At 69.8% G+C, this 55,167-nt stretch carries 65 protein-coding genes (2 of these 65 only partly in view); 54 read left to right on the top strand and 11 right to left on the bottom strand.

Annotated features, from left to right (window positions below; translation table 11 throughout):
* Positions 1-2,932 carry the 3' portion of a DNA-directed RNA polymerase subunit beta' gene (locus SD460_RS02835; RefSeq protein WP_318305891.1) on the top strand. The gene continues 980 nt to the left of window position 1, outside the view, so 2,932 of the gene's 3,912 nt are visible here — the last part of the coding sequence; the start codon falls outside the window, past its left edge; the stop codon is at positions 2,930-2,932.
* Positions 2,933-2,998: 66 nt separating this feature from the next.
* Here SD460_RS02835 and SD460_RS02830 read toward each other — a convergent pair whose 3' ends face one another.
* On the bottom strand, positions 2,999-3,766 hold the full coding sequence (locus tag SD460_RS02830) for a M15 family metallopeptidase (protein ID WP_290060800.1): 768 nt from the start codon (positions 3,764-3,766) through the stop codon (positions 2,999-3,001).
* Positions 3,767-3,905: 139 nt separating this feature from the next.
* Between SD460_RS02830 and SD460_RS02825 the strand changes: the two genes are divergently transcribed.
* The 6 genes from SD460_RS02825 to SD460_RS02800 all read left to right on the top strand — a co-directional run bounded on the left by SD460_RS02825 (position 3,906) and on the right by SD460_RS02800 (position 9,456).
* Entirely contained in the window at positions 3,906-4,547 is a 642-nt protein-coding gene (locus tag SD460_RS02825; RefSeq protein ID WP_290060799.1) for a zinc ribbon domain-containing protein, read from the top strand.
* A gap of 309 nt (positions 4,548-4,856) precedes the next feature.
* Positions 4,857-6,713: a hypothetical protein gene (locus SD460_RS02820; protein WP_318305890.1), complete on the top strand. Its 1,857-nt coding sequence runs from the start codon at positions 4,857-4,859 to the stop codon at positions 6,711-6,713.
* A 72-nt stretch (positions 6,714-6,785) separates the two neighbouring features.
* Positions 6,786-8,471, top strand: a complete 1,686-nt coding sequence (locus SD460_RS02815; protein ID WP_318305889.1) for a hypothetical protein — start codon at positions 6,786-6,788, stop codon at positions 8,469-8,471.
* A gap of 26 nt (positions 8,472-8,497) precedes the next feature.
* Positions 8,498-8,704, top strand: a complete 207-nt coding sequence (locus SD460_RS02810) for a hypothetical protein (RefSeq protein WP_290062581.1) — start codon at positions 8,498-8,500, stop codon at positions 8,702-8,704.
* A gap of 13 nt (positions 8,705-8,717) precedes the next feature.
* Positions 8,718-8,936: a hypothetical protein gene (locus tag SD460_RS02805; RefSeq protein ID WP_290062580.1), complete on the top strand. Its 219-nt coding sequence runs from the start codon at positions 8,718-8,720 to the stop codon at positions 8,934-8,936.
* Positions 8,937-8,988: 52 nt separating this feature from the next.
* The gene (locus tag SD460_RS02800; protein ID WP_290062579.1) at positions 8,989-9,456 is read left to right on the top strand and encodes a hypothetical protein; all 468 of its coding nucleotides are present in this window, start codon (positions 8,989-8,991) and stop codon (positions 9,454-9,456) included.
* Here the strand turns inward: SD460_RS02800 and SD460_RS02795 are convergent.
* Complete coding sequence (locus tag SD460_RS02795; RefSeq protein WP_318305888.1) at positions 9,449-9,928, bottom strand: GNAT family N-acetyltransferase; 480 nt, start codon at positions 9,926-9,928, stop codon at positions 9,449-9,451. The two genes, SD460_RS02800 and SD460_RS02795, sit on opposite strands and share 8 nt — an antisense overlap.
* A 58-nt stretch (positions 9,929-9,986) precedes the next feature.
* Here SD460_RS02795 and SD460_RS02790 point away from each other — a divergent pair, with 58 nt between their 5' ends.
* Positions 9,987-10,211, top strand: coding sequence for a hypothetical protein (locus SD460_RS02790; protein ID WP_290062578.1), 225 nt, complete (start codon positions 9,987-9,989; stop codon positions 10,209-10,211).
* Here the strand turns inward: SD460_RS02790 and SD460_RS02785 are convergent.
* From SD460_RS02785 to SD460_RS02770, 4 genes are read right to left on the bottom strand one after another with little or no spacing between them, the layout of a single operon-like run.
* On the bottom strand, positions 10,192-10,803 hold the full coding sequence (locus SD460_RS02785) for a hypothetical protein (protein ID WP_290062577.1): 612 nt from the start codon (positions 10,801-10,803) through the stop codon (positions 10,192-10,194). The genes SD460_RS02790 and SD460_RS02785 overlap by 20 nt on opposite strands.
* On the bottom strand, positions 10,803-11,993 hold the full coding sequence (locus SD460_RS02780; RefSeq protein ID WP_290062576.1) for a WXG100 family type VII secretion target: 1,191 nt from the start codon (positions 11,991-11,993) through the stop codon (positions 10,803-10,805). Before SD460_RS02780 ends, SD460_RS02785 begins: the two co-directional genes overlap by 1 nt.
* A 13-nt stretch (positions 11,994-12,006) precedes the next feature.
* On the bottom strand, positions 12,007-12,348 hold the full coding sequence (locus SD460_RS02775; RefSeq protein WP_290062575.1) for a hypothetical protein: 342 nt from the start codon (positions 12,346-12,348) through the stop codon (positions 12,007-12,009).
* Positions 12,348-12,902, bottom strand: coding sequence for a YbaB/EbfC family nucleoid-associated protein (locus SD460_RS02770; protein WP_318305887.1), 555 nt, complete (start codon positions 12,900-12,902; stop codon positions 12,348-12,350). Before SD460_RS02770 ends, SD460_RS02775 begins: the two co-directional genes overlap by 1 nt.
* A gap of 165 nt (positions 12,903-13,067) precedes the next feature.
* Between SD460_RS02770 and SD460_RS02765 the strand changes: the two genes are divergently transcribed.
* From SD460_RS02765 to truA, 39 genes are all read left to right on the top strand, one after another.
* Complete coding sequence (locus SD460_RS02765; protein ID WP_125309983.1) at positions 13,068-13,223, top strand: hypothetical protein; 156 nt, start codon at positions 13,068-13,070, stop codon at positions 13,221-13,223.
* Between the two features lie 1,246 nt (positions 13,224-14,469).
* Positions 14,470-14,844: a 30S ribosomal protein S12 gene (gene rpsL, locus SD460_RS02760; RefSeq protein WP_003102113.1), complete on the top strand. Its 375-nt coding sequence runs from the start codon at positions 14,470-14,472 to the stop codon at positions 14,842-14,844.
* Positions 14,844-15,314: a 30S ribosomal protein S7 gene (gene rpsG, locus SD460_RS02755; protein WP_003102106.1), complete on the top strand. Its 471-nt coding sequence runs from the start codon at positions 14,844-14,846 to the stop codon at positions 15,312-15,314. Before rpsL ends, rpsG begins: the two co-directional genes overlap by 1 nt.
* 63 nt (positions 15,315-15,377) lie before the next feature.
* Complete coding sequence (gene fusA / locus SD460_RS02750; protein ID WP_290060360.1) at positions 15,378-17,477, top strand: elongation factor G; 2,100 nt, start codon at positions 15,378-15,380, stop codon at positions 17,475-17,477.
* A 128-nt stretch (positions 17,478-17,605) separates the two neighbouring features.
* Positions 17,606-18,799, top strand: a complete 1,194-nt coding sequence (tuf, locus tag SD460_RS02745; protein ID WP_290060362.1) for an elongation factor Tu — start codon at positions 17,606-17,608, stop codon at positions 18,797-18,799.
* Between the two features lie 426 nt (positions 18,800-19,225).
* Entirely contained in the window at positions 19,226-19,531 is a 306-nt protein-coding gene (rpsJ, locus tag SD460_RS02740; protein WP_003102098.1) for a 30S ribosomal protein S10, read from the top strand.
* 31 nt (positions 19,532-19,562) lie between these two features.
* A complete protein-coding gene (gene rplC, locus SD460_RS02735) occupies positions 19,563-20,219 on the top strand; it encodes a 50S ribosomal protein L3 (protein ID WP_290060363.1) in 657 nt (218 codons plus the stop codon).
* Complete coding sequence (gene rplD, locus SD460_RS02730; RefSeq protein WP_290060364.1) at positions 20,216-20,905, top strand: 50S ribosomal protein L4; 690 nt, start codon at positions 20,216-20,218, stop codon at positions 20,903-20,905. The genes rplC and rplD overlap by 4 nt, the downstream gene beginning before the upstream one ends.
* Positions 20,902-21,213 (top strand): 50S ribosomal protein L23, encoded by a 312-nt coding sequence (gene rplW, locus SD460_RS02725; RefSeq protein ID WP_284745387.1) that lies wholly within the window; start codon positions 20,902-20,904, stop codon positions 21,211-21,213. The genes rplD and rplW overlap by 4 nt, the downstream gene beginning before the upstream one ends.
* Before the next feature lie 15 nt (positions 21,214-21,228).
* The gene (rplB, locus tag SD460_RS02720; RefSeq protein ID WP_284745388.1) at positions 21,229-22,065 is read left to right on the top strand and encodes a 50S ribosomal protein L2; all 837 of its coding nucleotides are present in this window, start codon (positions 21,229-21,231) and stop codon (positions 22,063-22,065) included.
* A gap of 18 nt (positions 22,066-22,083) precedes the next feature.
* A complete protein-coding gene (rpsS, locus tag SD460_RS02715) occupies positions 22,084-22,365 on the top strand; it encodes a 30S ribosomal protein S19 (RefSeq protein WP_003102083.1) in 282 nt (93 codons plus the stop codon).
* 29 nt (positions 22,366-22,394) lie between these two features.
* Positions 22,395-22,814, top strand: a complete 420-nt coding sequence (gene rplV, locus SD460_RS02710; protein WP_290060366.1) for a 50S ribosomal protein L22 — start codon at positions 22,395-22,397, stop codon at positions 22,812-22,814.
* A complete protein-coding gene (gene rpsC, locus SD460_RS02705; RefSeq protein WP_013222607.1) occupies positions 22,814-23,653 on the top strand; it encodes a 30S ribosomal protein S3 in 840 nt (279 codons plus the stop codon). The genes rplV and rpsC overlap by 1 nt, the downstream gene beginning before the upstream one ends.
* Before the next feature lie 3 nt (positions 23,654-23,656).
* Positions 23,657-24,076, top strand: a complete 420-nt coding sequence (gene rplP, locus SD460_RS02700; protein WP_004558864.1) for a 50S ribosomal protein L16 — start codon at positions 23,657-23,659, stop codon at positions 24,074-24,076.
* Positions 24,076-24,321, top strand: a complete 246-nt coding sequence (rpmC, locus tag SD460_RS02695) for a 50S ribosomal protein L29 (RefSeq protein ID WP_086675500.1) — start codon at positions 24,076-24,078, stop codon at positions 24,319-24,321. Before rplP ends, rpmC begins: the two co-directional genes overlap by 1 nt.
* A complete protein-coding gene (rpsQ, locus tag SD460_RS02690; protein ID WP_290060370.1) occupies positions 24,318-24,596 on the top strand; it encodes a 30S ribosomal protein S17 in 279 nt (92 codons plus the stop codon). The genes rpmC and rpsQ overlap by 4 nt, the downstream gene beginning before the upstream one ends.
* A gap of 77 nt (positions 24,597-24,673) precedes the next feature.
* Positions 24,674-25,042: a 50S ribosomal protein L14 gene (gene rplN, locus SD460_RS02685; protein ID WP_004558867.1), complete on the top strand. Its 369-nt coding sequence runs from the start codon at positions 24,674-24,676 to the stop codon at positions 25,040-25,042.
* On the top strand, positions 25,042-25,356 hold the full coding sequence (gene rplX, locus SD460_RS02680) for a 50S ribosomal protein L24 (protein ID WP_086857322.1): 315 nt from the start codon (positions 25,042-25,044) through the stop codon (positions 25,354-25,356). Before rplN ends, rplX begins: the two co-directional genes overlap by 1 nt.
* Complete coding sequence (gene rplE, locus SD460_RS02675; protein ID WP_247015084.1) at positions 25,356-25,919, top strand: 50S ribosomal protein L5; 564 nt, start codon at positions 25,356-25,358, stop codon at positions 25,917-25,919. Before rplX ends, rplE begins: the two co-directional genes overlap by 1 nt.
* A gap of 4 nt (positions 25,920-25,923) precedes the next feature.
* Positions 25,924-26,109, top strand: coding sequence for a type Z 30S ribosomal protein S14 (locus SD460_RS02670; RefSeq protein WP_004558870.1), 186 nt, complete (start codon positions 25,924-25,926; stop codon positions 26,107-26,109).
* A gap of 85 nt (positions 26,110-26,194) precedes the next feature.
* Positions 26,195-26,593 carry a 30S ribosomal protein S8 gene (rpsH, locus tag SD460_RS02665; RefSeq protein ID WP_004558871.1) on the top strand — a complete coding sequence of 133 codons (399 nt, stop codon included), beginning with the start codon at positions 26,195-26,197 and terminating at the stop codon, positions 26,591-26,593.
* Positions 26,594-26,609: 16 nt separating this feature from the next.
* The gene (rplF, locus tag SD460_RS02660) at positions 26,610-27,149 is read left to right on the top strand and encodes a 50S ribosomal protein L6 (protein WP_290060374.1); all 540 of its coding nucleotides are present in this window, start codon (positions 26,610-26,612) and stop codon (positions 27,147-27,149) included.
* A 2-nt stretch (positions 27,150-27,151) separates the two neighbouring features.
* Entirely contained in the window at positions 27,152-27,550 is a 399-nt protein-coding gene (gene rplR, locus SD460_RS02655; protein WP_290060375.1) for a 50S ribosomal protein L18, read from the top strand.
* 34 nt (positions 27,551-27,584) lie between these two features.
* Positions 27,585-28,229: a 30S ribosomal protein S5 gene (rpsE, locus tag SD460_RS02650; protein ID WP_004558874.1), complete on the top strand. Its 645-nt coding sequence runs from the start codon at positions 27,585-27,587 to the stop codon at positions 28,227-28,229.
* Position 28,230: 1 nt separating this feature from the next.
* Positions 28,231-28,416, top strand: coding sequence for a 50S ribosomal protein L30 (gene rpmD / locus SD460_RS02645; RefSeq protein ID WP_033291195.1), 186 nt, complete (start codon positions 28,231-28,233; stop codon positions 28,414-28,416).
* Complete coding sequence (gene rplO, locus SD460_RS02640; RefSeq protein WP_086857318.1) at positions 28,413-28,859, top strand: 50S ribosomal protein L15; 447 nt, start codon at positions 28,413-28,415, stop codon at positions 28,857-28,859. The genes rpmD and rplO overlap by 4 nt, the downstream gene beginning before the upstream one ends.
* Positions 28,860-29,255: 396 nt before the next feature.
* Positions 29,256-30,110 (top strand): hypothetical protein, encoded by an 855-nt coding sequence (locus SD460_RS02635; RefSeq protein WP_318305886.1) that lies wholly within the window; start codon positions 29,256-29,258, stop codon positions 30,108-30,110.
* A gap of 305 nt (positions 30,111-30,415) precedes the next feature.
* Positions 30,416-31,723, top strand: a complete 1,308-nt coding sequence (gene secY / locus SD460_RS02630) for a preprotein translocase subunit SecY (RefSeq protein WP_290052249.1) — start codon at positions 30,416-30,418, stop codon at positions 31,721-31,723.
* Complete coding sequence (locus SD460_RS02625; RefSeq protein ID WP_290052179.1) at positions 31,720-32,274, top strand: adenylate kinase; 555 nt, start codon at positions 31,720-31,722, stop codon at positions 32,272-32,274. Before secY ends, SD460_RS02625 begins: the two co-directional genes overlap by 4 nt.
* Before the next feature lie 44 nt (positions 32,275-32,318).
* Positions 32,319-33,095: a type I methionyl aminopeptidase gene (gene map, locus SD460_RS02620; protein ID WP_318306535.1), complete on the top strand. Its 777-nt coding sequence runs from the start codon at positions 32,319-32,321 to the stop codon at positions 33,093-33,095.
* A 252-nt stretch (positions 33,096-33,347) separates the two neighbouring features.
* A complete protein-coding gene (gene infA / locus SD460_RS02615) occupies positions 33,348-33,569 on the top strand; it encodes a translation initiation factor IF-1 (protein WP_004558881.1) in 222 nt (73 codons plus the stop codon).
* Between the two features lie 37 nt (positions 33,570-33,606).
* Complete coding sequence (gene rpmJ / locus SD460_RS02610) at positions 33,607-33,720, top strand: 50S ribosomal protein L36 (RefSeq protein WP_004558882.1); 114 nt, start codon at positions 33,607-33,609, stop codon at positions 33,718-33,720.
* 205 nt (positions 33,721-33,925) lie between these two features.
* The gene (gene rpsM / locus SD460_RS02605) at positions 33,926-34,306 is read left to right on the top strand and encodes a 30S ribosomal protein S13 (RefSeq protein ID WP_034285908.1); all 381 of its coding nucleotides are present in this window, start codon (positions 33,926-33,928) and stop codon (positions 34,304-34,306) included.
* On the top strand, positions 34,303-34,488 hold the full coding sequence (locus tag SD460_RS02600; protein WP_290052238.1) for a hypothetical protein: 186 nt from the start codon (positions 34,303-34,305) through the stop codon (positions 34,486-34,488). Before rpsM ends, SD460_RS02600 begins: the two co-directional genes overlap by 4 nt.
* A gap of 18 nt (positions 34,489-34,506) precedes the next feature.
* A complete protein-coding gene (gene rpsK / locus SD460_RS02595; protein ID WP_004558885.1) occupies positions 34,507-34,914 on the top strand; it encodes a 30S ribosomal protein S11 in 408 nt (135 codons plus the stop codon).
* A 23-nt stretch (positions 34,915-34,937) separates the two neighbouring features.
* A complete protein-coding gene (gene rpsD / locus SD460_RS02590) occupies positions 34,938-35,543 on the top strand; it encodes a 30S ribosomal protein S4 (protein ID WP_004558886.1) in 606 nt (201 codons plus the stop codon).
* Between the two features lie 85 nt (positions 35,544-35,628).
* Positions 35,629-36,720, top strand: a complete 1,092-nt coding sequence (locus tag SD460_RS02585; RefSeq protein WP_290052252.1) for a DNA-directed RNA polymerase subunit alpha — start codon at positions 35,629-35,631, stop codon at positions 36,718-36,720.
* A 41-nt stretch (positions 36,721-36,761) separates the two neighbouring features.
* The gene (gene rplQ, locus SD460_RS02580) at positions 36,762-37,316 is read left to right on the top strand and encodes a 50S ribosomal protein L17 (RefSeq protein ID WP_290052242.1); all 555 of its coding nucleotides are present in this window, start codon (positions 36,762-36,764) and stop codon (positions 37,314-37,316) included.
* A gap of 73 nt (positions 37,317-37,389) precedes the next feature.
* A complete protein-coding gene (gene truA, locus SD460_RS02575; protein ID WP_318306534.1) occupies positions 37,390-38,232 on the top strand; it encodes a tRNA pseudouridine(38-40) synthase TruA in 843 nt (280 codons plus the stop codon).
* Positions 38,233-38,254: 22 nt separating this feature from the next.
* On the opposite strand, the gene SD460_RS02570 is transcribed toward truA, so the two are convergent.
* The 3 genes from SD460_RS02570 to eccE form a co-directional block, all read right to left on the bottom strand.
* Positions 38,255-38,596: a peptidase inhibitor family I36 protein gene (locus SD460_RS02570; RefSeq protein WP_290052244.1), complete on the bottom strand. Its 342-nt coding sequence runs from the start codon at positions 38,594-38,596 to the stop codon at positions 38,255-38,257.
* A 184-nt stretch (positions 38,597-38,780) separates the two neighbouring features.
* Positions 38,781-39,500 (bottom strand): hypothetical protein, encoded by a 720-nt coding sequence (locus tag SD460_RS02565; RefSeq protein ID WP_086862313.1) that lies wholly within the window; start codon positions 39,498-39,500, stop codon positions 38,781-38,783.
* The gene (gene eccE / locus SD460_RS02560; RefSeq protein ID WP_438860563.1) at positions 39,497-40,678 is read right to left on the bottom strand and encodes a type VII secretion protein EccE; all 1,182 of its coding nucleotides are present in this window, start codon (positions 40,676-40,678) and stop codon (positions 39,497-39,499) included. Before eccE ends, SD460_RS02565 begins: the two co-directional genes overlap by 4 nt.
* 678 nt (positions 40,679-41,356) lie before the next feature.
* Here eccE and eccB point away from each other — a divergent pair.
* From eccB to SD460_RS02545, 3 genes are all read left to right on the top strand, one after another.
* Positions 41,357-42,994 carry a type VII secretion protein EccB gene (gene eccB, locus SD460_RS02555; RefSeq protein WP_318305885.1) on the top strand — a complete coding sequence of 546 codons (1,638 nt, stop codon included), beginning with the start codon at positions 41,357-41,359 and terminating at the stop codon, positions 42,992-42,994.
* A gap of 61 nt (positions 42,995-43,055) precedes the next feature.
* Positions 43,056-43,376, top strand: a complete 321-nt coding sequence (locus tag SD460_RS02550; RefSeq protein ID WP_290054820.1) for a hypothetical protein — start codon at positions 43,056-43,058, stop codon at positions 43,374-43,376.
* Positions 43,373-44,443, top strand: coding sequence for a WXG100 family type VII secretion target (locus SD460_RS02545; protein ID WP_318305884.1), 1,071 nt, complete (start codon positions 43,373-43,375; stop codon positions 44,441-44,443). Before SD460_RS02550 ends, SD460_RS02545 begins: the two co-directional genes overlap by 4 nt.
* A 46-nt stretch (positions 44,444-44,489) precedes the next feature.
* Here SD460_RS02545 and SD460_RS02540 read toward each other — a convergent pair whose 3' ends face one another.
* Complete coding sequence (locus tag SD460_RS02540) at positions 44,490-46,094, bottom strand: S8 family serine peptidase (RefSeq protein WP_290054814.1); 1,605 nt, start codon at positions 46,092-46,094, stop codon at positions 44,490-44,492.
* A gap of 20 nt (positions 46,095-46,114) precedes the next feature.
* Complete coding sequence (eccD, locus tag SD460_RS02535) at positions 46,115-47,479, bottom strand: type VII secretion integral membrane protein EccD (RefSeq protein ID WP_290054811.1); 1,365 nt, start codon at positions 47,477-47,479, stop codon at positions 46,115-46,117.
* Positions 47,480-48,299: 820 nt separating this feature from the next.
* Here eccD and eccCa point away from each other — a divergent pair.
* The 4 genes from eccCa to SD460_RS02515 all read left to right on the top strand — a co-directional run.
* Positions 48,300-52,313, top strand: a complete 4,014-nt coding sequence (eccCa, locus tag SD460_RS02530) for a type VII secretion protein EccCa (RefSeq protein ID WP_290054808.1) — start codon at positions 48,300-48,302, stop codon at positions 52,311-52,313.
* Between the two features lie 103 nt (positions 52,314-52,416).
* Positions 52,417-54,399, top strand: coding sequence for a type VII secretion-associated protein (locus tag SD460_RS02525; protein ID WP_318305883.1), 1,983 nt, complete (start codon positions 52,417-52,419; stop codon positions 54,397-54,399).
* An 11-nt stretch (positions 54,400-54,410) separates the two neighbouring features.
* Positions 54,411-54,758, top strand: coding sequence for a hypothetical protein (locus SD460_RS02520; RefSeq protein ID WP_290058924.1), 348 nt, complete (start codon positions 54,411-54,413; stop codon positions 54,756-54,758).
* Between the two features lie 255 nt (positions 54,759-55,013).
* Positions 55,014-55,167: the start of a WXG100 family type VII secretion target gene (locus tag SD460_RS02515; RefSeq protein WP_290058923.1), read on the top strand. 167 nt of this gene lie beyond the right edge of the window; the window shows 154 of its 321 coding nt (coding positions 1-154); it begins with the start codon at positions 55,014-55,016; the stop codon falls past the right edge of the window.

The following is a 55,167-nucleotide window of genomic DNA, read 5'->3' as shown; positions in this document are numbered from 1 at the left end:
GGTGCAGCTCGACGGTGGCCGCTTCGCGACGTCGGACCTGAACGACCTGTACCGCCGCGTGATCAACCGCAACAACCGCCTCAAGCGGCTGATCGACCTCGGCGCGCCCGAGATCATCGTCAACAACGAGAAGCGGATGCTGCAGGAGGCCGTCGACGCGCTGTTCGACAACGGCCGCCGCGGGCGTCCGGTCACCGGCCCGGGCAACCGGCCGCTGAAGTCGCTGTCCGACCTCCTCAAGGGCAAGCAGGGCCGGTTCCGCCAGAACCTGCTCGGCAAGCGCGTCGACTACTCGGGCCGTTCGGTCATCATCGTCGGCCCGCAGCTGAAGCTGCACCAGTGCGGTCTGCCGAAGGACATGGCGCTCGAGCTGTTCAAGCCGTTCGTCATGAAGCGGCTGGTCGACCTGAACCACGCGCAGAACATCAAGTCCGCCAAGCGGATGGTGGAGCGCTCGCGGCCGCAGGTGTGGGACGTGCTGGAAGAGGTCATCACCGGCCACCCGGTGATGCTGAACCGCGCGCCGACGCTGCACCGCCTCGGCATCCAGGCCTTCGAGCCGCAGCTGGTCGAGGGCAAGGCCATCCAGCTGCACCCGCTGGTCTGCGAGGCGTTCAACGCGGACTTCGACGGTGACCAGATGGCGGTGCACCTGCCGCTGTCGGCCGAGGCGCAGGCCGAGGCCCGGATCCTGATGCTGTCGGCGAACAACATCCTGTCGCCGGCGTCGGGCCGTCCGCTCGCCATGCCGCGACTGGACATGGTCACGGGTCTGTTCCACCTGACCCGCCTGGCCGAGGACGCCGAGGGCGCGGGCAACGCGTACTCGTCGCCGGCCGAGGCCATCATGGCCTTCGACCGCAAGGCGCTGAGCCTGCACGCCCCGGTCAAGATCCGCGTCACCGACCGCCAGCCGGCCAAGGCCGACGAAGCGGCGCTCGCGGAGAAGGGCTGGGAGCCGGGCAAGGCGTGGCTGGCCGAGACGACCCTGGGCCGCGTGCTGTTCAACGAGCTGCTGCCGGCGGACTACCCGTTCATCAACGAGCCGATGCCGAAGAAGCGTCAGGCCGCGATCGTGAACGACCTCGCCGAGCGGTACTCGATGACCCAGGTCGCGCAGACGCTGGACCGCCTGAAGGACGCCGGTTTCTACTGGGCGACCCGCTCGGGCGTCACCGTCGCCATCTCGGACGTGCTCACCCCGGTGGGCAAGAAGGCCATCCTCGACGAGTACGAGGGCAAGGCCTCCCAGGTGGAGAAGCGCTACCAGCGTGGTCAGCTGTCGCACACCGAGCGCAACAACGAGCTCGTCAAGGTGTGGACGCAGGCCACCGAAGAGGTCCACAAGATCATGGAGACGGCGCTGCCGGACGACAACCCGATCGCCATGATCGTCAAGTCGGGCGCGGCGGGCAACATGACGCAGGTCCGGTCGCTGGCCGGTATGCGTGGCCTGGTGTCCAACCCGAAGGGTGAGTACATCCCGCGTCCGATCAAGGCCAACTTCCGTGAAGGCCTGTCGGTGGCGGAGTACTTCATCGCGACGCACGGTGCCCGGAAGGGCCTGGCGGACACGGCGCTGCGGACCGCCGACTCGGGTTACCTGACCCGGCGTCTGGTGGACGTCTCGCAGGACGTCATCGTCCGCGAGGTCGACTGCGGCACCACCCGCGGCATCATGATGCCGATCGGCGAGGACATCGGCGACGGCAAGGTCCTGCGCGACCAGCACGTCGAGACCTCCGTGTACGCGCGGAACCTCGCGACGGACGCGGTGGACGCCAAGGGCAACGTCGTGCTGAACGCGGGCGACGACATCGGCGACCCGGCCCTCGACAAGCTGCTCTCCAGCGGCATCTCGAAGGTCAAGGTCCGCTCGGTGCTGACCTGCGAGTCGGCCGTCGGCATCTGCGCGACCTGCTACGGCCGCTCGATGGCGACCGGTCAGCTCGTCGACGTCGGCGAGGCCGTGGGTATCGTCGCGGCCCAGTCGATCGGTGAGCCCGGTACGCAGCTGACGATGCGTACGTTCCACCAGGGTGGTGTCGCCGGTGACGACATCACGACGGGTCTGCCCCGTGTGCAGGAGCTCTTCGAAGCTCGTGTCCCGAAGGGCAAGGCGCCGATCGCCGACGTCGATGGCCGCGTGCGCATCGAGGAGAGCGAGCGGTTCTGGAAGATCACGCTGATCCCGGACGACGGCGGCGAAGAGATCGTCTTCGACAAGCTGTCCAAGCGTCAGCGGCTCGCGAACACCCCGAACGGCCCGCTGGGCGACGGCGACCACGTCAACGTCGGCCAGCAGCTGCTCGAAGGCACGCCGGACCCGCACGAGGTCCTGCGGGTCATGGGGCCGCGCGAGGCGCAGATGCACCTGACGGACGAGGTCCAGAAGGTGTACCGGGCGCAGGGTGTGTCGATCCACGACAAGCACATCGAGGTCATCGTGCGGCAGATGCTGCGCCGCGTGACGATCATCGACTCCGGTGCCACGGACTTCCTCCCGGGCGAGCTGCCCGAGCGGACCAAGTTCGAGGCGACGAACCGGGCCGCGGTCGCCGAAGGCGGCGAGCCGGCTTCGGGTCGTCCGGTGCTGATGGGTATCACGAAGGCGTCCCTCACCACGGACTCGTGGCTGTCGGCGGCGTCGTTCCAGGAGACCACGCGCGTCCTGACCGACGCGGCCATCAACGGCCGCTCGGACCGGCTCGTGGGCCTCAAGGAGAACGTGATCATCGGTAAGCTGATCCCGGCCGGTACGGGCATCAACAAGTACCGCAACATCCAGGTGCAGCCGACCGAGGAGGCCCGGGTCGCGGCGTACGCGATCCCGTCCTACGACGACGGCTACTACACCCCGGACGTGTTCGGTACGGGCACCGGTGCCGCGGTTCCGCTGGACGACTACGACTTCGGCCGCGACTTCCGCTGAAGCTGAGTCACGAGAAAGGCCCTCGCCGGGTTTCCGGCGGGGGCCTTTCCCGTTTCCGGCCCGGGCTCAGCGCGAGGCGTGGCGGGTCACCGGGAAGTCGAAGTAGGTGTCCGGGAACGGCTCGTCGTTCAGCGTGAAGTGCCACCACTCCTCGGGCAGGTTCCGGAACCCCGCCGCCGCCATCGTGGTCTTCAGCAGCTGACGGTGCTCCCGGGCGACCCCCGTGATCGCCGGGTTGTCGGTGTGGGCCAAGGGGTCGAAGCAGTCGTAGCCGGTGCCCATGTCGACCGTGTTGTCCGGGAACCGCCGCGGCGCGAAGCACGGCTCGAGCGGCTCACCGGGGAAGTACGGCCGCTGGAACCGCGGCGGGAGCTTCACGATGGTGAGGTCCATGGTGCTGCCGCGGCTGTGCCCGGACTTCTCGGCGATGTACCCGTCGGCGAAGAGCCGGTCCTTGGCGACGTTCGGGTAGAACTCGGCCTTCATCTTCTCGTCGGCGAGGTCCTTCGCCCACCGCACGAAGTGGTCGACCGCGCGCTGCGGGCGGTAGCAGTCGTAGACCTTGAGGGTGTAGCCCTGCTTGCGCAGTTCGTGCTGGGCCTTCCGCAGCCCGTCGGCGGCCTGGCGGGTCAGCAGGCAGCTGGGTGCGAGGTAGCCGTCGACGCGCCGGCCGACGAAGTTGTGCTGCGTCGCGTAGCGCATGTCCTGCAGGATCGAGGGGGCGACGTCGGCGAGCGCGACGAAGCCGGTGGACGTGGCCTGCGCCGCGCTGGGGACGGCGAGGGCCGTGGCGGCGGCGAGGGTGACGGCGGCGAGCGCCCGGAAGATCGGCATGCCTCTCGTTTAGCACCTCCGGTGCCGGACATTCAGCCGCCTTTCGGGCAGCACTTCGGGATCCGTAACGGCTGGTAGCCGGGTCGTTGTCGGCAAATCTCTCGTCCCCGGCGCCGCGGGCGGCTGGCGAAGATGGGCCGTGGCTGACTCTGTGCCCTTCACGGACAACTTCTCCGACCTCTCGAACACGCAGGGGTACCAGTTCGAGTTCCGCTGCGAGCGCTGCGGGAACGGCTTCCGCTCCGCGTTCCAGCGCGACAACGTCGAGACCGGGCGAAGCGTGCTTCGCGCCGTGGGCTCGTTCTTCGGCGGCACCCTGCGCGACCTGAGCAACTCGGCCGACCAGTGGCGCTACGACCGCGCGACCAACTCGCCCGCCAAGGACAAGGCGCTCGCCGCCGCCGTCCAGGAGATCACCCCGAGCTTCCGCCAGTGCCGAGGCTGCGGGGACTGGATGTGCCACGACCAGTGCTGGAACGAGGAGATCGGCCAGTGCCTGCGCTGCTCGCCGAGCGTCGCGGAGGAGATTTCGCGCGCCCAGGCGTCGGCCCAGCGCGACCAGATCTGGGACAAGGCCCGCGAGAAGGACTGGACCACCGACCTCGACCTCGACACCCGCGCGAAGGTCACCTGCCCCGGCTGCGGCCTGAAGGCGAACGGCGGCAAGTTCTGCTCGTCCTGCGGCACGTCCCTGGCCCTCAAGGTCCGCTGCGGCGGCTGCGGGAGCGAGGGCAACAAGCCGGGCGCGCTGTTCTGCTCGGACTGCGGCAGCAAACTCTGACCAAAGTTCCCCGCACTTCATAACGAGTTCGTAACGAGCAGCCCCGGCGTTCAGGTGCCGGGGCTGCGCCATTGTGACCAACCGTGACACGACCGGTTGGTCTAGACGTCTTGCCCACCCATTCGGCCTAGAGGTGTCCGTCAACTCGGTCCACCTCGTGGGAGATTCACCCGATTGGGGCGAGTCCCATTCTTTGATCACGGCTGGACGCTTCGTCCGCTTGGCGCGAATATCCCGTCCAGGTCGGCTGACGTCAGCTTTCCGTTGTGTCCCAACGGTTTCCGTCCGTGAACAAGAACTGGGAGAACCATGCGATCAACCCCGTTGCGCCCGGGCCGGTGGCGGAAGGTGGTGACCGGCGCCGCGGCACTCGCTCTCGCGGCCGGTGCGGTCACGTACACCGGTTCGTCGACCGGCGCCTACGCCGACGTCCAGACCGTCACCGACGCGAAGACCGCGTCCGACGGGAAGCAGTACTGGGTGCAGAACCACCTGGTGTCCAAGGACTTGACCGCCGAGTCGCGGTCCGCGGACGGCACGCCGAAGAAGTGGCTGCTCGTCTGGGCCGGTGACGAAAACATCGCCGACACGCTCGTCAAGGACGTCAAGAACCTGCCGGGCACGCTCGGCGGTGGGCTCAACAAGATCAAGAACGCCTTGCCGGGGCCGGACTTCCTCGCCGTGATCGACGCGACGCAGGGTTCGCCGACCTACGGCAAGGTCGTCAACACCGCCACCGTCGGGCCGCTCGTCGAGAACGAGCCGCACCACATGCAGTACGTGTGGCACAAGGGCGACACGATCTACGCCGGCGCGCTGTTCGCCGCCGCGACGTACGCCTTCGACGTCAGCGCGCTGCCGCAGCTGAAGCTCAAGGGCGTCAGCCTGCCGACGAACACGCTCGGCGGGAGCGTCCCCGACGCCTACTGGGTGCTCAAGGACGGCACCGCGTACGGCACCTACATGGGCGGCCCGGTCGTGCCGGGGCCGCACGCCTACGCCGACGGCTCCACGCAGATCGGCAACGGCTTCGCGGGCAGCCCCGGCGAGGTCGTCCACTTCGGACAGAACGCCGAGGTGCTTTCCGAGTCGCCGGCGGCGACCCCGCAGGGCGACAACCAGAAGCTCTGCGACAACCTGCCGCAGCTGGGCAAGCCGACCTGCGCCAACCCGCACGGCATCCAGGCCCGCGAGGACCTGAACACGCTGGTCACGTCCGACTACGCCGAGCCGCGCAACATCATCCTCGACCCGGTGAAGCAGCCGTCGCCGTACCTGCGGCGGCCGACCGTGCGGACCTGGGACATCTCCGACCGCAACCACCCGAAGCTGAAGTCGGTGTCGTACCTGCAGGACGGCCCCCGCGCCGATCCGGCCGACCCGCTGCACGCCGAGAGCCGCGCGGTCATGGAGACCACGGTGACCAACGTGGCCGGCCACAAGGGCGCGTTCGCCCAGACCATGCAGGGCGGCGCGGTGTTCTACACGCCGGACATCACCGCGGCCGAGCCGCACTGGATCGAGGTGTTCGACGACGGCACCGCGAACAAGTCCATCTACGCCAACAACGACTCGAACGGCGCCAGCTCCAACGGTGGCTGGATCCAGACGAGCCCGGACGACAAGTACCTCTACCGCGCGATCGTCGGGCGGCAGAAGGGCACCCTCTCGGCCGACGACCCCGGCACCACCGGCGGCGTCTACGTCCTCGACATCCAGAAGCTGGTCAACGCCGGCGACCGGATCGAGGACATCCAGGGCCGGGTCGACACCAAGGCGAAGGCGCAGCAGGGCGGGGGCGGCGACCTGCCGACCGTCGTCGGCGCGGCCCCGATCAACCCCGGCACGCCGGGCGCGGGCCCGCACTGGGGCGCCTACGACAACTGGGCGCTCGGCAGCGACGGTTTCTACCACGAAACCACGTCGCCGCAGCACCTCGCGGTGTCGAACTACTTCGTCGCCCGGTCCGGTTTGGACGGTGACCACAAGGTCAACCTGCTGAACCTCGGTCCGGACGGGAAGGTCGCGGTCGACTCGAACTTCCGGGACGAGTTCACCGGGCAGGTCGGCATCAACTTCAACCGCAAGTCGTGGCCGCACGGGGACTTCGGCAACGCCAAGCCGCACTCCGAGCTGTTCGTGGTCGCGGACGCGGACATCAAGTAACGCGGTCGTGAGTGTTTGGTCGGGTTCTAACCCGACCAAACACTCACGACAAACTTGCACCGAGGAGTCTCGATGGAACACGACCACCCCGCGCCCACGGGCTCGTCCACAGTGGACTTCCTTGCGCTGGTGCTCCGGCTGGCCCTCTTGCTTTCGACGGCGTTCCTGGCCGGCGGCGGTCTCCTGCGGCCGCCGGGGCAGCGGCCGCCGCGCACGCTGTACGTCCTCGGCGGGGTTTCGGCGCTGCTCGCCGTGGTGTCGGCCTTCGCCGTCGACATCAACGTGGTCGCGCTGGCGATCCACGTCGTGCTCGCGGTGGCGGTGCCGGTCTTCCCGCGGGTCACCCGCTGGACGTCGGCCGCGCTGCTGGTGCTCGTCGTGCTGGAGACGTCGCTCGGCGGCACCGGCGTCGAGTTCGCGATCGACACGGTGTTCGTCGCCGCCGCGGCCGTGTGGTTCGGCTTCGCGCTGCTCGGGCCGGTGACGACCGCGGCCGTCCGGCCCGGGCCCCTCGCGCTCACCCTCGGCGGCCTGCTGGTGCTGGCCGGCGCGGTCCGGTTCGGGTTGTCCGGCCTCGGGTTCGACCGCCGGCTCGCCACGACGCTCTTCGGGCTCGCCGTGGTCGCCGTCGCGGTCCTGCCGGTCGTGGTCACGGTGCTCGCCGGGGTGTTCAAGGGCCGCGCTTACCGGTTCGGCGCCGTGGCTGTCGCGGCCGCGTTCGTCGCGTGGAGTGCGCTGGGCGCGATCCCGGCACCGCCGCCGCTGCCCGTGCCCGGCGTGCCGCTGCTGGCCGACGACGCAGGCTTCCCGGTGCTGGTCAGCCCGCAACGGCCGGGCCACAACCTCGTGCACTTCCCGCCGGGCGCGGGCGACGACCTCTCCGCCGGCGTGCGTGGTGGCCTGGTCACGAAGGCCGTCGCGCGGCCCGGGGCCGAGGGCACGTGGGCCGACGTCGAGCTGCCGCCCGGCCGCAGCGACCTGGAAATCCGCCGCGGCGACACGACGACGGTCGTCGAGGTCGACGCGGGCCGTGCGCCCGGCCCGTCGATCCTCGACGCCGACGCGCCGGAATGCGCGGCGGCGGCGCTCGGCGGCCTGGTCGCCGGCCGCGCCGACGTCCTCACCGCCTGCCCGGCCGACGCGCTGACGCCGGAGGACAGCGGAGCGCTGGTCAAACTGGTCGAGTTCCTGGCCACCCGCAAGCCGTCCGCGATCACGCTGGTCGAGGACGACTCCCCGCGCGGTGTGGCGGCCGCGAAGCTGGTGCGGGAAACCGCGGCGCGCACCGGGCTCGCCGTGCGGCCGGACGCCGGGCCCGACACCGCGCTCGTCGTCGTCTCCGGCTGGTCCGCCGGGTACACCGCGATGACGCGGGCCGCCGAGCTGCAACGCCTCGAACCCACCCACCAGTACGGGCTGTACCTGGCCCCGTGGCTGCTGAACGGGCCGATCGTCAACTCCGTCGCGAGCGCGTCGCTGCCGCTGCGCTTCGACCCGCGGGAGGCGACCGCGGTCGGGTACGCCGTCGCGGTCGGCGACCGCTTCGGCGGCGAAAGCCCGACGCTGGGCGGCTTCCGGAACTGGCTCGGTGGCGGTGGCGCCGCCGGGGACGTCCAGATCTTCGCCGCGGCCCAGGTCAACGCCATGCCGATGTACCCCACCGAACCCCACGCCACCGGAATGGTGATGGACCGCGACTACGCGGGCCAGTGGGTCCCCGACGGAACCATCGTGCCGATCACGTCGGTTCTCCGCTGAAAACCCCTGTGAGGAAAGGAAAACGCATGAAGCGTCTTGCTGCCCGCGTGCTGCTGCCGCTCGTCGCGGCGACGGCGTTCACGGGCCTGGCCGCCGGCGTCGCCAGTGCCGACCCGACCGACGGTTCCGTCTGGCTCGTGCCCGGCGTCGACCTCGGCAGCGTGCTGGGGCCGATCGGCCAGCCGGTCGACCTGCTCGCCCCCGTCTTCGACCTGATCACCGCTGTTTCCTGAAAGGCAGAAACCCATGAAGAAGACCCTCGCAGTCGCGATCCTCGCCGGTGCCGCCCTGTTCACCGCGGCCGGGCCGGCGCTCGCCGCCGACGCTCCCGGTGTCGTCGTGGTCGACGAGCCGGACACCAGCGGCCTGAACAACATCTGGACGTTCGCCCCGCTCGGCGTCCCGGTGCTCGGCCTCATCCAGTCGGTCAACGGCGTCCCCGGCAAGCTCCTGCCCTCGTTCTGACCCGCGGGCGGCCCCTCGCGAGAGGGGCCGCCTCCTTCTCCAGGGAGTCCCCATGAACCGGCAGCTGGCCGGCAGGCTCGGCATCGCGGTGATCGCGATCGCGGCGGTGACCGCGGGCATCTTCATCCTCGGCGACGACGGCTCGGCCCCGCCCGCCCCGGCGGTCGCCGTGGTGGGGGAGCCTTCGCTGTCGTCCGTCCCGCCGCGCACGGTCATGGCGACGGTGACCTCAACCTCGACCCCGCCGGCGCCGTCCGGCTACCAGGTGACCTACGAGCTGGCGGGCACCGGCACGGCGACGGTCGTCTACGACTCGAACGGCCTCGGCCTGGTCCACCAGGAACTCGAGGTCCCGCTGCCGTGGCGGAAGGAGCTCAGCTGGGCTTCGGCCGGCTCGGTGCAGTTGCTCGGGCAGGGGAGCGGCGCGGTCGAGTTCCGCATCTCGCTCGGCGGGCGCGTCGTGACGTCGCAGAAGTCGGCGCCCGGCGAAGTCGCCGCGTGCACCGGGCGGCTCAGCTGAGCGCCTTCGCGAACCAGTGCTCGGCGAACTGCCCGTCGTTGAAGGGCTCGACCTCGTCGTAGCCGATCTTCGCGTAGAGCGCGCGGGCTTCGACGAGGTCGTGGCGGGTGTCGAGCCGCATGAGCGCGGAGCCGAACCCGCGGGCCGCCTCCTCGGCCGCCGCCACCAGCGCGGGCGCGCCGCCGCTGCCGCGGTGGGCCGGCTTGACGAAGACCTTCGTCAGCTCGGTGATCCCGGCCGCGACGACGCGGAACCCGGCGCAGCCCGCGACTTCGCCGTCCCGCCTGCCGAGGAAGAACGCCCCGGTCGGCGGCACCAGGTCCGTGCCCGGCGCCTCGGCCACGTACCGCGTGAGCTCGGCTTCCGTGACGGGGCGCCCGAAATAGCGCGAAGCGACTTCGTCCATGTACTCGCGCATGATCGCGACGGCGTCCGGGTGGGTGACGTCGACCCGGGTGATCTTCCAGTCCACGTCCTCATCCTGGGGAAGCTGTCCAGCGAATTCGTGCGGCCACCGGCACCATGGGGACATGACGACTGTCACGAAGCGCCTCACGGTGGTGGCCGTCCTGCTGATCACGGTGGGCGCGGTCCTGCTGTCGGTGGGCGCGATCGGCTTCCGGGCGACGTCCGACCAGCCCGACGCCAACATCGGCGCGGGCTTCGCCCTGCTGGCCGGCCCCTACGTGGTGGGACTGGGCCTGGTGTTCGCGTTGTCGGCGGGCCTGACCCACCTCACGACGCGCCGCCGCTGACGCTCCACAGCGCGGCGGGCAGCCGGTCGGCCAGGTCGGCGAGGTAATCGGCCTCGGCGGCGATGTTCTGCCGCGTCGCGCAGCCCTGCCCCCAGGTCCGCGCCGAGCCGTGCTCGACGACGACGTCCCGCTGCGCGAACCGCGGGTTCGCCGCGAGCCACCGGGTCAGCTCGCCCTCGAGCGGGGAGCCGGGCATCGAGACGGCGCCGCCGGTGATCCGCAGTTCGGGGGACGGCGGGACCTGCACCTGCGTGACGTGGATGTCGCGGAAGTACGTGTGGTCGTCGAAGTGCCGGTACGGCTCCTGCCCGTCGACGGCGATGACCGCCCGGTCGCGCTGCCGGAACTCGACCCACGACTTGTGCCCGCTGCCGGCGAGCGGGCGGCCGGTCGGGTGGATGACCCCGAACGACGGTGCCGGGGCCGGCTCGCCGGCGACCCCGCTGTGGAACGTGCCGCCGCGCTCGGCCGCGAACGCCTTGAACCAGTGCTCCTTGCGGCCTTCGACGTACTTCGTGTGCGACCGCCACCAGATCGCCGCCACCACCGCGAACACCGCCACGATCAGGACGACCGCCACCACGCCTGCCATCAGAAGTCCAAGTCCTCGCGCGTCTCGTCGTCGGATTGGTTCCGGCCGGTCTCGCCGTAGTCGCTCGCCTTCTTGGCGTTCTTGACGTGGCTGTTGAGCTTGCCGAGGTGGTCGTTGAGCGTCTTGGCCGGGTTGTCGCCGGGCTTGGCCGGGTTGTACCCGATGACGCCCTTGGCCGCGGCCTCGCCGGTCTTCTTCGCGATCTCGGACAGGGCGTTCTTCCCGGCCCGCTTGCCGATCATGCCCTCGGCGCCCTTGAGCTTGTCGACCACGCTCTTGCCCGCGTTGCCCTCGGCGATCTCCCTGAGCTTGTCCGCGGTCTTGCCTTCGGTGAACACCTTGCCCAGCTTCGAGGCCGCGAGCTTGGCCTTCATCTTCTGCAGCCAGTCGAGGATCTTCTGCAGCAGTTCGCGGACCTTCGAGACCTTCTTGGTCGTCTTCGCGGCGGTCGTGCCGAGCTTGACCTCCGACGCCGTGCCCGCGGTGGCGACCGACGCCCCGCAGGTGGGCACCGCGGCCGCGAGCGCCGGGATCCAGATCATGATCAGCCAGGTGATCAGCTCGGTGAGGATCGCCTTGATCAGGTCCTCGATGAAGCTCATCAGCATGCTGCTCAGCTGCAGCATCTGCGCCATGTCGCCGGATTTCGCGGAGACGCCGGCGATGCCGTGGGCGAACTCGCCCAGCGACTTCCGGGCGGCGTCACCGGCGTCGCCGTGCCATGCCGACAGCGACGTGTCGGCGACCGCGGCGAAGTTCTTCGCCAGCTCGTCCAGCCCGGTGGCGATGGCGCCGAAGTTGCCGGCCGCGGTGGCGAGCGCGGGCCCGTCGCCGCTGACGAAGTGGATCGCGTCCTGGATCGGCTGGACGGCGCTGATCAGGAAGTTCAGCCCCTGCCCGACCAGCCAGCCGAGCGGGTCGGTGGCGATGTCGGTGATGGTGCTGGCGCTCGACTGGATGAACGACGTCGTGTCGCTCGCGATCGTGGCGACCCCGAGCGCGATGTCGACGCCGTCGGGGTGGGGCGCGGTGACCGCCTGGTACACGGAACCGACGTCCTTGCCGACGGTCACGGCGCTGCCGACGAACGGGACGGCCTTGACCGCGTTGTCGACGTTCACCCCGAGCACGGTGTTCGGATCGTCGCTCTTCACGCTGACGCCGCTCGCGACGTCCTGGAACTCCGCCATCGTCGTGGCCCCCTCAGGGCTTCTTCGGGCCGTCGAGCAGGACCTCGACCTGCCCGAAGAAGGCCGTGTGGTCGTCTTCGGTGCCCTGGTAGACGTTCGCCGCGTCGGTGAACTTGCCCTGCGCCGACGTCAGGCCCTCGGCCATCGACGCCAGCAGGTCGCGCAGCTCGTGCAGCGTTTCGTCGTACCCGTGCTTGGTGAACAGGCCGACCACGCCCCACGACTTGTCGCCGACGTCGGCCTGCCCGACCTTCTCGGTGAACTTCGCGCCCTGGTCCTTGTACTTGCCGAGCACGCCGACGTACTTGCGCAGCGCGTCGACCTCGACCTGGTAGCCGCCGGTCCCGTCGGGCATCAGTCCTCCTCGTCGAACAGGTTCCGCAGGAAGGCGTCACCCGCGGACCCGCCACCCGACGGCGGTGCCGTCGGCGGCGGGGCGTCCTCGGCCGGGCGCAGCACCCGCTCCTCGGAGAAGTCCTCCGGCGCGGCCGCCCGCGGCGGCTCTTCCGCCAGCTTCGACCGCATTTCCTCGACGGTGGTTCCGAACGCTTCCGCCTGCGTCTCCAGGACCTGGTCGACGAGACCGAGGTCGTCGCCGAGGTGCTCCTGGACGAGCACGGCCTGCCGCCGGGCCGCTTCGCCGACCGCCTCCCGCAAGGTCGCCATCAGGGCCGCGGACAGCGCCTGCGGCCCCTTCGCGAGCGCGGCGTCGGTGAACTTGACGTCGAGCACCGCCCCACCCGGCCCGGTGACCACGGTCACGCCCCCGTCCGGTGACGAGGCACCCGCCCGCAGTTCGGACAGCTCCTGCTGCATCGCGCCGAGCCCGGCGAACCGGTCGTCGACGTTCCGGATGCTCGACTGGAACCGTTCGAACTCGGTCACCAGCTGGTCGAACTCGGCCGCCATGCCGCTCGTCCCTCCCGATCGCCCGTGCGTGGTCCACTCATCGTGGCCCCTTGGTGGCGGTGTGACGCACGGAACGGCCGATCCGATCCCACTGCATCACCCGGTCGGGTAATGGGTAGGTTTCCGGCCGCAAGGGGAAGCAGGGATGAACGCTAGGAGTGTGTGATGACCAGCACCGAAGGGGCCGGCCGGCCCGACGAGGAGCCGAAGTCGACCGGGAGCCACGCGGCCCCCGAGGGGGCCGGGGTGCACCCGCTGATCGACCTTTCGCGCGACCCGAACCCGGGCAAGCCGGACCACGCGAAGCCCGAAGAGGACTGACGCGGCACCCGCTTTCCGGGCCAGGGGAGGTCGCGAATGAGTCATTGGCGACGTCGGTCGCGGGCGCGGGGAGCGGCTGGGCGGCGGCCAGGGGAGGTCGCGAATGACTCATTCGGGACGTCGGAGGTCCCGAATGAGTCATTGGCGACCTCGGTCGGGGGCGCGGGGAGCGGCTGGGCGGCGGCCACCGAGGGGGTGGCGCCGCCGGGGCAGCGACCCGCGGCCCAGCCTGGCCGGCCTGGGCGCGCCCGGGCCCGACCCGGGCGAGTGGCGCCGCTGGGGTGACACTGGCGGCCCGCCCCGTCCCGCCTCGCCCCGGCTCGGCCTAGCCCGGCCCGCCCGGCCCGGCCCGGGCGAGTGGGCGCCGCTGGGTGACACTCGCGGCACGGCACGCCCCGGGCCCGACCCGGGCGAGTGGCGCCGCTGGGGTGACACTCGCGCCCCGCCCCGCCCCGCCCCGCCCCGCCCCGCCCCAGCCCGGCCCGCCCCGCCCCGCCCCAGCCCGGCCCGCCCCGCCCCGCCCCAGCCCGGCCCGCCCCGCCCCGCCCCAGCCCGGCCCGCCCCGCCCCGCCCCAGCCCGGCCCGCCCCGGCCCGGCCCGGCCGAGCCACCCACGGCGTGGTGAACGACTCGTCCACCACGCCCGACGACCGTCCACCGGCTGCATCGAGCACGTGCCGGGACGTCTTGAATGAGTCATTCAGGACCTCCCGCGCCCTGAATGACTCATTCAAGACGTCCGCCGCGGCGATCTCGGCGGCCTGACCCCGGGCCGCGACCGCCGGCAGGCGAGCCGCCGGGAGCGGCGGCGGCCGACCCGCCCAAGCCACCAGCCACCCCCGGAACATCCCGAGGCCCACGTGCGTTGACAACACTGTCGGCCGAGGGCCCGCGTGCGGAAACCGCGGTCGCCACCCCGGTGTGACCGGACTTCGGAACATCCCCCGGCCGGGCGGTGCGGAGAGGTACGCTGGACGTTCGCCGTCCTTCAGACCCCCCGCCGCGTTCCGTCCGGATCCGGGCGGGTATCTTTGGAGACCGTGCCCGGCATGCGTCGGGCCGCTCCGCGTGCCGTGCGGCATGGGCGGGGTGCTCAGGCACCCGGTCACCGGCTTCGGCAGGTCGGGGTTCCGACGGAAATCCCTCCGGGAAGTTACCGGTCGTCAGACCGTGACGCGGGCCGACACGCCCGACCGCGGGGGCCGGTGAAGACACGAAGAAGCAGATCACGACAGGAAGCTGGTCCATTGCCCACGATCCAGCAGCTGGTCCGCAAGGGCCGCCAGGACAAGGCTGCCAAGCAGAAGACCGCGGCCCTCAAGGGGAGCCCGCAGCGGCGCGGCGTGTGCACCCGCGTGTACACGACCACCCCCAAGAAGCCGAACTCGGCGCTGCGCAAGGTCGCGCGTGTGAAGCTGACCAGCGGCATCGAGGTCACCGCCTACATCCCCGGTGAGGGCCACAACCTGCAGGAGCACTCGATGGTGCTCGTGCGTGGTGGTCGTGTGAAGGACCTTCCGGGTGTCCGTTACAAGATCATCCGCGGCTCGCTCGACACGCAGGGTGTCAAGAACCGCAAGCAGGCGCGCAGCCGGTACGGCGCGAAGAAGGAGAAGAGCTAATGCCCCGCAAGGGTCCGGCCCCGAAGCGGCCGCTGATCTCCGACCCCGTCTACGCCTCCCCGCTGGTCACCCAGCTGGTGAACAAGGTGCTGAAGGACGGGAAGCGGTCCCTGGCCGAGCGCATCGTGTACGGCGCGCTCGAAGGCGCTCGCGAGAAGACGGGCACCGACCCGGTCGTCACGCTGAAGCGCGCCCTCGACAACGTGAAGCCCACCATCGAGGTGAAGAGCCGCCGCGTCGGTGGCGCCACCTACCAGGTGCCGATCGAGGTCAAGCCGGGCCGCTCCACGACGCTGGCCCTGCGCTGGCTGGTCTCCTTCTCGCAGGCTCGCCGCGAGAAGACGATGATCGAGCGCCTGCAGAACGAGCTCCTGGACGCTTCCAACGGCCTCGGTGCCTCCGTGAAGCGTCGCGAAGACACGCACAAGATGGCCGAGTCCAACCGGGCCTTCGCGCACTACCGCTGGTGATGACCGCCCGGCTGTCGATCAAGCCATGCCGGGCCCCAAGCTTGAGAACAGGGGAACACTCTCGTGGCACGTGAAGTGCTGACCGACCTGAACAAGGTCCGCAACATCGGCATCATGGCCCACATCGACGCCGGCAAGACCACCACCACCGAGCGGATCCTGTTCTACACCGGGGTCAACTACAAGATCGGTGAAGTCCACGACGGCGCCGCCACCATGGACTGGATGGAGGAGGAGCAGAAGCGGGGTATCACCATCACCTCGGCTGCGACCACCACCTTCTGGGACGACCACCAGATCAACATCATCGACACCCCCGGGCACGTCGACTTCACCGTCGAGGTGGAGCGCAACCTCCGGGTGCTCGATGGCGCGGTCGCGGTGTTCGACGGCAAGGAAGGCGTCGAGCCGCAGTCCGAGCAGGTCTGGCGGCAGGCGGACAAGTACGACGTCCCGCGCATCTGCTTCGTCAACAAGATGGACAAGCTGGGCGCGGACTTCTACTACACCGTGAAGACCATCGTGGAGCGCCTCGGCGTCCGCCCGCTGGTCATCCAGCTGCCGATCGGCGCCGAGAACAACTTCGAAGGCGTCGTCGACCTCGTCCGCATGAAGGCGCTGACCTGGCGCGGCGAGGTCCAGAAGGGCGAGGACTACTCGGTCGAGGACATCCCGGCCGAGCTGGCCGAGCTGGCCGCCGAGTACCGCGAGAAGCTCGTCGAGACCGTCGCCGAGGCGGACGACGCGCTGATGGAGAAGTTCCTCGAGGGTGAGGAGCTCACGGAAGCCGAGATCAAGTCCGGCATCCGCAAGCTCACGATCACCAGCCAGGTCTTCCCGGTGCTGGCCGGTTCCGCGTTCAAGAACAAGGGCGTGCAGCCCATGCTCGACGCGGTCATCGACTACCTGCCGACCCCGCTGGACGTCCCGGCCGTCGAGGGCCTGCTGCCCGACGGCGAGACCGTGGCCTCCCGCAAGGCGTCGGTGGACGAGCCGTTCGCCGCGCTCGCGTTCAAGATCGCCGCGCACCCGTTCTTCGGCAAGTTGACCTACATCCGGGTGTACTCGGGCAAGGTCGCCGCCGGCGCTCAGGTCATCAACGCGACCAAGGAGCGCAAGGAGCGCATCGGGAAGATCTTCCAGATGCACTCCAACAAGGAGAACCCGGTCGACGACGCCCAGGTCGGCCACATCTACGCGGTCATCGGGCTGAAGGACACCACCACGGGTGACACCCTGGCGGACCCGCAGAACCCGATCGTGCTGGAGTCGATGACGTTCCCCGAGCCGGTCATCCGGGTCGCGATCGAACCGAAGACGAAGGCCGACCAGGAGAAGCTGTCCCTGGCGATCCAGAAGCTGGCCGAAGAGGACCCGACGTTCCAGGTCAAGCTGGACGAGGACACCGGCCAGACGATCATCGCGGGTATGGGTGAGCTGCACCTCGAGGTGCTGGTGAACCGGATGAAGTCCGACTACAAGGTCGAGGCGAACATCGGCAAGCCGCAGGTCGCCTACCGCGAGACGATCAAGAAGACGGTCGACAAGCTCGACTACGTCCACAAGAAGCAGACCGGTGGTTCCGGCCAGTTCGCGAAGGTCATCGTGAAGCTGGAGCCGCTCGAGCGCACCGACGGCGCGCTCTACGAGTTCGACAACAAGGTGTCCGGTGGCCGCGTGCCGCGGGAGTACATCCCGTCGGTCGACGCGGGCGCGCAGGACGCGATGCAGTACGGCGTCCTGGCCGGCTACCCGCTCGTCGGGTTGAAGTTCACCCTGTTGGACGGTGCTTACCACGAGGTCGACTCTTCGGAGATGGCGTTCAAGATCGCCGGTTCCATGGCGATGAAGGAAGCCGCGAAGAAGGCCCACCCCGTGATCCTGGAGCCGATGATGGCGGTCGAGGTGACCACGCCCGAGGACTACATGGGTGACGTCATCGGTGACCTCAACTCCCGCCGTGGTCAGATCCAGGCCATGGAGGAGCGGTCGGGCATCCGCGTCGTGAAGGCGCTGGTCCCGCTGTCGGAGATGTTCGGCTACGTCGGCGACCTGCGGTCCCGCACCCAGGGCCGGGCGAACTACTCCATGTTGTTCGACTCCTACGCCGAGGTTCCCGCGAACGTCGCGAAGGAAATCATCGCGAAGGCGACGGGGGAGTAACTCCCCCCAGCGCTCGCGGGCATTAAGGACACTCCTGAACGTCCGCAGCACCGACGAAGGAACATTCAGCGGGCGGCAGCCACGCCGCCCGCTGAGCACCAAGCAAATCAGTCCAGGAGGACATTCCAGTGGCGAAGGCGAAATTCGAGCGGACCAAGCCGCACGTCAACATCGGCACCATCGGCCACGTTGACCACGGCAAGACGACTCTGACCGCGGCGATCACCAAGGTGCTGCACGACAAGTACCCGGAGCTGAACGAGTCGCGGGCGTTCGACCAGATCGACAACGCGCCGGAAGAGAAGCAGCGCGGCATCACGATCAACATCTCGCACGTCGAGTACCAGACCGAGAAGCGTCACTACGCGCACGTCGACGCCCCCGGTCACGCTGACTACATCAAGAACATGATCACCGGTGCCGCGCAGATGGACGGCGCGATCCTGGTCGTGGCCGCCACCGACGGCCCGATGCCGCAGACCCGTGAGCACGTGCTGCTCGCCCGCCAGGTCGGCGTGCCCTACATCGTGGTCGCGCTGAACAAGGCCGACATGGTCGACGACGAGGAGATCCTGGAGCTCGTCGAGCTCGAGGTCCGCGAGCTGCTGTCCTCGCAGGAGTTCCCCGGCGACGACGCCCCGGTCGTGCGCGTGTCCGGTCTCAAGGCCCTCGAGGGCGACGAGAAGTGGGCCGAGGCCGTTCTCGAGCTGATGAGCGCCGTCGACAACAACGTGCCGGACCCGGTGCGCGAGCTCGACAAGCCGTTCCTGATGCCGATCGAGGACGTCTTCACCATCACCGGTCGTGGCACCGTGGTGACCGGTCGCGTCGAGCGCGGCCAGATCAACGTCAACGAAGAGGTCGAGATCGTGGGTATCCGCGAGAAGTCGACCAAGACCACCGTCACCGGTGTCGAGATGTTCCGCAAGCTGCTCGACTCGGGCCAGGCGGGCGACAACGTCGGCCTCCTCGTCCGCGGCATCAAGCGCGAGGACGTCGAGCGCGGCCAGGTCGTCGTGAAGCCGGGCACCACCACCCCGCACACCGACTTCGAGGGCCGGGTCTACATCCTGTCGAAGGACGAGGGTGGCCGTCACACCCCGTTCTTCAACAACTACCGCCCGCAGTTCTACTTCCGCACCACCGACGTGACCGGCGTCGTGACCCTCCCCGAGGGCACCGAGATGGTCATGCCGGGCGACAACACCGACATCACGGTCGCGCTGATCCAGCCGGTCGCGATGGACGAGGGTCTGCGCTTCGCCATCCGCGAGGGTGGCCGGACCGTCGGTGCGGGTCAGGTCACCAAGATCAACAAGTGATTTCACGCCCCGGCCGGGGGTAATACACCCCCGGCTCAAGGGCGTCAAATCACGTGTGCGACACTATTCAGGTTGCTCGTCCTGGGGCGGCCGATCCTTGTCGGGGTTTTCTCCGTTGGGGGTCCGGCCGCCTCGGTGCGAGTGGCCACGGTCCGCCGAGCTCTTCCTTCGGGTTGCAGGCGAGCGGGCAAAGGCAGTGAGGCGGTCACGCTCGCAAGAGCGACGCCGGCTCATCGCCTCCTCACGTTGAGGAAGACCAGGCAAGACGACGATCCCACGGGATCCGTCTGTGCGTCGGGCGCGACACGCCCGACCGCGTGGACCGGGGACAGGGCCGTTGAACTGCGGAAACCCAGGCCCAGGGTGGCAACACCCGGCCGGGTTTGTGAGATAGCGGCACGAGACGACAAGGAACGAGCAGCCACCATGGCGGGACAGAAGATCCGCATCCGGCTCAAGGCCTACGACCACGAGGCGATCGACACCTCGGCGCGCAAGATCGTGGAGACGGTCACGCGCACCGGCGCCCGGGTTGTCGGGCCGGTGCCGCTGCCCACCGAGAAGAACGTTTACTGCGTCATCCGCTCGCCGCACAAGTACAAGGACTCGCGCGAGCACTTCGAGATGCGCACGCACAAGCGTCTGATCGACATCCTCGACCCGACGCCGAAGACGGTCGACGCGCTCATGCGCATCGATCTGCCGGCGAGCGTCGACGTCAACATCCAGTAGCGGCTGGCGAGCGGCGGAGAGACAGAGAGTCATGTCTGACAGGCAAATGAAGGGCATCCTGGGCACCAAGCTCGGCATGACCCAGGTCTTCGACGAGCAGAACCGGGTCGTCCCGGTCACCGTCGTGAAGGCCGGTCCGAACGTGGTCACCCAGGTTCGGACCCAGGAGAAGGACGGCTACAAGGCCGTGCAGCTGGCGTTCGGCGCGGTCGACCCGCGCAAGGTGAACAAGCCGCGCACCGGCCACTACGACAAGGCGGGCGTGACCCCGCGGCGCTTCCTCGCGGAGCTGCGTACCACCGACGCCGAGACCTACGAGATCGGTCAGGAGATCACCGCTGAGGTGTTCGCCGCCGGCGTCGAGGTCGACGTGACCGGTACCAGCAAGGGCAAGGGCTACGCCGGTGTCATGAAGCGCCACGGTTTCAAGGGCCAGGGCGCGAGCCACGGTGCCCAGGCCGTGCACCGCAAGCCGGGTTCCATCGGTGGCTGCGCCACCCCCGGCCGCGTCTTCAAGGGCCTGCGCATGGCGGGCCGGATGGGCAACGACCGGGTCACCACGCAGAACCTGACCGTGCACGCCGTGCGTGCCGAGGACGGCCTGCTGCTGATCAAGGGCGCCGTGCCCGGTCCCAAGGGCGGCCTGCTGTTCGTGCGCAGCGCCGCGAAGGGTGGTAACTCCGAATGACAAGCGTCGAGCTGAAGACCCCGGCCGGTAAAGCCGACGGCACCGTTGACCTCCCCGAGGAGATCTTCGACGTGCAGGCCAATGTCGCGCTGATGCACCAGGTGGTGGTGGCCCAGCAGGCCGCCGCGCGCCAGGGCACGCACGACACGAAGACCCGTGGTGAGGTCTCCGGTGGCGGCAAGAAGCCGTACCGGCAGAAGGGCACCGGCCGTGCCCGCCAGGGTTCGACCCGCGCGCCGCAGTTCGTCGGCGGTGGCGTCGTCCACGGCCCCACGCCGCGTGACTACTCCCAGCGGACCCCGAAGAAGATGAAGGCCGCCGCTCTGCGTGGCGCCCTCTCCGACCGGGCCCGCGCCGGCCAGCTGCACATCGTCACCGAGCTGGTGACGGGTGAGAAGCCGTCCACGAAGGCCGCCAAGGCCGTGCTCGCCGCGGTGACGCAGGCGAAGCGCGTGCTCGTGGTGCTGCACCGGGACGACGAGTACAGCTGGGTTTCCCTGCGGAACCTGCCCGAGGTGCACCTCCTCTGGGCGGACCAGCTCAACACCTACGACGTGCTGGTCAACGACGACGTCGTGTTCACCAAGGCCGCGTACGACGCGTTCGTCGCCGGCCCCGCCCGCGGCAAGAGCGTCAAGGCTTCCGCGCGGTCGGGCGAGGTCACGGAAGGGAGTGACGAGAAGTGAGTTCGGTCGCCATTCCGGACCCCCGCGACATCCTGCTCGCGCCGGTCATCTCCGAGAAGTCCTACGGGCTGCTCGAGGACCACAAGTACACGTTCATCGTCCGTCCGGACGCCAACAAGACCCAGGTCAAGATCGCGGTCGAGAAGGTGTTCGGCGTCAAGGTGGTCAGTGTCAACACGGCCAACCGCAAGGGCAAGCGTAAGCGGACTCGCGCCGGCTTCGGCAAGCGCAAGGACACCAAGCGCGCCATCGTGACTCTTTCGCCTGAGAGCAAGGCGATCGAGATCTTCGGCGGACCCACCGCGTAAAGGACTGAGCTGACAATGGGCATCCGCAAGTACAAGCCGACGACCCCGGGTCGTCGCGGTTCGAGCGTCTCGGACTTCGCCGAGATCACCCGCTCGACTCCCGAGAAGTCGCTGCTGCGTCCGCTGAGCGGCACGGGCGGTCGCAACTCGTCCGGCAAGATCACCACCCGGCACAAGGGTGGCGGCCACAAGCGTGCGTACCGGCTGATCGACTTCCGCCGGAACGACAAGGACGGCGTTCCCGCCAAGGTCGCGCACATCGAGTACGACCCCAACCGGTCCGCTCGCATCGCGCTGCTGCACTACGCCGACGGCGAGAAGCGCTACATCATCGCGCCGGAGAAGCTCAAGCAGGGTGACACGGTCGAGAACGGCCCCCGGGCCGACATCAAGCCGGGCAACAACCTGCCGCTGCGCAACATCCCGGTCGGCACCGTGATCCACGCGATCGAGCTCCGCCCCGGCGGCGGCGCGAAGATGGCGCGGTCCGCGGGCGCGAAGGTGCAGCTCGTCGCCAAGGACGGTCCGTACGCCCAGCTGCGTCTCCCCTCGGGTGAGATCCGCAACGTGGACGTGCGCAACCGCGCCACCATCGGCGAGGTCGGCAACTCCGAGCACGCGAACATCAACTGGGGCAAGGCCGGCCGCAACCGCTGGCGCGGCAAGCGCCCCACGGTCCGCGGTGTCGTCATGAACCCGGTCGACCACCCGCACGGTGGTGGTGAGGGTAAGACCTCCGGTGGTCGCCACCCGGTCAACCCGAACGGTAAGCCCGAGGGTCGCACGCGCCGGCGCAAGCCGAGCGACGCCCTCATCGTCCGCCGCCGCCGCACCGGCAAGAACAAGCGCTGAGCAGGGAGGTAGAACAACATGCCACGTAGCCTCAAGAAGGGCCCGTTCGTGGACGACCACCTGCTCAAGAAGGTGGACGCGCTGAACGAATCGGGCAAGAAGACCGTGATCAAGACCTGGTCGCGTCGTTCGACGATCATCCCGGATTTCCTGGGTCACACGATCGCCGTGCACGACGGCCGCAAGCACGTCCCGGTGTTCGTCACCGAGGCCATGGTCGGTCACAAGCTGGGCGAATTCGCCCCGACGCGGACCTTCAAGGGTCACATCAAGGACGACCGCAAGTCGCGCCGCCGCTGAGCGGGCACGAAACAAGACAGGAAGTAGCGATGAACGCCCAGAACGACGTGACGACCGAGGCTGAACTGCCTACGGCGTACGCGCGGGCTCGCTTCGTCCGGGACTCGCCGACCAAGGTGCGCCGGGTGATCGAGCTCATCAAGGGACGTAGCGCCGCCGACGCCTTGGCCGTGCTCCGGTTCGCCCCGCAGGCGGCCAGCGAGCCGGTCGCGAAGGTGCTCGCCAGCGCCGTGGCCAACGCCGAGAACAACCTTCAGCTGGACCCGGACACCCTCTGGGTCAAGAACGCGTACGCCGACGAGGGCCCGACCCTCAAGCGGATCCGCCCGCGGGCCCAGGGCCGCGCGTACCGGATCCGCAAGCGGACCAGCCACATCACCGTCGAGGTGGAGTCGCGTCCCGCCGTCGCGCAGAAGGCTCAGAGCAAGAAGAAGGCAGGTGGCCGGTAGTGGGCCAGAAGATCAACCCGCACGGTTTCCGCCTGGGTATCACCACGGACTGGAAGTCGCGCTGGTACGCCGACAAGCAGTACGCCGAGTACGTGGCCGAGGACGTCAAGATCCGCAAGCTGCTGGCGACGGGCATGGAGCGCGCCGGCATCTCCAAGGTCGAGATCGAGCGCACTCGTGACCGCGTCCGCGTCGACATCCACACCGCCCGGCCGGGCATCGTCATCGGCCGCCGCGGCGCGGAGGCCGACCGGATCCGTGGCGCGCTGGAGAAGCTGACCAAGAAGCAGGTCCAGCTGAACATCCTCGAGGTCAAGAACCCCGAGGCCGACGCCCAGCTGGTCGCCCAGGCGGTCGCGGAGCAGCTTTCCAACCGCGTGGCGTTCCGCCGCGCGATGCGGAAGGCGATCCAGACCTCCATGCGCTCGCCGCAGGTCAAGGGCATCCGCGTGCAGTGCGGCGGTCGTCTCGGCGGTGCCGAGATGTCCCGCTCCGAGCACTACCGCGATGGCCGCGTCCCGCTGCACACGCTGCGCGCCGACATCGACTACGGCTTCTTCGAGGCCAAGACGACGTTCGGTCGCATCGGCGTCAAGGTGTGGATCTACAAGGGTGAGCTCGTCGGTGGCCTGAAGGCCCGCGAGGCCCGCGACGCCGCCGAGCGTGCGCCGCGTGGCGGTCGCGACCGTGACCGCAGCGACCGGCCGTCCCGCCCGCGTCGTTCCGGCGCCTCGGGCACGACCGCCACCTCGACCGAAGCCGGTCGTGCGGCCGCCGCCGCCACGACCGAGGCCCCGGCGGCCCCGGCCACCGAGACCGCAGAAAAGACGGAGGGCTGAGACGTGCTCATCCCGCGCAGGGTCAAGCACCGGAAGCAGCACTCCCCGAAGCGCCACGGCGCCGCCAAGGGTGGCACGAAGGTCAGCTTCGGCGAGTACGGCATCCAGGCGCTTGAGCACAGCTACGTGACGAACCGGCAGATCGAGTCCGCTCGTATCGCCATGACCCGTCACATCAAGCGTGGTGGCAAGGTGTGGACGACCATCTACCCGGACCGCCCGCTGACCAAGAAGCCGGCGGAAACCCGCATGGGTTCCGGTAAGGGTTCGCCCGAGTGGTGGATCGCCAACGTGAAGCCGGGCCGCGTGATGTTCGAGATCTCGTTCCCGAACGAGGAGACCGCCCGTGAGGCGCTCCGCCGCGCGATCCACAAGCTGCCCATGAAGTGCCGCATCGTGACCCGTGAAGGTGGTGAGTTCTGATGGCGAACGCTGGTGCTCTGGCATCGGAGCTGCGTGAGCTCACCGCGGAAGAGCTCGTCCTGCGTCTGAAGGAATACAAGGAGGAGCTCTTCAACCTCCGCTTCCAGATGGCGACCGGGCAGCTCGACAACAACCGCCGTCTGCGCACCGTCCGCACGGACATCGCGCGGATCTACACGGTCATGCGCGAGCGCGAACTCGGCCTGTCCGTTGCCCCCGACGCCGAGAGTGAAGGTGCCGCATGAGCGAGCCCACCACCGAGTCGCCGGCCCGGAACGACCGCAAGGTCCGCGAGGGCTACGTCGTCTCGGACAAGATGAACAAGACGATCGTGGTCGAGCTCGAAGACCGCAAGAAGCACCCCCGTTACTCGAAGGTTCTCCGCAGCACCACCAAGGTCAAGGTGCACGACGAGAACAACGAGGCGGGCCAGGGTGACCGGGTCCTCCTGATGGAGACCCGCCCGCTGTCGGCGACGAAGCGGTGGCGCCTGGTGAAGATCGTGGAGAAGGCCAAGTAAGCAGGGCTCTTTAAGAGTTCTTAGTTCCGCAAGGCTCGCTCGTCGGGCGAGAACCGGCGCGACATACAGGAGTTGACGTGATCCAGCAGGAGTCGCGGCTTCGGGTAGCCGACAACACGGGTGCGAAGGAAATCCTCTGCATCCGCGTTCTCGGTGGTTCCGGGCGGCGCTACGCCGGCATCGGCGACATCATCGTCGCCACCGTGAAGGACGCCATCCCGGCTGCCGGGGTGAAGAAGGGCGACGTCGTCAAGGCTGTCATCGTCCGCACGGTCAAGGAGCGTCGTCGTCCGGACGGTTCCTACATCCGGTTCGACGAGAACGCCGCCGTGCTCATCAAGAACGACAACGAGCCTCGCGGCACCCGCATCTTCGGCCCGGTGGGCCGCGAGCTGCGCGACCGAAAGTTCATGAAGATCATTTCGCTCGCGCCGGAGGTGCTGTGATGAAGGTGAAGAAGGGCGACACGGTCGTCGTCATCGCCGGCAAGGACAAGGGCGCCAAGGGCAAGGTCATCCAGGCTTACCCCGAGCGCGACCGCGTGCTGGTCGAGGGCGTGAACCGGATCAAGAAGCACACGCGGATCAGCCAGACCCAGCGCGGCGCGCAGTCCGGCGGCATCGTCACGCAGGAGGCGCCCATCCACGTCTCGAACGTGATGGTCGTCGACTCGGACGGCAAGCCGTCCCGGGTGGGTTACCGCATCGGCGAGGACGGCAAGAAGGTCCGGATCTCGCGCCGGAACGGTAAGGACATCTGATGACCACCGCAGAGAAGGTCGCGCCGCGCCTCAAGGTGCGCTACCGCGAAGAGATCAAGGGCCAGCTGCAGGCGGAGTTCTCCTTCGCCAACGTCCACCAGATCCCGGGCGTGGTGAAGGTCGTCGTGAACATGGGTGTCGGTGACGCCGCCCGTGACAGCAAGCTGATCGAGGGTGCGGTCAAGGACCTCGCCCTGATCACCGGTCAGAAGCCCGAGGTCCGGAAGGCCCGCAAGTCCATCGCGCAGTTCAAGCTGCGCGAGGGCCAGCCGATCGGCGCGCGCGTCACGCTGCGCGGCGACCGGATGTGGGAGTTCCTCGACCGGCTGCTGACCATCGCGCTGCCGCGTATCCGCGACTTCCGCGGGCTTTCGCCGAAGCAGTTCGACGGCCACGGCAACTACACGTTCGGTCTCAACGAGCAGTCGATGTTCCACGAGATCGACCCCGACTCCATCGACCGCCCCCGCGGCATGGACGTCACCGTCGTCACGACCGCCACGAACGACGACGAGGGCCGGGCGCTGCTGCGCAAGCTCGGCTTCCCGTTCAAGGAGAACTGAGCCGATGGCCAAGAAAGCACTGGTCCACAAGGCCGCGAAGAAGCCGAAGTTCGCCGTGCGCGCCTACACCCGCTGCCAGCGGTGTGGCCGCCCGCACGCCGTGTTCCGCAAGTTCGGGCTCTGCCGGATCTGCCTTCGCGAGATGGCACACGCGGGCGAGCTGCCCGGCGTCCGCAAGTCCAGCTGGTAAGAGCTTTTTTCTATAACTCCAGTTCGCCACAGGCCCCGCCCCTCCGGGGGCGGGGAACCAGGGCGAGAAAGGTTGACAGGTCACCATGACGATGACCGACCCCATCGCAGACTTCTTGACTCGTCTGCGTAACGCGAACTCGGCGTACCACGACGAGGTCAAGCTCCCGCACTCGAAGCTCAAGGCGAACATCGCCGAGATCCTCAAGCGCGAGGGCTACATCGCGGGTTACCACGACGAGCCGGGCGAAAAGCACAAGAACCTCGTCGTCGAACTCAAGTACGGCCCCAACCGTGAGCGGAGCATCGCCGGCCTGCGGCGCGTCTCCAAGCCCGGTCTGCGGGTCTACGCAAAATCGACCGAACTGCCGTCCGTTCTCGGCGGCCTCGGCATCGCGATCATTTCGACGTCCGGCGGCCTCCAGACCGACCGGCAGGCCAAGCGCAACAGCGTGGGCGGCGAAGTCCTCGCCTACGTCTGGTAAGGAAGGGGGCACAGACATGTCACGCATCGGAAAGCTGCCGGTCGCCGTCCCCTCCGGGGTCGAGGTGACCATCGACGGTCAGCACATCAGCGTCAAGGGCCCCAAGGGGACCCTCGAGCACACCATCGCCGAGCCGATCAAGGTGGAGCGAGACGAAGACGGCACCCTGCTGGTCAAGCGCCCGGACGACGAGCGCACCAGCAAGGCTCTGCACGGCCTCACCCGCACCCTGGTGAACAACCTGGTGGTGGGCGTGACCTCGGGCTACGAGAAGAAGCTCGAGATCCACGGTGTCGGTTACCGCGTGCAGGCCAAGGGCTCGGACCTCGAGTTCGCCCTCGGCTACTCGCACCCGGTGAAGATCGAGGCGCCGGAAGGCATCACCTTCAAGGTGGAGAGCCCGACCCGGTTCTCGGTCTCCGGCATCGACAAGCAGAAGGTCGGCCAGATCTCGGCGGTCATCCGCCGGCTGCGGCGCCCGGACCCGTACAAGGGCAAGGGCCTGCGGTACGAGGGCGAGAAGATCCGCCGCAAGGTCGGAAAGACGGGTAAGTGATCATGAGCGACACGACTACGAAGCGCAAGCCGGTGGGCAAGGACATCTCGACCCGCCGCCGCGTCGCGAAGGCCCGTCGGCACTTCCGCCTCCGCAAGAAGGTTTCGGGCACGGACCAGCGTCCGCGCCTGGTCGTCAAGCGGTCCTCGCGGCACATCGCCGTGCAGGTGATCGACGACCTGGCCGGCCACACGCTGGTCTCGGCGTCCACCCTCGAGGCGGACCTGCGGACGTTCGACGGCGACAAGAAGGCCAAGGCCGCCAAGGTCGGGGAACTCGTCGCCGCGCGTGCCAAGGAGGCCGGGATCTCGGCTGTGGTGTTCGACCGTGGCGGCAACGCCTACCACGGCCGCATCGCCGCGCTCGCCGACGCCGCCCGCGAGGCGGGGTTGGAGTTCTGACGATGCAGAAGCTTGTTAACGGAAGGAAAGCCTGATGCCGGGACGTACACGGCAATTCGGCGGCGGCCAGGGTGGACCCGGCGGGCAGGGCGGCAACGACCGCGGTGACCGTCGCGACCGCCGTGACCGGCGCGACAGCGGTCGTGGCGGGGCGGCCCAGGACAAGACCCCGCACCTCGAAAAGGTCGTGACGATCAACCGCGTCGCCAAGGTCGTCAAGGGTGGTCGTCGCTTCAGCTTCACGGCCCTGGTGGTCGTCGGCGACGGCGACGGTCAGGTCGGCGTCGGCTACGGCAAGGCCAAGGAAGTTCCCGCGGCCATCGCCAAGGGCGTCGAGGAAGCGAAGAAGAACTTCTTCCGCGTCCCGCGCGTCGGCGGCACCATCCCGCACCCGATCCAGGGTGAGGAAGCCGCCGGTGTCGTGCTGCTCCGTCCGGCGTCCGCCGGTACCGGCGTCATCGCCGGTGGCCCGGTGCGCGCGGTGCTGGAGTGCGCGGGTGTCCACGACGTGCTGTCGAAGTCGCTCGGCTCCGACAACGCGATCAACATCGTGCACGCGACCGTGGCGGCCCTCAAGGGCCTGCAGCGTCCCGAAGAGGTTGCGGCCCGCCGTGGCCTGCCGCTCGAGGACGTCGCCCCGGCCCGGATGCTGCGCCAGCGTGCCGGCCAGGGGGTCTGACATGGCTCAGCTCAAGGTCACCCAGGTCAAGAGCAAGATCGGCACGAAGCACGCTCACCGCGAGTCGCTGCGCACCCTCGGGCTGCGCAAGATCCGCCAGAGCGTCGTGCGTGAAGACACCCCCCAGGTGCGCGGCCTGATCCACACCGTCCGCCACCTGGTGGAGGTCGAGGAGGTCAAGGCATGACGGCCATCAAGATCCACCACCTGCGTCCGGCTCCGGGCGCCAAGCGCGACAAGATGCGCGTCGGTCGTGGTGAGGGTTCGAAGGGCAAGACGGCCGGTCGCGGTACGAAGGGCACCAAGGCCCGGAAGAACGTGCCCGCCGGGTTCGAGGGTGGGCAGATGCCCATCCACATGCGGCTCCCGAAGCTGCGTGGCTTCAAGAACCGCTTCCGCACCGAGTACCAGCCGGTGAACGTGGGCGACATCGCCCGCGTCTTCCCGGACGGCGGCAAGATCGGCGCCGAGGAGCTCGTGCAGGGCGGTCTGGTCCGCAAGGGCAAGCTGGTGAAGGTCCTCGGCAACGGCGACCTCAACGGCGTCAAGCTGGACATCACGGCGGACGCCTTCTCCGGCTCCGCCAAGGAGAAGCTCGAGGCGGCCGGCGGTTCGGCCACCACCAACTGAGCGGTTCCGCGTTTTCGAAGGCCCGCCTGGCTCGTGCCAGGCGGGCCTTCGGCGTTTCCGGGTTCCTTGCCGGGAGGACGATCCGGACGCCAGGATCGGGGAGTGGACAGATCACCGCAGGAGCCCCCCGACCCGGCAGGGCCGCCGGAAGCGCCCGGATCGCCCGAATCGCCGTTGAGCTTCCCGGTCGAGGCCTCCCGGCCGGACGGCCCCGAGCCCGGCGCGGGCGCACGGACGGGCGAGCCGCCACGGCTCGAGCCGCTGGAGTTCCCAGTGGAGTCGGCACAGCCTGCGCCGCCGGCGCCGTTGGAGTTCCCGACGGAGGCCGCACAGCCTGCGCCGCCGGCGCCGTTGGAGTTCCCGACGGAGGCCGCACAGCCTTCGCCACCTGCGCCGTTGGCGTTCCCGGTGGAGGCGCCGCGCTCGCCGGGTGCAGCGGCGCCGCTGGGGTTCGCGTCGGACGCGTCGCAGCCTGCGCCGTCGGAGTTCCCGGTGGAGGGGCCGCGGTCGCCGGGTGCGGCCGCGCCGCTGGAGTTCGCGCCGGACGCGTCACAGCCTTCGCTACCAGCGCCGTTCCCCGTCGCGCAGCTGCCCGGCCTGCCACCCCAGCCGCCACAACCGCCCCAGCAGGCCCCCGTCGAGGCCGCTGAAGCCCCCGCAGCCACCCCAGCCGCCGGTCTCCTGCGCTTCCTCCCGCCCGCCCTCGCCCTCCTGGCGGCCCTCCTGACCGTCGTCGGAACCCTGCTGCCGCTGTTCCGCGTCCAGGAGGAGCTCAGCATCCGCCAGCGGGCGTTCGAGACCCGCCTGTCCATCACCCAGACCGCCTGGGGCACCACCATCGAAATCCCCGGCCAGGACGTCACCGACCGGGCCGGCGCGCCCCTCGGCGTGCCGCTCGTCCTCGCCGCCGTCCTGCTGTTCGTGGCCGCCTTCACAGCCTTCTCGCGTTCCCGTAAAGGGCGGTGGCTCATCGGGGCGGGCGCCGCCTTCACCGCCGGCGTGGTCACCACCGTCGGGATGAACCGGTTCGAGCTGAGCGCCCTCGTCGGGACCGTCGACCTCGAAGTCGTCACCGCGGCCGGCATGTGGGTGCTGATCCTGGCCACCGCCGCGGCCGTCGCCGCCGCGGTGGTGGCCCAGCTGCCCCGGCGGAACCGCGACTGGGCCGACCCGGCCGTCGCCTACGCCGATACGCCGACGCCGCCGAGCGGGGTCGCCATCACCGTCCTCCCGCCCGAAGAACCCGACTGACCGACGGCTTTGCGAGTGCTTTCGCCACCGGCGAACAACCGCCGCTCGACCCGCGATCTGTCAAGGATTACCGCCGAGACGACGATGTGGATCAACCCGCCGGAGCAACCTTGGTACGGAAAACGCACACGGACTGCGGACCCGCCCGGTGAAGCTGTTAGAGTCGGCGACACGCTTCGGGACGAGTGTGCCCCGAAGCGTTCCTGGCTTGCGTGCCAGTAGTGCTGTGTGTTCCCGCCGGCCACCGTGCCGGCCAAGCCGATCGTCGGTTGAGGACGGCCGACGACGCCGAGGAGGTCCCCCGCGTGTTCAGCGCCTTCCGCTCGGCTCTCGCGACGCCGGATCTACGCAAGAAGATCCTGTTCACGCTAGCCATCGTCGCGGTCTACCGAATCGGTGCGACCATTCCGGCACCCGGGATCTCGTACGGAGCCGTGCAGGCCTGTAGCTCCCAGGGCGGCCAGGAAGGCGTCTACCAGCTGCTGAACCTGTTCAGCGGCGGTGCGCTGCTGCAGCTGTCGCTCTTCTCGACCGGCATCATGCCGTACATCACGGCGAGCATCATCATCCAGCTGCTCACCGTGGTCATCCCGCGGTTCGAGGAGCTGAAGAAGGAAGGCCAGTCCGGCCAGGGCAAGCTGACCCAGTACACCCGGTACCTGACGATCGCGCTCGCGATCCTGCAGGCCACCGGCGTGGTCGCGCTCGCGGACCGCAAGCAGCTCTTCCCCGACTGCGACCAGCCGATCATCCCGGACAACAGCATCTACTCGCTGTCCCTCATCGTCGTCACGATGACCGCGGGCACCGCCGTCATGATGTGGCTGGGCGAGCTGATCACCGAGCGCGGCATCGGCAACGGCATGTCCGTCCTGATCTTCCTGAACATCGCGGCGCGCATCCCGGCCGAGGGCGGCAACATCCTCAGCAACGCCGGTGGCGTCGGCCTGGCCGTCGTCTGCATCTTCGGCCTGATCATCATCGCCAGCGTCATCTTCGTCGAGCAGGGCCAGCGCCGGATCCCGGTGCAGTACGCCAAGCGCATGATCGGCCGCCGGATGTACGGCGGCACGTCGACCTACCTGCCGATCAAGGTGAACCAGGCCGGCGTCATCCCGGTCATCTTCGCGTCGTCCCTGCTGTACCTGCCGGACCTGATCAGCCGCCTCGTCGGCGACCAGAACGCCAACTCCGGCTGGCAGGTCTTCATCAAGAACTACATCGTGAACCAGTCCAACTGGGTGCACATCGCGCTGTACTTCGCCCTGATCATCTTCTTCACGTACTTCTACATCACGATCACGTTCAACGTGGACGAGCGTGCGGAAGAGATGAAGAAGTTCGGCGGGTTCATCCCGGGCATCCGCCCGGGCCGCCCGACGGCGGAGTACCTGAGCTTCGTGCTCGGCCGGATCACCCTGCCGGGCTCGCTGTACCTGGGCATCATCGCGATCCTCCCGAACTTCTTCCTGTCGTTGACCGGTAGCGGGAACAACCAGAACTTCCCGTTCGGCGGCACGGCTGTGCTGATCATGGTCGGTGTCGGGCTCGACACCGTGAAGCAGATCGAAAGCCAGCTGATGCAGCGCAACTACGAAGGGTTCTTGAAGTGACGCGGCTGGTTCTCGTGGGTCCGCCCGGCGCGGGGAAGGGCACCCAGGCGGTGGCCCTCTCCGAGCAGCTGCGGATCCCGCACATCTCGACCGGCGACCTGTTCCGCGCCCACGTCGGCCAGGAGACCCCGCTCGGCCAGGAAGCGAAGCGCTACCTGGACTCGGGCGAGCTCGTGCCCGACTCGGTGACCAACGAAATGGTCCGCGAGCGGCTCGCGGAGCCGGACGCCAAGGTCGGCTTTCTGCTCGACGGCTTCCCCCGCAACACCAAGCAGGCCGAGGTGCTCGGGGAGATCCTGGGCGAAACGGACGCCTCGCTCGACGCGGTGATCCAGCTGCAGGTGCCGGAGGACGTCGTCGTCGCACGGCTCATGTCGCGCGGCCGCGCGGACGACACCGAAGAGGTCATCCGCCGCCGTCAGCAGATCTACGTGTCGGACACCGCGCCGCTGCTGGAGTACTACGCCGACATCCTCGTGACCGTCGACGGCGTCGGCAGCGTCGAGGAGATCTCCGGCCGGGTGCTGGAAGCGCTGCGCGACCGCACGTGAATCTCGGAGGGTTGCGTGTTCTGCAAGTGCTCCGCCGCGGGCGCATGATCGAGGTCAAGACCCCGGACGAGCTGCAGGCGATGCGGGCGGCGGGTCTCGTCGTGGCCCGTACGCTCGCGGCCGTCCGCGCCGCGGCGAAACCGGGCGTCAGCACGGCCGAGCTCGACGAGCTGGCCGAGCAGACGATCCGGGACGCCGGCGCGGTGCCGTCTTTCAAGGGCTACCACGGCTTCCCGGCGTCGATCTGCGCGTCGGTGAACGAGCAGATCGTCCACGGCATCCCGGCGAAGACGCAGGTGCTGGCCGACGGCGACATCATCTCCGTCGACTGCGGGGCGATCCTCGACGGCTGGCACGGCGACTCCGCCGTGACGCTGGCCATCGGCGACGTCTCCGGCGCCGACCTGGCGCTGTCCGCGGCGACCGAGGCGGCGATGTGGGCCGGCATCGAGGCGGTCCGCGCCGGCGGCCGGTTGACCGACATCTCCTACGCCGTCCAGTCGGCCGCCGAACGCGCGGGCCGCGACGACGGCATCGAGTACGGGATGATCCTCGAGTACGGCGGCCACGGCATCGGCCGCCAGATGCACATGGACCCGTTCCTGCCGAACGTCGGCAAGCCCGGCAAGGGCCCGCGGCTCAAGCCCGGCATGGCGCTGGCGATCGAGCCGATGCTGACCGGTGGCGGCGGCGAGACCCGCGAGCTGGACGACGGCTGGACGGTAGTCACGGCCGACGGCTCCCGCGCGGCCCACTGGGAGCACACGGTGGCGATCACCGAAGAGGGCCCGTGGGTCCTCACCGCCCCGGAAGACGCCTGACCTGCGCTTTCACCCGTTGGTGGCTCCCGCGCGTGGTGATCTCCTACCATGTTCACCCCCGGTTTGGGGGTCGCGACACGGCATGCGTACACTGTCAAGTCGGCGCACTTATCGTGCCTGGATCCTGCGCGCTCGTGAATTCACGATCTTGGGACTCGGGCACCAGTGTGCCACGCAACACCCAACCCAGCACTAGTGCTCGAGTTGATCAGGTGTGGCGACAGACGCTGTTGACAAGGAAATGCGGAGGACATGGCGAAGAAAGACGGGGCCATCGAGGTCGAAGGCCGCGTAGTCGAGCCGCTCCCCAACGCGATGTTCCGCGTCGAGTTGGAGAACGGTCACAAGGTCCTGGCACACATCAGCGGCAAGATGCGGCAGCACTACATCCGCATCCTGCCCGAGGACAGGGTTGTCGTGGAGCTCTCGCCCTACGACCTCTCTCGTGGTCGCATCGTCTACCGCTACAAGTGATCACAGAGAGCAGCTCAGAAGCAGGAGAGCAGAAGACGTGAAGGTCCAGCCGAGCGTCAAGAAGATCTGCGACAAGTGCAAGGTGATCCGCCGTCACGGCCGGATCATGGTGATCTGCGAGAACCTGCGGCACAAGCAGCGGCAGGGCTGATCACTCGCACTCGACCAGAGTGGATTGACGGCTACACAACCTCCCCGCACCTGCCGGGCCACGCGAGTGGACCGGTTCACCCCCGGACTTCAGGCCGGGGCTGGGACACCCGAGGCGCAAGCCGAGGGCACGACAGGCGAGTCGGTCCCGGAACCGGACGGGGAGCAGACCTGAAGATGAATTCAATGAAGGAGCATCAGCGCCAATGGCACGACTCGCTGGCGTAGACCTCCCCCGCGAGAAGCGGTTGGAGATCGCGCTTACGTACATCTACGGCATCGGCCGTACCCGCTCGAAGCAGCTCATCAAGGCTGCCGAGCTCAACGCGGACACCCGCGTCAAAGACCTCAGCGATGACGACCTCGCGAAGCTGCGTGTGTACATCGAAGAGAACTTCAAGGTCGAGGGTGACCTTCGCCGCGAGGTGAACGCCGACATCCGTCGGAAGATCGAGATCGGGTGCTACGAGGGCCTTCGCTGGCGCCGCGGACTTCCCGTCCGTGGTCAGCGCACGAAGACCAACGCCCGTACCCGCAAGGGTCCGAAGAAGACGGTCGCCGGCAAGAAGAAGGCTGGCAAGAAGTGAGCGTCCAGGGCAAGAAGGTCGTGCGGATGGGCGGCGCGCAGCGCCGCGGCACGGCTTGCGTTTCGCCCAAGGCGCTCTACGCCCGCCCGATGGCGCTCCGCAACCTGTACACCGACGCCGGTTCGATCATCCGGCGCGGCCAGGCCGAAGCGGTCGCCGCTCACCAAGAGAACGCGCGCTAACAGGAGAACCCTCAGAACATGCCACCGAAGTCTCGTACTGCGGCCGGGGCCAAGAAGGTCCGCCGCAAGGAAAAGAAGAATGTCGCGCACGGTCACGCGCACATCAAGAGCACCTTCAACAACACCATCGTCTCGATCACGGACCCGACCGGTGCCGTGATCGCGTGGGCGTCGAGTGGTCACGTGGGCTTCAAGGGCTCCCGTAAGTCCACCCCGTTCGCCGCGCAGATGGCCGCCGAGAACGCTGCCCGCAAGGCCGCCGAGCACGGCATGAAGAAGGTCGACGTCTTCGTGAAGGGCCCGGGTTCGGGCCGCGAGACGGCGATCCGCTCGCTGCAGGCGGCCGGCCTCGAGGTCGGCACCATCCAGGACGTGACCCCGCAGCCTCACAACGGCTGCCGCCCGCCCAAGCGGCGCCGGGTCTGAGGAACGGGGAGGAGTAAGAAGAAATGGCTCGTTACACCGGCCCCGCGACGCGTATTTCGCGTCGCCTCAAGGTTGACCTCATCGGCGGCGACCAGGCTTTCGAGCGTCGCCCCTACCCGCCGGGCCAGCACGGCCGCGGGCGCATCAAGGAGTCCGAGTACCTCCTGCAGTCGCAGGAGAAGCAGAAGGCTCGCTACACCTACGGCGTTCTCGAGCGTCAGTTCGTCCGGTACTACAAGGAAGCCGTCCGGCGTCCTGGCAAGACCGGTGAGAACCTGCTGCAGATCCTCGAGTCCCGCCTGGACAACGTGATCTACCGCGCCGGCATCGCCCGCACCCGCCGTCAGGCGCGTCAGCTGGTGAGCCACGGCCACTTCCTGGTCAACGGCGTCAAGGTCAACGTCCCGTCCTTCCAGGTCTCGAAGTGGGACATCATCGACGTGCGGCCGAAGTCGTTCGCGATGCTGCCTTTCGTCGTGGCCAAGGAGTCCTTCGGCGACCGCCCGATCCCGGCGTGGCTGCAGGTCGTCCAGTCCAACCTCCGCGTGCTGGTCCACCAGCTGCCGGAGCGTGCGCAGATCGATGTTCCGGTTCAGGAACAGCTGATCGTCGAGCTCTACTCGAAGTAGTCCGGCCCCGGCTGGAGTACGGGCGGCGGCGCAACAGGTGCGCCGCCGTCGCGCCATCCCTTCGACGTCATATGGCGGGCGTCGTCTGGAAAGGAACCAGGAAGAAATGCTGATTTCCCAGCGGCCGGCTCTCGGCGAAGAGACGGTCAACGAGACCCGCTCCCGGTTCACCATCGAACCGCTGGAGCCCGGCTTCGGCTACACGCTCGGCAACTCGCTGCGTCGTACGCTGCTGTCGTCCATCCCGGGCGCGGCCGTGACGAGCATCCGCATCGACGGCGTGCTGCACGAGTTCACCACCGTTCCCGGGGTGAAGGAAGACGTCACCGACATCATCCTGAACCTCAAGGAGCTCGTGGTGTCCTCGGAAGAGGACGAGCCGGTCACCATGTACCTGCGCAAGCAGGGCCCGGGTGAGGTCACGGCGGCCGACATCGTGCCGCCGGCGGGTGTCACCGTGCACAACCCGGATCTGCACATCGCGTCGCTGAACGGCAAGGGCAAGCTCGAGATCGAGCTCGTCGTCGAGCGCGGCCGCGGTTACGTTCCGGCCCTGCAGAACAAGCAGGCGGGCGCGGAGATCGGCCGGATCCCGGTCGACTCGATCTACTCGCCGGTGCTCAAGGTGACCTACAAGGTCGAGGCCACCCGTGTCGAGCAGCGCACCGACTTCGACAAGCTGATCCTGGACGTCGAGACCAAGCCGTCGATCACGCCGCGCGACGCGGTCGCGTCGGCCGGCAAGACGCTGGTGGAGCTGTTCGGTCTCGCTCGCGAGCTGAACGTCGACGCCGAGGGCATCGAGATCGGCCCGTCGCCGCAGGAGGCGGACACCATCGCCGCCTACGCGATGCCGATCGAGGACCTGGACCTCACCGTCCGGTCGTACAACTGCCTGAAGCGCGAAGGCATCCACACGGTGGGCGAGCTCGTCTCGCGCAGCGAGGCGGACCTGCTCGACATCCGGAACTTCGGCGCCAAGTCGATCGACGAGGTCAAGCTCAAGCTCGTCGGCCTCGGCCTCGCGCTGAAGGACAGCCCGCCCGGGTTCGACCCGACCGCGGCGGCCGCCAGTTACGACGGTGAAGGCTGGTCGGAGGGTGTCGGTGGCATCGCCGACGGGATTTCGGACGGCCACGACGATGGCCAGGACTACGCAGAGACCGAGCAGCTCTGAGGCCGTGTGCCTGGACGCTGTGAGCTGAACTAGGAGAACCAATGCCCACCCCTACCAAGGGAGCCCGGCTCGGCGGGTCGTCCGCGCACGAGCGGCTGATCCTGGCCAACTTGGCCACGCAGCTGTTCGAGCACGGCAAGATCACGACCACCGAGGCGAAGGCCCGCCGGGTCCGCCCGCTGGCCGAGAAGCTGATCACGAAGGCGAAGCGGGGCGACCTGCACAACCGCCGTCTGGTGCAGAAGATCGTCCGTGACAAGGACGTCGTGCACAAGCTGTTCGCCGAGATCGGTCCGCACTTCGCGGAGCGGGCGGGCGGCTACACCCGGATCACCAAGACGATGCCGCGCAAGGGCGACAACGCCAAGATGGCGGTCATCGAACTGGTCCCGGAGAAGACGGTGACTTCGGAAGCCGAGCGCGCTCGCAAGACGAAGTTCGCCAAGGACGAGAAGGCCGCCGCTCCGGTCGCCGAGGAGACCACCTCCACCGAGGAGGCTCCGGCTGCCGACGAGACCAAGGCCGAAGACACCGCCGCTGCCGAGACCGAGGCCCCGGCTTCGGACGACGCGGACGCGGACGCCAAGAAGGACTGACGTCCTGACGGCCGCTTCGACACCGGACGAGCCCGCCACTCCCCCCGGGGAGGGCGGGCTCGTTCGTCTGCGCCTGGACGTCTCGTACGACGGCACGGACTTCTCGGGCTGGGCCCGCCAGCCGGGCCGCCGGACGGTCCAGGAGCTCCTGGAGGAGGCGCTGCGGCGCCAGCCACCGGGGGCGTCGGTACCCAAGTCCGTGGTCGTGGCGGGCCGCACGGACGCCGGGGTGCACGCGACCGGCCAGGTCGTGCACGTCGACGTGGTCCCGCTCGCTTCGCCGTCCGGCCGGATTCCCGTGTCGCCCGAAGGCATCCCGGACCTGACGCGCATGGTGGGCCGCTGGAACCGCCTCCTGCCCGGTGACGTCCGGGTGCTGGGTGCCCGCGTCGCCCCGGCGGGGTTCGACGCGCGTTTCTCGGCGATCCGCCGTCACTACCGCTACCGCGTCTCGGACGCGCCGTGGGGCGTGGACCCGTTGCGCCGCCACGACACCCTGGCCTGGAACCGTCCACTGTCGACGGACGCGATGAACGCGGCCGCGGCTGACCTGTTGGGCCTGCACGACTTCGCGGCGTACTGCAAGCAGCGTGACACGGGCACGACGATCCGCGAGCTGCAGCGCCTGGTCTGGCGCCGGCTCGACGAGCACCTGCTGGAGGTCGAGGTCTCGGCGGACGCGTTCTGCCACTCGATGGTCCGCAGCCTGGTCGGCGTCCTCCTCCTGGTGGGCGACGGCCGCCGCACGGACGCGTGGCCGTCGAAGCTCCTGGAGAGCGGCATCCGCGACAGCGCGGTGGCCCCGGCCCACGGCCTCACCCTGCTCGGCGTGGATTACCCGCCGGACGCCGAACTGGCGGCCCGCGCGGAGCAGACCCGCAACGTCCGCACGTCCGTCGAGAGTCCGGGGAACTGAGGGGCTCGGCTCGAGGCCGTGCTCAGCCCGTGCAGGGTTTGACGGAGCTGGTCGGACTGACCTGGAAGCCACGCGCGACGGTCTCCCCGACACTGCTGGGCCAGCCGGTGTAGTTGTAACCCGGGTACAGGCACATGCCCCGCGGATGGTTGCTGACCACCCAGATCGCGCGATCCACGCCCTGGCCGCGGAGATCCGGGGAACCCCAGGTGAACGTCGCCATCCGGCCGGTCGAGTTCGCGCCGGTGTAGAGGCAGATCTTGCCTGCCGGGCAGGCGGCCTGTGCGCCGGCTTCGGCGGCGAAACCCGTTGTGAGCAAAGCGATCGACGCCGCCAGAACGGCAGCGGACTTGAAGACGCGCATGAAACCCCTCCCAAGAATTCTGCGCCTGGCCGCTGAGTGCGGCCGCGAATTGATCTTGGGCGGACCTGCCGGGTTCTGTCAAGGAAGCTCGATAGTGCGTATGTCACTCACAAGCGTGGCCCTGACAGCGGAAAGCGGGTGGCTCCCCCGAGGGAACCACCCGCTCTCCGCTGTTCGAAACGACTCAGTCGCCGCGGCGGACCGGGCCCAGGAGCTGCTGCTCCTTGCCGGTCGTCACCAGGCGCAGGGGCCGCCACAGGTTGCGGCCCAGGGCCACCACCTGGTCGTCCTTCAACGTCGTCAGCTGCCGCATCATCTGCGGCGGGAGGCGCCAGATGCGGGCCGCCAGCTCGGCCTGGCCGGCCGGGAGGCGCTGCATCAGGACCAGGTCCGCCGCGTTGGCCGTCGCGCCCGCCTGCGGGTGCAGGTACGGGAGGACGTAGATCGTCGTCTGCCACGGCGATCGCGGGGGAAACAGGTCCTGCGGGGTCGGGCCGCCGTCCGTCACCACCAGCAGCGGGGCGTCCTCGGACGGGCGGGGCAGCTCGACCGGGGACAGCCGGCGGATCTGCACCAGCGGGGACGGCCGTCCGTCGCGGCTGCCGGCCGCGCGGGACAGCACCTGCCACTCGGTCGGGCGGCCCGTCGCGACCACAACCCACGCGCCGACCGCCATTGCGCGCATCGCCACCTGGCGGGCCAGGTACAGCCCGCCCACCAGCACGATCCGCGTCGGGGTCGAGCGCAGCGCCGAGATCGTCAGCGGCTCGCCCTTGAGGCCCGAGCCGAGCACGATGCCGCCGCGGTCACCCGAAGGGCTGATCGCGTCGAGCATCGCGGGGTCCACGGTGAACTCCGGCGACACCCCGGTGTTCTGCCCGGCATCACGGACGCGGGAAGTCATGCCGTACCTCCGATCGGCAACGTCGCGGCGAACGCGGAGACCTGCAGCCCGCGCAACGGTGTCAGGTCCACGCCCAGCCGCTCGGACAGCCCGTGCAGCCGCTGGTCGGCGGCGTCGAGCTCACGCGGGTTGCGCGCGCTCAGCCGGACCACGCCGCGCAGCCCGATCTTGCCTTCGTCGGACGCCGGGGAAATCGACATCGCGAGCGTCGCCGACAGCGCGCGGACGCTCGTCAGCGCGTCGAGGCTGCCGGAGATCTTGCCCTTCGGCCAGCCGGTGATCGCGTAGCTCGCGTGGCCGATGCCGGCCGCGGTCACCCCGGACCAGCGTTCCTGCAGGGTGACCTTGTTCGGCGAGCCGGCGACGGCGGTGAGCTCGGCGGCCGAGATACCGGCCCGCAGCAGCTCGTCCGGGTCCAGCGGCCGCGTCGGCACGCCCTGCGACTCGAGCGCGTTGCGCACCCGCGAAAGCGCGCCGATCAGCGCGCGGTGGGCGCCGACGACACCGCCGCCGCGCTCGCGGATCGCCGCCGGGCAGCGTTTCGGGTCCAGCCGGATCGCGACCCACGTCGTCCGCCGCGCCGCCGCGGGCAGCGGCCCGAGCACCTCCATGTAGGAGCTGAGCGCCGGCGAGTCCGACGGCAGCGCCGCGCTGCCCGGGTAGCAGTGCCAGATCATCTGGATGGAATCGAGGACCACACCGCGGTCTTCGAGGCACGGGGCCAGCGCCGACAGCGGGAGGCTGGGCGCGCCACCGGCCTGGGTGATCAACGCCGGTGTCGGCTCGACGAGCAGCACCGCCGTCCACGTGCCGTCGTTCCAGGCGAGGCCGACCTGCTGGCGCTCGTGGTCGACGCCGTGCGCCACCACGAGGTCCGGCACCGCGATGCGGAGCAGGTTCACGCGGGCGTCGTCCGGGCCGGTCACGGCGGTCTCTTCAGCCGCCAGCTCCTCGACGGTGCTCGGCGGCAGCGGGTTCGCGGACCGGTCGTGGGACCGGAACGAGTAGCGCATCGTCAGCCCGATCCACTGGGTGAACCAGCGGCCGCGCCAGCGCAGCAGCGCGACGATGAGGGCGAAGCCGACGATGCCGATCCCGACGTACTTGAGCGACATGTCGATCGCGAGCAGCACCAGCCCGACGGCGAGGCCGACCTCGAGCACGACGAGGTTCGCCACCGGCAGCGGGCCGAGGGTGACGCCGGACGAGCGGCGCCGCGCCGGCGGGGCCACCCGCACCGCGCCGGGCGAGGGAGTGGGACTGCTGCTGTCTTCTGGGCCTTGCGGGCCACTCGGGCCGCCGGGTCCACCGGGACCACCGCCACCGGGGCCACCCGGGCCGCCGGGTCCACCAGGACCACCGCCGCCGGGGCCGCCGGGACCACCCGGTCCACCGGGACCGCCAGGCCCACCAGGACCGCCAGGACCGCCGGGGCCGGGGCCGCCGGGACCACGCCCGCCGGGACCGGGACCACCAGGACCGGGACCGCCGGGGCCACGCGGGGGCATGCCGGGTCCACCGGGACCGCCGCCGGGCCCCCCGGGTCCGCCAGGTCCACCGGGGACGCCGCCGGGCCCACCGGGCCCTCCAGGGCCGCCGGGACCTCCGGGTCTCACCGGGCGCGGCGGCGGGCCCGGCTGGCGGCCGGGCGGCGGGGGCCCGGGCGGGCCAGGCGGACGTGGAGGGTTGGTGACGGACATCCGCGCTTTCTCTTCCCCTCGTGCTTGCTGCGTACCCGGAAGCCGGGTCCCGGGGTGTCCGACACTAGCTTGAGTTGGTAGAAACCCCACACCAGACGGTCCCCGTACGGCTATCCTGCGGAACCGTACCGCGACGGGGAGAGCTGTAGGTCGAGAATGCCATCAACACCCACGACTAAGTCTCAGGTTCAGGCGTACAAGTTCGTCCTACGGCGGATGCAGTCGGCGCTGGTCCGGCGGGACGCCGTGATGCTGCACGACCCGATGCGCACCCACACGAGGGCCACCATCGTGGGAGTCGTGCTGGGCGCGCTCGGCATGATCGTGTTCGTCGTCTGGGGCCTGCTCAGCCCGGCGCCTTCGGTGCCGGAGGCCGGGAACATCGTGATCGGCGAGCAGTCCGGCACGGTCTACGTCGTCACGGGAAACCCGAAGAAGCTGATCCCCACGTTCAACCTCGCGTCCGCGCGGCTTCTGCTGCTGGCGCAGTCGAAGCAGTCGAGCGCGGGCAGCGGCGGCGCGCCCGCGGCACCGGCCGCGCCGGCGGCGGCGAGCCCGGCGAGTGTGAAGAACCCCACTGTCGTTTCGGACGCGCAGCTGGAGTCCATTCCGCGCGACAAACTCACCGGAATTCCGGACGGCCCGCAGCTGATCCCGTCGGATTCCCAGCGCATTTCCCCGAATTGGGCGGTGTGCGACCAGGTCCAGCTCGATCCTTCGCTGCCGAACCCCGACACCGGCAAGACCAACACCTACGTCTTCGGCGGCATCGCGCCCAGCGGGCTCGGCACCGAACTGGGGGAGAACGAAGCCCTGCTGGCGAAGGCCGACAACGGCAAGACGTACCTCGTCTACCGGCTGCCGAGTTCGCGGAACCGGCCGAACGCCAACACCGTGCGCGCCGAGATCGACTCCGACAACGCGAACAACGCCGTCCAGACAGCGCTGCAGCTGCCGCCGACCGGGCGGAAGATCACCCCGGGGCTGCTCAACGCGATCCCGGAGGTCGCACGCCTGACCCCGCCGCGGATCCCCAGCGGGCCGGCCCCGGCGGACTTCGACGGGCTGACCGCCGGCGACGTCTTCTCCACGCAGCCGACCGGCGCGCAGCCGGACTACTGGGCGATCACGACCAGCGGCATCCAGAAGGTGTCGAACGCCGTCGCCGACATCATCCGCGTCGCGAAGAACGGCAGTGCGGGCCGGATCCAGATCCTCGGCCTGGACAAGCTGGCCGGCGTGCACGTCCTGCAGCCCACCGACAAGGACTACATCGCGGTCGACGACTTCCCGCGCTCGGTCCCGACGGTCCTCGACGCGACGAAGAACTCCTCGGTCGCGTGCCTGGGCTGGTCGCTGGTCGGGTCCGGCGCCGACCAGGACGCGCACACCTCGGTGTACGTCGACACGCAGCTGCCGGGCCAGAAGGGCAGCGGCGACAAGTTCACCCCGATGACGGTGACCACGCCGGGCCCGAACCGCGTGCCGATCAACGGCTTCTACCTCAAGCCGGGCTTCGCCGCGGTGGTCCAGTCCGCGACCGGCAAGGACAGCTTCGGCAAGGGCACCATCCAGCTGATCTCCGACCGCGGGATCCGCTACAGCGTCCCGGACGCGGCGACGGCGGACGCGATCGGCTTGAACAACCGCCAGCCCGCGCCCGAGTCGGTCATCGGACTGCTCCCGACCGGGGCTTCGCTGAACACCCAGGACGTGCTCAAGCAGTTCGACTCGGTGCCGATCGACCCGAACGCCGGTTCGTTCGGGACGCCGACCGCCCCCGCGGGGAACTGACCGGAACCGCCGGTCCGCTCCGGGCGTCACAGCCCGGAGGCAATCGCTGAGCGGAGGTGCCGTGGCCGGCTTGAGGATGGACGGCGTCGTCGTCGCCGAGTACGCCAAGACGGCCGAGGCGGCCGCCGGCGACTTGGACGCGGCGGCGGGCGAAGTCGGGGGCGCGGGCGTTTCCGCGGAGTCCTACGGGCCGCTGGGGGCCGGGATCGGCCTCGGTGAGTCGTACGGGCGCGCGGCCGGGGCGTTGCGGCGCCAGCTGACCGACGGCGCGGAAGCGCTGCGCTCGGCCGCGGAGGCGCTGCGGCAGGTCACGGTGCGGCACGACGGCCAGGACGCCGACGCGGCGGAGCTGATCAAGCGCGCCGGGAGGCTCGAGGAATGATCGCCGAAAGCTCGACCGAGTCCATCCCGCACCCTTTGGCGAAACCGCAGCCGGTGGCGGTGGCGGTGCCGCAGGGCGAGGACATCACCGCGGCGGCCGAACCGTACCTGGGCTACCTCACGGACCTGTGCCGGCAGCTGGGGGTCCTCGACCCCGTCGAGACGTACTTCCGCCCGCTGGTCGGCCGCTGGGCCGACCTCGGCGCCGAAGCGGACCGCCTGCGCGGCGCGGCGTCCGTCGCGGCCGAGGTGTCCACGCGGCTCGACGACCAGCTGGGCCGCCTCGACGCGGGCTGGGAGGGGCGCGACGCGGATTCGTTCGTGGCCTACATCCGCGAAATCGGGGCGGCGGGCGGTGACCTCGAGGAAGCGCTGAACGTCCTCGCGGGCGCGCTCGACGAGCTGGTCGAGTCAGTCCGCCACGTCGTCGTCGACCTGGTCGAAGTCCTGGTGGACACGGCGGACCTGACGTCGGAGACGATGCTCCTCCCGAGCGGCGGCGCCCGGCGCGCGCGGGCCCAGCTGGAGGAGACGCAGGAGTCGGCGAAGGCGCTGTACGAGACCGCGCGGGACGTCATGGAGGCGTTCGACCGGCTCTGCGACGGCGTCGACGACCCCGACGCGGCTTCGCGGAGCATCGAGATCCGGCACCGCTACCCGCAGGAGCGGTTCAAGCTGCACGACGGGGCGCTGAACGAGGCCGCGGCCGAGGAAGCGACGACGCCGTCGGCGGCCGGGGACTCGGCGGACGACGTCATGACGCCGTCCTCGGCGGAGCCGAAGCACACCGGCGCGGGTACTCCGGATCACGCGCAGCCCGCCGACGCCCCGCAGCCCGCACCGGCCCCGGAACCCGCGGCGAACCAGACGTCTTCCGGTGTCCCGATGATGCCGATGATGGGCTTCGGCGCGTTCGGCGGCGGTGGCGGGCAGGGACGGCGCCAGCCGAAGACGCGGCCGATGACGAAGTCGTCGGAACTGCTGGGAGAGCCCGGCATGGTCGCCCCGCCGGTGATCGGCGAGGACGAGAAACCCGCGCAGGAGCAGAAGAAGCCGCCCACGCAGTGAGCTTGTCCCCCGTCCCGCGCGGGAAACGCGGGCCGGGGGAGTGGCGTCAGCGGCGGGTGGGGCCGGTCTCGGCCGTGCGGTTGCGGCGGATCGTGTGCATCACGAACAGCGTGATCAGCAGCGCCACCACGCCACCGCCGGTGCCGGCCAGCGCCACGATCACCGGTGTCGAGCTGCGGTCGTTCGCCGGGGGGAGCTGGGCGATCTGCTGGGACGGGATCGGGGCCATGCCGCCGACCTCGGACGGCAGGGTCGCCGTCAGCGCCGCCACCGGGTCGACCACGCCGAAGCCGACGAAGTTGTCGCGCCCGCCCGGTGCGGCCGGGTGCTGGGCCGTCTGCTTGATGCGGTTGACGATGCCCCGCCCGTCGAGGTTCGGGAACTTCGCCTTGACCAGCGCCGCCAGGCCGGCGACATACGGCGCCGCGAAGCTGGTGCCCTGGATTTCGCTGGCCTTGTCGCCGCTTTCGAACGTCAGGTTCGCGAGGCTGTTGGAGCCCTCGGCGGGGTCGAGCGAGATGATCTTCGTGCCGGGCGCCGCGACCCCGACCCACGGGCCGTGCACGCTGAACGCGGCCACGCCACCGGTTTCGTCGATCGCGCCCACCGACAGGACGTCGTCGGCGAACCACGGCGGCGTCACAATCGTCTTCGGCTTCTTCGCGTCGGGCTGGTCGTTCTGCGGGCAGGTGTCCGTCGCGTTGCCCGCGGCGGCGATGATCACGACGCCCTTCTCCGCCGCGAAGTGCACGGCGGCCTGGACCTGCTGCTCGCCTTCGGTGATCGACCCGGTCGCCGGACGGCAGTTGTCGACCGACATGTTGATGATGTCGGCCTCGTTGCGCTCGGCGATGCCGCGGATGATCTCGGCCAGCGTCTTCAGCGTGCCCGCGGTGCCGGCCTTTTCCAGCTGGCGCCCGCCGTTGGACTGCCCGGGCGAGGTCTGGTCGCCCTCGCTGCTCCCGCCACCACCGCTGGACGGCGGCAGCGACGACTCGGACCCGGACGGCGGGTTGGTGCTCGACGAGGGCGCGCCCCCGGTGCTGGACGACGCGGGCGGCGCCGCCGTCTCGGTGTTGGGCTCGTAGTTCTCGCTCAGCTGGCGGTAGGACACGATCGTCGCGTCCGGCGCGACGCCGATGAACCCGACCTCGGGGTTGTCCGGCTTGGCCGCGATGATCCCGGCGACCTCGGTGCCGTGGCCGTCGCAGTCCTCGAGCCCCGGAGGCTGGTTCTTCGTCGTCGGAGCGACGTAGTCGCCGCCGGGCCGCAGGTCGGTCAGCCAGGGGTGCCGCGTCACGCCGGTGTCGACCACCGCGACCCGGACGCCCTTGCCCGCTACGCCGCCGGTGGCCGCCTTGACGATGTCCTGCGCCTTGGAGATCTGCAGGTACTCCTGGCCCCACGGCCGGTTCTTGAGCACGATGTTTTCGCCGAGGGTGCTGCGCTGCACGCAGCCCTTGGAGGGCTTGTAGTTCTTGTCCGGTTTCCGCTCGTCCGGGACCAGCTTGGACATGTCGACCGGCGGCGGCGTGGCGAAGTAGCCGTCGGTCGACTGCTGCGCCCACGACGGCACCGCGATCGCCAGCGGCGACAGGACGCCGATCGTGCCGGCCAGCAAAGCCGTCGTGGTCCGCCGTGCCACTGACATCCGAGATTCACCCGATCCGGTCACTTGAAGTTCAGGTGCCGCAGGGTCGTGTAGAGGTCCATCACGCCCAGGGCGAGGGGGAGCACCGACGCGATGCAGAGCGCCTCGATGATTTCGACGGTCCGGCGCAGCGGCGGCGAGAAGCGCTGGTTCGGGAAGATCACGCCGACCACGAGCGCGCCCGCGGCGAGCAGGATCAGCACGCCGAAGACGTAGAGCAGGCGGTTCTGGGCGCTGGCCGAGAGCAGCCAGCCGACGCCGATCCCGGTCGCCGAGACGAGGCCGGTGGTGAGCAGCGCGATGGCCTGGCTGCCGTTGGCGTACGCGCGGGCGCGCAGGAGCAGCACGAGCGTCGCGACGACACCGAGGATGATCCCGAACGCGCCGGGCGCGCTGGCCGCGATGACCGCCGCGATGGCGACGGTGGCGCCGCAGCCGACCATCAGGCCGGTCATGTAGTTGTGCGCGATCGCCGTGCGGCGCTCGATCGCCCGGTAGTCGGGGAAGCCGGAGTCTTCCTTGAGCTCCTCCGCGCTGCCCGGGACGTGCGGCAGCGGCAGCTTCGCGAGCCAGATCGTGGCGCGCGGCAGGATCGAGATGCAGGCGAGCGCGACCGCGACGGTGCCGGCCGCGATGCCGGGCGCCGGGTGCGCGACGAGCGTGCCGAAGAGGAAGGCCAGCCCGCCGAAGGTGCCCGCGGTGGCCGCCGCGATGAACGTCGTGATGCCGGCGCCGATGACCATGATGCAGACGGACGCGACGATGATCACGAGGACCGCGCCGAGCAGCAGGTTCGCCCGCAGGGAGAGGCCGGGCACGATGTAGAAGCCGCTGACGAAGGCGAGCGGCAGGCCGCCGGCCGCGGCGATCAGGACGCCGGTCGCTTCCGCCTGGTAGGCCTTGGCGAGCGTGGCGCCGACCGCGACGCACGCGATCGCGCCGATGCCGCCCGCGATGGCCGCGCCGAGCGCGCTGCCGCCGTAGAAGGACCCGCTCATGAACAGCGCGAAGGCGGCCGCGATGAGCGCCAGCCCGCCCGCGACGTGCCCGAAGCGGTTCGCCGTCTCCTTGGTCCACGGCCGGAAGCTGTCCGGCGAGGACTCGGCGATGGCGTCGACGACGTCGTCGTACAGCGGCGGCGGCGGGTTTTCGTTGCGCTTGCGCAGCTGGAGCAGCTCACCGTCGACGACCCCGAGCGACGCCAGCGTCCGGCTCGGATCGAGCGGCGCGTCCCCGAGCTTCGCGAGCGCCCACCCACCGTGCCGGGCCCCACCGTCGGGCGCGGTTTCCTTGGCCATGTCCAGCAGCATCGGCAGGAGGTCGGCCACCGCGACGTCGGCGGGCAGCGCCACGTCGATCCGCGTGGATGGCGCGACGACCGTCACCCTGCTGAAAACTGTCGTGCCCGTAGCCACTGCACTGCCCCCGCTCGGTTGAGACTGCTCCCGGGGGAACTTATACCGAACCCCGGCACCGGCATCACCGAACGTCCGAAATTCACCGGCGAGCCGAGGCCGGGTCACCGTCGGCCGGGTCTCCGGTCGGGCGCCGGTGGGGGTGAGAGGTCGCGAATGAGTCATTGGCGGCGTTGGTGGTCCCGAATGAGTCATTCGCGACCTCGGCGCACTCGGTGAGGTGCCGGCCGGCCGCGCCACCCCCGACTTCGCCCGAGCCACGCCCGGCGAGCCGACACCTCCCGCAGCCGGCCGCGCGCGGCGAGCCGGCACCCTCCCGCGGCCGGCGAGCCGAGGTCGGGCCACCGTCGGCCGGGGGGAGCGGCCGGGCCTTCGGTCGCGCGCCGGTGGGGGTGAGCGGTCGCGAATGAGTCATTGGCGGCGTTGGTGGTCCCGAATGAGTCATTCGCGACCTGCGCGCGCCCCGGTGAGGTGCCGACCGGCCGCGCTGCCCCGGCCCACGCCCGGCGAGCCGACACCCTCCCACGACCGGCGAGCCACGGCCGGCGAGCCGTCCACCGCAGCAGCGACCCGCCTCCCCGGGGCGAGGACCGGGACCGGCACCGAAAGGCGGACAGGGGCGTTACTGTCGGTGCCGCGCCGTACACTCGCGTTGCGAGGTCAGGACCGGGTTCACGAGGGCGTTACGGCATCCGCCGGAATTCCGGCGCGGCGTTCGATAGGTTGATCCGCGCACCTTGCGCACCAAAGCGGTGGCCGCCATCGTCGAGTTTGAATGAGGGGTCCTTCGATGAGCACGCTGCAGTTCAAGAAGTCGCCGCGGCTGGCGGCACCGCGTCCGCCGGGCGGTGAGGTGCACCTCGAGCCGCCGCCCGAGGTGCCCCGGGTCATTCCCGGGAACATCGTGATGAAGGCGCTTCCGGTCGTCATGATCGTCGCGTCGCTCGGGATGATGGTCTTCATGTTCCAGGCCAGCAACCGGAACCCGATGATGATGGCCATGGGCGGCATGATGGTCGTCGGGACGCTCGGGATGATGGCCGGCGGCGGTGGCAAGGGCGGCGGTGCCAAGCGCGCCGAGATGGACGAAGACCGCAAGGACTACCTCCGCTACCTGGGCCAGATGCGCGACCGCGCCCGCGAGGCGATGGTCGACCAGCGGGCCGCGCTCGAGTGGGTGCACCCCGACCCGCAGTCCCTCTGGTCGCTGGCCGCGTCCCGGCGGATGTGGGAGCGGCGGCAGAACGACCAGGACTTCCTGCACCTGCGCGTCGGGCGCAGCTCGCACCGCCTCGCGACGCGGCTGGTCCCGCCGCAGACCGGGCCGGTCGACGAGCTGGAGCCGATCGCCACCCTCGCGCTGCGCCGGTTCGTGCGCGCGCACTCGATCGTGCCGGACCTGCCCACCCAGATCACGCTGCGCGGGTTCGCCGCGGTCAGCATGCAGGGCGACCGGGCGCTGACCCGCGGCCTGACCCGCGCGATGCTCGCGCAGATGGTCACCTTCCACAGCCCCGACGACGTCCTGGTCGCGGTCGCCACCGCGGGCCGGGCGAAGGAGGAGTGGGAGTGGGCGAAGTGGCTGCCGCACGCCCAGCACCCCACGCTGTCGGACGGCATCGGCCAGCTGCGCATGATGGCCGGTTCGCTGGCCCAGATCGAAAACTGGCTCGACGAAGAACTGCGTGACCGCCAGCGCTTCTCCCGCAACGCCACCCCGGCGCCGGACCAGCCGCACGTCGTCATCATCATCGACGACGCCGAAGTCACCCGCGAAGAGCAGATCATCCTCGAAGAAGGACTGGTCGGCGTCACGCTGATCGACCTGTCCGACTCCCTCGGCAACCTCGCCGCCCGCCGTGGCCTCCGGCTGGTCGTGGAAGCCGACCGGCTCGGCGCCCGCAGCGCCGGCGGCGTCGAGTGGTTCGGCCGCCCGGACACCCTGAGCCTGGTCGAGACCGAGTCGCTGGCCCGCCTGATCTCGCCCTACCGCGTCGGTGGCGCGGCCGGGCAGGACGTCGGCGACGAAGAGCCGCTGCTGTCCAACCCGTCGCTGCTGGAGCTGCTCGGCATCCCCGGCGACCCGATGACCTTCGACGTGCAGCAGGCGTGGCGGCCCCGCCCGATCCGTGACCGCTACCGCGTCCCCTTCGGCGTCGGCGAATACGGCCAGCCGGTCGAACTCGACATCAAGGAAGCCGCCGCCGAAGGCATGGGCCCGCACGGGCTGTGCATCGGCGCGACCGGGTCGGGTAAGTCGGAGTTCCTCCGCACCCTCGTCCTGGGCCTGCTCGCCACGCATTCGTCCAGCACGTTGAATTTCGTGCTGGTCGACTTCAAGGGTGGCGCGACGTTCATGGGCCTGGACAAGGCCCCTCACGTCTCCGCGGTCATCACCAACCTCGCCGACGAAGTCACCCTCGTCGACCGCATGCGTGACGCCCTGGCCGGGGAGATGAACCGCCGGCAGGAAGCGCTGAAGAACGGCGGCAACTTCAAAAACGTCTGGGAATACGAGAAAGCCCGCGAAAACGGCGCCGACCTCGACCCGCTGCCCGCCCTGTTCATCGTGTGTGACGAGTTCTCCGAGCTGCTCTCGGCGAAACCGGACTTCATCGACCTGTTCGTCGCGATCGGCCGGCTGGGCCGGTCACTGCAGATGCACATGCTGCTGGCCTCCCAGCGGCTGGAGGAAGGCAAGCTGCGCGGCCTGGACTCGCACCTGTCCTACCGCATCGGCCTCAAAACCTTCTCCGCCGCGGAGTCCCGGGCCGCGATCGGGGTCCCGGACGCGTTCGAACTCCCCTCGGTCCCCGGTGGCGGCTACCTCAAGTACGACACCTCCACCCTGGTGCGGTTCAAAGCCTCCTACGTCTCCGGCCCCTACCGCCCGGCCGGGCTGAAAGCGGCCGGGCCGGCAGCGACCGTGGTGCGCGCCGACAAGCGGCCGCAGCTGTTCGTGCCGGACTTCGTGGAGCTGCCGAAGGAACCGGAGCCGCAGTTCATCGAGGAAGCCCCCAAGGAGGAGCAGCGCCAGTCCGAGGAGGCGGTGGAGCCTTCGGAGCTGGATGTGATCGTGTCGCGGCTGGTGGGCCAAGGCCCGCCGGCGCACGAGGTGTGGTTGCCGCCGTTGAAGGACCCCAACTCCCTCGACACGCTGCTGCCCAACCTCAACCCCACCGACGACCGGGGTCTGTCCCCGGTCGGGTTTTTCGGCAACGGCCGCCTGCAGGTCCCGCTCGGCATCATCGACCGGCCATACGAGCAGCGCCGTGACCCGCTCTGGGCGGATTTCTCCGGGGCGTCCGGGCACGGGGTGATCGTGGGGGGTCCGCAGTCGGGGAAGTCGACGATGCTGCGGACGCTGATCATGTCGATGGCGCTGACCCACACGCCGGAGGAGGCGCAGTTCTACTGCCTGGACCTCGGTGGTGGCACGCTGACCGGCCTCGCCGACCTGCCCCACGTCGGTGGCGTCGCCGTCGCCCGCCGCGAGCCGGACAAGGCCCGCCGCATCGTGGCGGAGCTGACCACCCTGTTGACCGAGCGGGAGGGCCGGTTCGGGGCGATGGGCATCGACTCGATGACCGAGTTCCGCAACCGCAAACGCCGCGGGGAGATCCGCCCGGATCAGGACCCGTTCGGCGATGCGTTCCTGGTGGTTGACAACTGGCGCGCCCTGCGCGATGACTTCGAAGAGCTGGAAACCACGATCACCCGCCTGGCCACCCAGGGCCTCTCCTACGGCGTGCACGTGATCGTGGCGGCGAACCGGTGGGCCGACATCCGCCCGGCGATCAAGGACATGCTCGGCACCCGGTTCGAACTGCGCCTCGGTGACCCGACCGAGTCCGACATCGACCGCCGCGTGGCGGTGAACATCCCGGCCGGACGCCCAGGCCGCGGCCTGACCCGGGAGAAGCTGCACATGCTCGGCGGTCTCCCGCGCATCGACGGCTCCAGCGACCCCGAAACCATCGCCGCCGGCGTGGCGGACGCGGTGGGCAAGATCAAGGGTGCGTGGCGGGGCCGGGTGGCGCCGCAGGTGCGGCTGCTGCCGGAGATGATCACCTACGAGGAGGTCCTCAAGCTCGACACGGCGCGGGAGTCGAAGCTGGTCCCGATCGGAGTCAACGAGGAAGACCTGCAGCCGATCTACCTGGACTTCAACGCCGAGCCGCACTTCTACGCCTTCGCCGACGGCGAATCCGGCAAGACGAACCTGCTGCGGCAGATCGCCCGCGGTATTTCGGAGCGCTACACCTCCTCGGAGGCGTTGATCCTGCTGGTGGACTACCGGCGCACGATGCTCGGTTTCGTCCAAGGTGACGCGCTGTTGGGGTATGCGGTGTCGGCGAACCAGCTGGAGAGCATGGTCGGGGACGTCTTCAATTCGATGACGCGGCGGTTGCCGGGTCCGGATGTGACGCAGGAGCAGTTGAAGACGCGGTCGTGGTGGAAGGGCCCGGAGTTGTTCATCCTGGTCGATGACTACGACCTGGTCGCCACCTCGACGGCCAACCCGCTGCGGAAGATCTCCGACTTCCTCCCGCAGGCCAAGGATGTGGGTCTGCACCTGGTGGTGGTGCGCCGCACGGGTGGTGCGAGCAAGGCGATGTATGACCCGATCATCGGGAAGTTGAAGGAGATCGCGGCGCCGGGCATGGTGATGAACGGTTCGCGTGATGAGGGTGCGCTGGTCGGCAACATCAAGCCGTCGGCGATGCCGCCGGGGCGGGGGAATCTGCTGACCCGGAAGAACGGCAAGCAGTTGATCCAGGTGTCGTGGATCCAGCCCGACTAGGCACGGCGATGGGGCGCGCGACGGCGGACGGTAGGTTCGTCCCCGTGGGCGCGCCCCGTCGGCCGGGCGCGGGGGATCGCGACGAAAACTGCGGGAGCTGCTGGTGACGGTCCGGGTTGCGGTGGACTTCGGGACATCGAGCACCTGCGTCGTCGCCTCGGTGAACGGGCGCGAGCCGCAGGTCGTGGTCATCGACGGCCAGCCGCTGATGTCCTCGGCGGTGTTCGCGGCCGCGGACGGCACGCTGTTCGTCGGCCAGGAGGCCGAACGGCAGGCGGCGGTCGACCCGTCGCGGTACGAGCCGAACCCGAAGCGCCGGATCGACGAAGGCGAGCTGCTCCTCGGGGACAGCGTCCTGCGGGTGACCGACGTCGTGCACGCTGTCCTGGGGCGCGCGGTGGCCGAGGCACGCCGCCTCGCCGGGGACGCCGAGGTCGACCTGCTGGTGCTCACCCACCCCGCGGACTGGGGCGCGATCCGCACCCGGCTGCTGCGGCAGGCGGCGGGCGGGCTGGCGCGCGAGGTCGCGCTGGTGCCCGAGCCGGTCGCGGCAGCGGTCTACCACGCGGCGACGTTCGCGCCGCAGGACGTGACGAACGACCGCACCGTCGAGTTCAGCGGCCGCCCCGGCGACGCGCTCGCGGTGCTGGACCTCGGCGGCGGCACGGTCGACGTCAGCGTGGTCCGGCGGCTGCCGCCGGACACCGCGCGGGACCGCGCCGGCCGTCCGCAGCGCGGCGGCTTCCAGGTGCTCGCCACCCGGGGCGACCCGGCCTTCGGCGGCGCGGACATCGACCAGGCGCTGCTGGAGCACGTCGGCTCGCTGGTCGGCGCGGCGGACCCGGACGCGTGGCGCCAGCTCGTCGAAGGGCGCGAGCTGGTCGACCGGCGCCGCCGCCGTGTGCTGCGCCAAGACGTCCGGGGCGCCAAGGAAACACTCTCGCGGCACGCCTACACGGACGTGCCGATGCCGCCGCCGTTCGCCGACGCGCACGTCACCCGCGAGGACCTGGAGCGGCTGATCGGCGCGCCGCTGGGCCGCGCGGTGGAACTGACCGTCGCGGCCATCGGCGACGCGGGGCTGCGGCCGAAGCAGCTCACGGCGATCTTCCTGGTCGGCGGGTCGAGCCGGATCCCGATGATCTCGCGGCTGGTGCACGAGCGCACCGGCGTCGTGCCGACGAGCCTCGACCAGCCCGAGACGGTCGTGGCGCGCGGCGCGCTGCGGGCGGTGCTGGTGGACCCGGACCGCACCGGCGCCCTCCCCGGCGAAACGATGGCGCGGCTCGGCGCGGTACCGGGCGGCGCGCACAGCCCCGCCGCGCAGCGCACGGAGGTCGTCCGGCCCGGCGACGTCGCCCCGCGCCCCGCCCCGCCGCGCACCCCGCCCGCCCCGGGCGGGTTCCCGAACCGTCCGGTGCCCCCGCCGTCGCCGCCCCGCGGCCAGCCGGCGGCCCGGCCGTGGACCCCGCCCGCCGGGCAGCCGGGCCCGTCGTCCGGCCCCGGCCGTCCCGCGCCCGAACCACCCGCGAAGAACAAGCGGAAGCTGTGGGGGGTCGCCGGGATCGCGGTGGTCGTGGTGGCCGCGCTCGTCGTCGCCGGCTTCTTCCTCTTCAAGGGCTCCGGGGACGACGCCGCGAGCGGCCGCACGCTCTCGCAGTACGACTTCAAGTTCGTCTCGCCGCCGGACTGGGTCCAGACCGACGACCGGGTCGCCGACCGGCAGGTCGTGATCCACCCGCAGGAATCCCGCGACGGCAACGACTTGCTGGTCGCGCAGGAATACGTGATGGACTACGACGCGACCGCCGATCCGCAGAAGCTGGTCGACGAGCTCAAGCGCGGCGCGGACGCCGACACCGAGCGCTGGAGCGGGTTCACCCCGAGCCTGTCCTACGCCGGCCGGACCGTGATCGGTTACCACGAAAGCAAACCGGGCCGATCGGATCTCCAGGTCGACTGGTACGTCGTGGCGAAGGGCAAGGTGCGCGTGCACATCGGCTGCCAGTACGCCACCGCCCAGCTGCGGGACCGGGTCGCCGTCGCGTGCACGCAAGCCGTGTCCACGGTCGAAATCCTCAACTGAGAGGGCACGCGGTGCCGTCCGAAGAGTTCGAAAGCGCTGCGGCTTCCTTCAAGCGGGCCGGGCAGGACGCGGTGACGCACGCCCGCCGCGTCGCCGGGACCGCGAAGGCGCGCAACCAGCGGCGCCGGAGCGAAAACGCCGAGCTGCTGAAGCGCAGCGGCCGCGGCACGAAGTCCGGCGACCCGACGCCCGGTGCGCTGCGCGCGGCCGCCGAACGGTTCCGCCGCGCCCGCGGACTGGCCGTCCCGGCGGTTCCCGATCCGGTTCCTTCGCTTTCGCAACCTGCCGCCCGGCCCCCTCGATCGGGTGAGGAAGACGAAGACTTTTCCCAGATGCGAATCATGAATCGTGATCGGTGAGAGCGGTCCGACGGTCGCTGTGCGTGTGCTAACCCCGCTGGTAGAGAACACATTTTCGGGTGACGCATCGCCGAGCCGTGTCGCTTGCCGAATACCCGCGGCGATCGGTTCCCGCGGGGAGCGTTAACGCAAGCAACTACTTGCGGGCAAAGCACGACAAGGGGGAACCGGGCATGGCAATGTCTGCGTCGTAGGGCCGTACAAACGAACAAGCCTGGTACGGACGACCATCAATCTTGCGAAGGGGGTTCCGGCATGACTGTCGGATTCCAGGGAACACCGGCTCAGTTCACCGAGGCCGAAGGCCGCGTCACCGAGGTTCGCGCCTCGATGGACGCCAACCTCTCGACGCTGCGCGACCGCATCGAGGCCACCCGCGCCGGCTGGCAGGGCGAGGCGCAGAAGGCGT

The organism is Amycolatopsis solani, assembly GCF_033441515.1.
Taxonomy (GTDB): Bacteria; Actinomycetota; Actinomycetes; order Mycobacteriales; family Pseudonocardiaceae; genus Amycolatopsis; species Amycolatopsis solani.
This window is presented reverse-complemented; position numbering and strand designations above follow the sequence as displayed.

Coding starts and splice junctions, on each gene's coding strand:
- SD460_RS02830 (WP_290060800.1), bottom strand. CDS start 3,766: ATGCCGATCTTCCGGGCGCTCGCCGCCGTCACCCTCGCCGCCGCCACG.
- SD460_RS02820 (WP_318305890.1), top strand. CDS start 4,857: ATGCGATCAACCCCGTTGCGCCCGGGCCGGTGGCGGAAGGTGGTGACC.
- SD460_RS02815 (WP_318305889.1), top strand. CDS start 6,786: ATGGAACACGACCACCCCGCGCCCACGGGCTCGTCCACAGTGGACTTC.
- SD460_RS02810 (WP_290062581.1), top strand. CDS start 8,498: ATGAAGCGTCTTGCTGCCCGCGTGCTGCTGCCGCTCGTCGCGGCGACG.
- SD460_RS02805 (WP_290062580.1), top strand. CDS start 8,718: ATGAAGAAGACCCTCGCAGTCGCGATCCTCGCCGGTGCCGCCCTGTTC.
- SD460_RS02800 (WP_290062579.1), top strand. CDS start 8,989: ATGAACCGGCAGCTGGCCGGCAGGCTCGGCATCGCGGTGATCGCGATC.
- SD460_RS02790 (WP_290062578.1), top strand. CDS start 9,987: ATGACGACTGTCACGAAGCGCCTCACGGTGGTGGCCGTCCTGCTGATC.
- SD460_RS02785 (WP_290062577.1), bottom strand. CDS start 10,803: ATGGCAGGCGTGGTGGCGGTCGTCCTGATCGTGGCGGTGTTCGCGGTG.
- SD460_RS02780 (WP_290062576.1), bottom strand. CDS start 11,993: ATGGCGGAGTTCCAGGACGTCGCGAGCGGCGTCAGCGTGAAGAGCGAC.
- SD460_RS02775 (WP_290062575.1), bottom strand. CDS start 12,348: ATGCCCGACGGGACCGGCGGCTACCAGGTCGAGGTCGACGCGCTGCGC.
- SD460_RS02770 (WP_318305887.1), bottom strand. CDS start 12,902: ATGGCGGCCGAGTTCGACCAGCTGGTGACCGAGTTCGAACGGTTCCAG.
- SD460_RS02765 (WP_125309983.1), top strand. CDS start 13,068: ATGACCAGCACCGAAGGGGCCGGCCGGCCCGACGAGGAGCCGAAGTCG.
- rpsG (WP_003102106.1), top strand. CDS start 14,844: ATGCCCCGCAAGGGTCCGGCCCCGAAGCGGCCGCTGATCTCCGACCCC.
- rpsJ (WP_003102098.1), top strand. CDS start 19,226: ATGGCGGGACAGAAGATCCGCATCCGGCTCAAGGCCTACGACCACGAG.
- rplC (WP_290060363.1), top strand. CDS start 19,563: ATGTCTGACAGGCAAATGAAGGGCATCCTGGGCACCAAGCTCGGCATG.
- rplD (WP_290060364.1), top strand. CDS start 20,216: ATGACAAGCGTCGAGCTGAAGACCCCGGCCGGTAAAGCCGACGGCACC.
- rplB (WP_284745388.1), top strand. CDS start 21,229: ATGGGCATCCGCAAGTACAAGCCGACGACCCCGGGTCGTCGCGGTTCG.
- rpsS (WP_003102083.1), top strand. CDS start 22,084: ATGCCACGTAGCCTCAAGAAGGGCCCGTTCGTGGACGACCACCTGCTC.
- rplV (WP_290060366.1), top strand. CDS start 22,395: ATGAACGCCCAGAACGACGTGACGACCGAGGCTGAACTGCCTACGGCG.
- rpmC (WP_086675500.1), top strand. CDS start 24,076: ATGGCGAACGCTGGTGCTCTGGCATCGGAGCTGCGTGAGCTCACCGCG.
- rpsQ (WP_290060370.1), top strand. CDS start 24,318: ATGAGCGAGCCCACCACCGAGTCGCCGGCCCGGAACGACCGCAAGGTC.
- rplX (WP_086857322.1), top strand. CDS start 25,042: ATGAAGGTGAAGAAGGGCGACACGGTCGTCGTCATCGCCGGCAAGGAC.
- rplE (WP_247015084.1), top strand. CDS start 25,356: ATGACCACCGCAGAGAAGGTCGCGCCGCGCCTCAAGGTGCGCTACCGC.
- SD460_RS02670 (WP_004558870.1), top strand. CDS start 25,924: ATGGCCAAGAAAGCACTGGTCCACAAGGCCGCGAAGAAGCCGAAGTTC.
- rpsH (WP_004558871.1), top strand. CDS start 26,195: ATGACGATGACCGACCCCATCGCAGACTTCTTGACTCGTCTGCGTAAC.
- rplF (WP_290060374.1), top strand. CDS start 26,610: ATGTCACGCATCGGAAAGCTGCCGGTCGCCGTCCCCTCCGGGGTCGAG.
- rplR (WP_290060375.1), top strand. CDS start 27,152: ATGAGCGACACGACTACGAAGCGCAAGCCGGTGGGCAAGGACATCTCG.
- rpsE (WP_004558874.1), top strand. CDS start 27,585: ATGCCGGGACGTACACGGCAATTCGGCGGCGGCCAGGGTGGACCCGGC.
- rpmD (WP_033291195.1), top strand. CDS start 28,231: ATGGCTCAGCTCAAGGTCACCCAGGTCAAGAGCAAGATCGGCACGAAG.
- rplO (WP_086857318.1), top strand. CDS start 28,413: ATGACGGCCATCAAGATCCACCACCTGCGTCCGGCTCCGGGCGCCAAG.
- map (WP_318306535.1), top strand. CDS start 32,319: ATGATCGAGGTCAAGACCCCGGACGAGCTGCAGGCGATGCGGGCGGCG.
- infA (WP_004558881.1), top strand. CDS start 33,348: ATGGCGAAGAAAGACGGGGCCATCGAGGTCGAAGGCCGCGTAGTCGAG.
- rpsM (WP_034285908.1), top strand. CDS start 33,926: ATGGCACGACTCGCTGGCGTAGACCTCCCCCGCGAGAAGCGGTTGGAG.
- rpsK (WP_004558885.1), top strand. CDS start 34,507: ATGCCACCGAAGTCTCGTACTGCGGCCGGGGCCAAGAAGGTCCGCCGC.
- rpsD (WP_004558886.1), top strand. CDS start 34,938: ATGGCTCGTTACACCGGCCCCGCGACGCGTATTTCGCGTCGCCTCAAG.
- rplQ (WP_290052242.1), top strand. CDS start 36,762: ATGCCCACCCCTACCAAGGGAGCCCGGCTCGGCGGGTCGTCCGCGCAC.
- SD460_RS02570 (WP_290052244.1), bottom strand. CDS start 38,596: ATGCGCGTCTTCAAGTCCGCTGCCGTTCTGGCGGCGTCGATCGCTTTG.
- SD460_RS02565 (WP_086862313.1), bottom strand. CDS start 39,500: ATGACTTCCCGCGTCCGTGATGCCGGGCAGAACACCGGGGTGTCGCCG.
- eccB (WP_318305885.1), top strand. CDS start 41,357: ATGCCATCAACACCCACGACTAAGTCTCAGGTTCAGGCGTACAAGTTC.
- SD460_RS02545 (WP_318305884.1), top strand. CDS start 43,373: ATGATCGCCGAAAGCTCGACCGAGTCCATCCCGCACCCTTTGGCGAAA.
- SD460_RS02540 (WP_290054814.1), bottom strand. CDS start 46,094: ATGTCAGTGGCACGGCGGACCACGACGGCTTTGCTGGCCGGCACGATC.
- eccCa (WP_290054808.1), top strand. CDS start 48,300: ATGAGCACGCTGCAGTTCAAGAAGTCGCCGCGGCTGGCGGCACCGCGT.